Annotated in this window: 61 protein-coding genes, 1 pseudogene and 1 riboswitch (1 of these 63 running past the window's edge); of the genes and pseudogenes, 45 read left to right on the forward strand and 17 right to left on the reverse strand. The window is 38.1% G+C overall.

Annotation, left to right across the window (positions count from 1 at the left end):
• Positions 1-95: 95 nt before the first annotated feature.
• Together ACFCYJ_RS05385 and ACFCYJ_RS05390 are read left to right on the forward strand one after the other, a co-directional pair.
• Positions 96-212, forward strand: a pseudogene (locus ACFCYJ_RS05385) (PC4/YdbC family ssDNA-binding protein); the annotation flags it as partial.
• A gap of 215 nt (positions 213-427) precedes the next feature.
• Positions 428-535 (forward strand): putative holin-like toxin, encoded by a 108-nt coding sequence (locus ACFCYJ_RS05390; protein ID WP_376071682.1) that lies wholly within the window; start codon positions 428-430, stop codon positions 533-535.
• Between the two features lie 165 nt (positions 536-700).
• On the opposite strand, the gene ACFCYJ_RS05395 is transcribed toward ACFCYJ_RS05390, so the two are convergent.
• Both ACFCYJ_RS05395 and ACFCYJ_RS05400 read right to left on the reverse strand, forming a co-directional pair.
• Positions 701-1,327: a nitroreductase family protein gene (locus ACFCYJ_RS05395; protein WP_376071685.1), complete on the reverse strand. Its 627-nt coding sequence runs from the start codon at positions 1,325-1,327 to the stop codon at positions 701-703.
• A 96-nt stretch (positions 1,328-1,423) separates the two neighbouring features.
• Entirely contained in the window at positions 1,424-2,668 is a 1,245-nt protein-coding gene (locus ACFCYJ_RS05400; protein ID WP_376071688.1) for a ferredoxin reductase family protein, read from the reverse strand.
• A 205-nt stretch (positions 2,669-2,873) separates the two neighbouring features.
• Between ACFCYJ_RS05400 and ACFCYJ_RS05405 the strand changes: the two genes are divergently transcribed.
• On the forward strand, positions 2,874-3,362 hold the full coding sequence (locus ACFCYJ_RS05405; RefSeq protein WP_376071690.1) for a metal-dependent hydrolase: 489 nt from the start codon (positions 2,874-2,876) through the stop codon (positions 3,360-3,362).
• A gap of 58 nt (positions 3,363-3,420) precedes the next feature.
• Here the strand turns inward: ACFCYJ_RS05405 and ACFCYJ_RS05410 are convergent, their stop codons facing one another.
• Entirely contained in the window at positions 3,421-4,242 is an 822-nt protein-coding gene (locus ACFCYJ_RS05410) for a squalene/phytoene synthase family protein (protein WP_376071693.1), read from the reverse strand.
• 444 nt (positions 4,243-4,686) lie between these two features.
• On the reverse strand, positions 4,687-4,896 hold the full coding sequence (locus ACFCYJ_RS05415) for a hypothetical protein (RefSeq protein WP_376071695.1): 210 nt from the start codon (positions 4,894-4,896) through the stop codon (positions 4,687-4,689).
• Between the two features lie 143 nt (positions 4,897-5,039).
• On the opposite strand from ACFCYJ_RS05415, the gene coaW reads away from it, so the two are divergent.
• The 4 genes from coaW (at position 5,040) to ACFCYJ_RS05435 (ending at position 6,836) form a co-directional block, all read left to right on the forward strand.
• Positions 5,040-5,876 (forward strand): type II pantothenate kinase, encoded by an 837-nt coding sequence (gene coaW / locus ACFCYJ_RS05420; RefSeq protein WP_376071698.1) that lies wholly within the window; start codon positions 5,040-5,042, stop codon positions 5,874-5,876.
• 125 nt (positions 5,877-6,001) lie between these two features.
• Positions 6,002-6,238, forward strand: a complete 237-nt coding sequence (locus ACFCYJ_RS05425; protein WP_376071701.1) for a hypothetical protein — start codon at positions 6,002-6,004, stop codon at positions 6,236-6,238.
• A gap of 23 nt (positions 6,239-6,261) precedes the next feature.
• Entirely contained in the window at positions 6,262-6,405 is a 144-nt protein-coding gene (locus ACFCYJ_RS05430) for a hypothetical protein (protein WP_376071703.1), read from the forward strand.
• A 71-nt stretch (positions 6,406-6,476) separates the two neighbouring features.
• Complete coding sequence (locus tag ACFCYJ_RS05435) at positions 6,477-6,836, forward strand: DUF3889 domain-containing protein (RefSeq protein WP_376071706.1); 360 nt, start codon at positions 6,477-6,479, stop codon at positions 6,834-6,836.
• A gap of 37 nt (positions 6,837-6,873) precedes the next feature.
• On the opposite strand, the gene ACFCYJ_RS05440 is transcribed toward ACFCYJ_RS05435, so the two are convergent.
• Positions 6,874-7,428, reverse strand: a complete 555-nt coding sequence (locus ACFCYJ_RS05440) for a DJ-1/PfpI family protein (protein ID WP_376071708.1) — start codon at positions 7,426-7,428, stop codon at positions 6,874-6,876.
• A 204-nt stretch (positions 7,429-7,632) separates the two neighbouring features.
• Between ACFCYJ_RS05440 and ACFCYJ_RS05445 the strand changes: the two genes are divergently transcribed.
• On the forward strand, positions 7,633-8,031 hold the full coding sequence (locus ACFCYJ_RS05445; protein WP_376071711.1) for a MarR family winged helix-turn-helix transcriptional regulator: 399 nt from the start codon (positions 7,633-7,635) through the stop codon (positions 8,029-8,031).
• A 5-nt stretch (positions 8,032-8,036) separates the two neighbouring features.
• Positions 8,037-9,227, forward strand: a complete 1,191-nt coding sequence (locus ACFCYJ_RS05450; RefSeq protein ID WP_376072170.1) for an MFS transporter — start codon at positions 8,037-8,039, stop codon at positions 9,225-9,227.
• Positions 9,228-9,273: 46 nt separating this feature from the next.
• Here the strand turns inward: ACFCYJ_RS05450 and ACFCYJ_RS05455 are convergent, their stop codons facing one another.
• The gene (locus ACFCYJ_RS05455; protein ID WP_376071714.1) at positions 9,274-9,912 is read right to left on the reverse strand and encodes a C40 family peptidase; all 639 of its coding nucleotides are present in this window, start codon (positions 9,910-9,912) and stop codon (positions 9,274-9,276) included.
• 351 nt (positions 9,913-10,263) lie between these two features.
• A complete protein-coding gene (locus ACFCYJ_RS05460; RefSeq protein ID WP_376071717.1) occupies positions 10,264-10,656 on the reverse strand; it encodes a ribonuclease HI family protein in 393 nt (130 codons plus the stop codon).
• A gap of 157 nt (positions 10,657-10,813) precedes the next feature.
• Between ACFCYJ_RS05460 and ACFCYJ_RS05465 the strand changes: the two genes are divergently transcribed.
• On the forward strand, positions 10,814-11,005 hold the full coding sequence (locus ACFCYJ_RS05465) for a zinc-finger domain-containing protein (protein WP_376071720.1): 192 nt from the start codon (positions 10,814-10,816) through the stop codon (positions 11,003-11,005).
• Positions 11,006-11,255: 250 nt separating this feature from the next.
• Here the strand turns inward: ACFCYJ_RS05465 and ACFCYJ_RS05470 are convergent, their stop codons facing one another.
• Together ACFCYJ_RS05470 and pepF are read right to left on the reverse strand one after the other, a co-directional pair.
• Positions 11,256-12,239 carry an SEC-C domain-containing protein gene (locus ACFCYJ_RS05470; protein WP_376071722.1) on the reverse strand — a complete coding sequence of 328 codons (984 nt, stop codon included), beginning with the start codon at positions 12,237-12,239 and terminating at the stop codon, positions 11,256-11,258.
• A gap of 222 nt (positions 12,240-12,461) precedes the next feature.
• A complete protein-coding gene (pepF, locus tag ACFCYJ_RS05475) occupies positions 12,462-14,276 on the reverse strand; it encodes an oligoendopeptidase F (protein WP_376071725.1) in 1,815 nt (604 codons plus the stop codon).
• Between the two features lie 135 nt (positions 14,277-14,411).
• Here pepF and ACFCYJ_RS05480 point away from each other — a divergent pair, with 135 nt between their 5' ends.
• The 4 genes from ACFCYJ_RS05480 to ACFCYJ_RS05495 all read left to right on the forward strand — a co-directional run bounded on the left by ACFCYJ_RS05480 (position 14,412) and on the right by ACFCYJ_RS05495 (position 17,013).
• Entirely contained in the window at positions 14,412-15,383 is a 972-nt protein-coding gene (locus ACFCYJ_RS05480) for an RpnC/YadD family protein (protein WP_376071728.1), read from the forward strand.
• A gap of 51 nt (positions 15,384-15,434) precedes the next feature.
• Positions 15,435-15,761, forward strand: coding sequence for a hypothetical protein (locus ACFCYJ_RS05485; RefSeq protein WP_376071730.1), 327 nt, complete (start codon positions 15,435-15,437; stop codon positions 15,759-15,761).
• Between the two features lie 267 nt (positions 15,762-16,028).
• Positions 16,029-16,469 (forward strand): Dps family protein, encoded by a 441-nt coding sequence (locus ACFCYJ_RS05490; protein ID WP_376071733.1) that lies wholly within the window; start codon positions 16,029-16,031, stop codon positions 16,467-16,469.
• A gap of 196 nt (positions 16,470-16,665) precedes the next feature.
• Positions 16,666-17,013, forward strand: coding sequence for a general stress protein (locus ACFCYJ_RS05495; RefSeq protein ID WP_376071736.1), 348 nt, complete (start codon positions 16,666-16,668; stop codon positions 17,011-17,013).
• Between the two features lie 149 nt (positions 17,014-17,162).
• Here ACFCYJ_RS05495 and ACFCYJ_RS05500 read toward each other — a convergent pair whose 3' ends face one another.
• Entirely contained in the window at positions 17,163-18,062 is a 900-nt protein-coding gene (locus tag ACFCYJ_RS05500) for a DMT family transporter (protein ID WP_376071739.1), read from the reverse strand.
• Between the two features lie 134 nt (positions 18,063-18,196).
• On the opposite strand from ACFCYJ_RS05500, the gene ACFCYJ_RS05505 reads away from it, so the two are divergent.
• The 14 genes from ACFCYJ_RS05505 to ACFCYJ_RS05570 all read left to right on the forward strand — a co-directional run bounded on the left by ACFCYJ_RS05505 (position 18,197) and on the right by ACFCYJ_RS05570 (position 30,600).
• On the forward strand, positions 18,197-19,072 hold the full coding sequence (locus tag ACFCYJ_RS05505) for a LysR family transcriptional regulator (protein WP_376071742.1): 876 nt from the start codon (positions 18,197-18,199) through the stop codon (positions 19,070-19,072).
• Positions 19,073-19,232: 160 nt separating this feature from the next.
• A complete protein-coding gene (locus ACFCYJ_RS05510; protein WP_376071744.1) occupies positions 19,233-19,364 on the forward strand; it encodes a hypothetical protein in 132 nt (43 codons plus the stop codon).
• Between the two features lie 371 nt (positions 19,365-19,735).
• On the forward strand, positions 19,736-20,410 hold the full coding sequence (locus ACFCYJ_RS05515; RefSeq protein ID WP_376071747.1) for a phosphopantothenoylcysteine decarboxylase domain-containing protein: 675 nt from the start codon (positions 19,736-19,738) through the stop codon (positions 20,408-20,410).
• A 411-nt stretch (positions 20,411-20,821) separates the two neighbouring features.
• A riboswitch (SAM riboswitch) is annotated at positions 20,822-20,918 on the forward strand.
• Positions 20,919-20,986: 68 nt separating this feature from the next.
• Complete coding sequence (locus ACFCYJ_RS05520; RefSeq protein WP_376071750.1) at positions 20,987-21,157, forward strand: YezD family protein; 171 nt, start codon at positions 20,987-20,989, stop codon at positions 21,155-21,157.
• A 196-nt stretch (positions 21,158-21,353) separates the two neighbouring features.
• Positions 21,354-21,941 (forward strand): ECF transporter S component, encoded by a 588-nt coding sequence (locus ACFCYJ_RS05525; protein ID WP_376071753.1) that lies wholly within the window; start codon positions 21,354-21,356, stop codon positions 21,939-21,941.
• A gap of 17 nt (positions 21,942-21,958) precedes the next feature.
• A complete protein-coding gene (locus tag ACFCYJ_RS05530) occupies positions 21,959-23,101 on the forward strand; it encodes an acyl-CoA dehydrogenase family protein (RefSeq protein ID WP_376071756.1) in 1,143 nt (380 codons plus the stop codon).
• 14 nt (positions 23,102-23,115) lie between these two features.
• Positions 23,116-24,009 (forward strand): ABC transporter ATP-binding protein, encoded by an 894-nt coding sequence (locus ACFCYJ_RS05535; protein ID WP_376071758.1) that lies wholly within the window; start codon positions 23,116-23,118, stop codon positions 24,007-24,009.
• Between the two features lie 12 nt (positions 24,010-24,021).
• On the forward strand, positions 24,022-25,116 hold the full coding sequence (locus tag ACFCYJ_RS05540) for an ABC transporter substrate-binding protein (protein WP_376071761.1): 1,095 nt from the start codon (positions 24,022-24,024) through the stop codon (positions 25,114-25,116).
• A gap of 18 nt (positions 25,117-25,134) precedes the next feature.
• Positions 25,135-25,905 (forward strand): ABC transporter permease, encoded by a 771-nt coding sequence (locus tag ACFCYJ_RS05545; RefSeq protein WP_376071763.1) that lies wholly within the window; start codon positions 25,135-25,137, stop codon positions 25,903-25,905.
• Entirely contained in the window at positions 25,902-26,411 is a 510-nt protein-coding gene (locus ACFCYJ_RS05550; protein ID WP_376071766.1) for a redoxin domain-containing protein, read from the forward strand. Before ACFCYJ_RS05545 ends, ACFCYJ_RS05550 begins: the two co-directional genes overlap by 4 nt.
• A gap of 18 nt (positions 26,412-26,429) precedes the next feature.
• Positions 26,430-27,743 carry an O-acetylhomoserine aminocarboxypropyltransferase/cysteine synthase family protein gene (locus tag ACFCYJ_RS05555; RefSeq protein WP_376071769.1) on the forward strand — a complete coding sequence of 438 codons (1,314 nt, stop codon included), beginning with the start codon at positions 26,430-26,432 and terminating at the stop codon, positions 27,741-27,743.
• Between the two features lies 1 nt (position 27,744).
• Complete coding sequence (locus tag ACFCYJ_RS05560) at positions 27,745-28,116, forward strand: NifB/NifX family molybdenum-iron cluster-binding protein (RefSeq protein WP_376071772.1); 372 nt, start codon at positions 27,745-27,747, stop codon at positions 28,114-28,116.
• 22 nt (positions 28,117-28,138) lie between these two features.
• On the forward strand, positions 28,139-29,260 hold the full coding sequence (locus tag ACFCYJ_RS05565) for an LLM class flavin-dependent oxidoreductase (RefSeq protein ID WP_376071775.1): 1,122 nt from the start codon (positions 28,139-28,141) through the stop codon (positions 29,258-29,260).
• Positions 29,261-29,274: 14 nt separating this feature from the next.
• The gene (locus ACFCYJ_RS05570) at positions 29,275-30,600 is read left to right on the forward strand and encodes an LLM class flavin-dependent oxidoreductase (RefSeq protein ID WP_376071778.1); all 1,326 of its coding nucleotides are present in this window, start codon (positions 29,275-29,277) and stop codon (positions 30,598-30,600) included.
• 223 nt (positions 30,601-30,823) lie between these two features.
• Here ACFCYJ_RS05570 and ACFCYJ_RS05575 read toward each other — a convergent pair whose 3' ends face one another.
• On the reverse strand, positions 30,824-31,312 hold the full coding sequence (locus ACFCYJ_RS05575; RefSeq protein WP_376071780.1) for a flavin reductase family protein: 489 nt from the start codon (positions 31,310-31,312) through the stop codon (positions 30,824-30,826).
• 205 nt (positions 31,313-31,517) lie between these two features.
• On the opposite strand from ACFCYJ_RS05575, the gene ACFCYJ_RS05580 reads away from it, so the two are divergent.
• Positions 31,518-32,303 (forward strand): VOC family protein, encoded by a 786-nt coding sequence (locus ACFCYJ_RS05580; protein ID WP_376071783.1) that lies wholly within the window; start codon positions 31,518-31,520, stop codon positions 32,301-32,303.
• A 73-nt stretch (positions 32,304-32,376) separates the two neighbouring features.
• Here ACFCYJ_RS05580 and ACFCYJ_RS05585 read toward each other — a convergent pair whose 3' ends face one another.
• Positions 32,377-32,577, reverse strand: coding sequence for a cold-shock protein (locus tag ACFCYJ_RS05585; protein WP_376071786.1), 201 nt, complete (start codon positions 32,575-32,577; stop codon positions 32,377-32,379).
• Between the two features lie 213 nt (positions 32,578-32,790).
• Here ACFCYJ_RS05585 and ACFCYJ_RS05590 point away from each other — a divergent pair, with 213 nt between their 5' ends.
• Entirely contained in the window at positions 32,791-34,470 is a 1,680-nt protein-coding gene (locus tag ACFCYJ_RS05590) for a formate--tetrahydrofolate ligase (RefSeq protein WP_376071789.1), read from the forward strand.
• A 134-nt stretch (positions 34,471-34,604) separates the two neighbouring features.
• Here ACFCYJ_RS05590 and ACFCYJ_RS05595 read toward each other — a convergent pair whose 3' ends face one another.
• Positions 34,605-34,823 carry a hypothetical protein gene (locus tag ACFCYJ_RS05595; RefSeq protein WP_376071792.1) on the reverse strand — a complete coding sequence of 73 codons (219 nt, stop codon included), beginning with the start codon at positions 34,821-34,823 and terminating at the stop codon, positions 34,605-34,607.
• A gap of 301 nt (positions 34,824-35,124) precedes the next feature.
• Between ACFCYJ_RS05595 and ACFCYJ_RS05600 the strand changes: the two genes are divergently transcribed.
• From ACFCYJ_RS05600 to ACFCYJ_RS05640, 9 genes are all read left to right on the forward strand, one after another.
• Positions 35,125-37,161, forward strand: coding sequence for a hydantoinase/oxoprolinase family protein (locus ACFCYJ_RS05600; RefSeq protein WP_376071795.1), 2,037 nt, complete (start codon positions 35,125-35,127; stop codon positions 37,159-37,161).
• Between the two features lie 3 nt (positions 37,162-37,164).
• Positions 37,165-38,844: a hydantoinase B/oxoprolinase family protein gene (locus ACFCYJ_RS05605; protein ID WP_376071798.1), complete on the forward strand. Its 1,680-nt coding sequence runs from the start codon at positions 37,165-37,167 to the stop codon at positions 38,842-38,844.
• A 16-nt stretch (positions 38,845-38,860) separates the two neighbouring features.
• Positions 38,861-39,613 carry an IclR family transcriptional regulator gene (locus ACFCYJ_RS05610; protein WP_376071801.1) on the forward strand — a complete coding sequence of 251 codons (753 nt, stop codon included), beginning with the start codon at positions 38,861-38,863 and terminating at the stop codon, positions 39,611-39,613.
• Positions 39,614-39,635: 22 nt separating this feature from the next.
• Positions 39,636-41,210, forward strand: a complete 1,575-nt coding sequence (locus tag ACFCYJ_RS05615) for an OPT/YSL family transporter (protein ID WP_376071804.1) — start codon at positions 39,636-39,638, stop codon at positions 41,208-41,210.
• A gap of 16 nt (positions 41,211-41,226) precedes the next feature.
• Positions 41,227-42,270: an S-methyl thiohydantoin desulfurase domain-containing protein gene (locus ACFCYJ_RS05620; protein ID WP_376071807.1), complete on the forward strand. Its 1,044-nt coding sequence runs from the start codon at positions 41,227-41,229 to the stop codon at positions 42,268-42,270.
• Positions 42,271-43,040: 770 nt separating this feature from the next.
• Positions 43,041-43,679, forward strand: a complete 639-nt coding sequence (locus ACFCYJ_RS05625; RefSeq protein WP_376071810.1) for an HD domain-containing protein — start codon at positions 43,041-43,043, stop codon at positions 43,677-43,679.
• 1,032 nt (positions 43,680-44,711) lie between these two features.
• Positions 44,712-46,133, forward strand: a complete 1,422-nt coding sequence (locus ACFCYJ_RS05630) for an anion permease (RefSeq protein WP_376071813.1) — start codon at positions 44,712-44,714, stop codon at positions 46,131-46,133.
• 240 nt (positions 46,134-46,373) lie between these two features.
• Positions 46,374-48,260, forward strand: coding sequence for an ABC-F family ATP-binding cassette domain-containing protein (locus tag ACFCYJ_RS05635; RefSeq protein WP_376071816.1), 1,887 nt, complete (start codon positions 46,374-46,376; stop codon positions 48,258-48,260).
• A 12-nt stretch (positions 48,261-48,272) separates the two neighbouring features.
• Entirely contained in the window at positions 48,273-49,397 is a 1,125-nt protein-coding gene (locus ACFCYJ_RS05640; protein ID WP_376071819.1) for a conserved virulence factor C family protein, read from the forward strand.
• Positions 49,398-49,873: 476 nt separating this feature from the next.
• On the opposite strand, the gene ACFCYJ_RS05645 is transcribed toward ACFCYJ_RS05640, so the two are convergent.
• The 3 genes from ACFCYJ_RS05645 to ACFCYJ_RS05655 all read right to left on the reverse strand — a co-directional run bounded on the left by ACFCYJ_RS05645 (position 49,874) and on the right by ACFCYJ_RS05655 (position 50,846).
• Positions 49,874-50,068, reverse strand: coding sequence for a DUF6980 family protein (locus ACFCYJ_RS05645; protein ID WP_376071822.1), 195 nt, complete (start codon positions 50,066-50,068; stop codon positions 49,874-49,876).
• 57 nt (positions 50,069-50,125) lie between these two features.
• A complete protein-coding gene (locus ACFCYJ_RS05650) occupies positions 50,126-50,371 on the reverse strand; it encodes a cold-shock protein (protein ID WP_376071824.1) in 246 nt (81 codons plus the stop codon).
• Positions 50,372-50,483: 112 nt separating this feature from the next.
• Positions 50,484-50,846, reverse strand: a complete 363-nt coding sequence (locus tag ACFCYJ_RS05655; protein ID WP_376071827.1) for a hypothetical protein — start codon at positions 50,844-50,846, stop codon at positions 50,484-50,486.
• Positions 50,847-51,073: 227 nt separating this feature from the next.
• Here ACFCYJ_RS05655 and ACFCYJ_RS05660 point away from each other — a divergent pair, with 227 nt between their 5' ends.
• Positions 51,074-51,487, forward strand: a complete 414-nt coding sequence (locus ACFCYJ_RS05660; RefSeq protein WP_376071830.1) for a DUF3888 domain-containing protein — start codon at positions 51,074-51,076, stop codon at positions 51,485-51,487.
• Positions 51,488-52,015: 528 nt separating this feature from the next.
• Here the strand turns inward: ACFCYJ_RS05660 and ACFCYJ_RS05665 are convergent.
• Positions 52,016-52,189 (reverse strand): hypothetical protein, encoded by a 174-nt coding sequence (locus ACFCYJ_RS05665; RefSeq protein ID WP_376071832.1) that lies wholly within the window; start codon positions 52,187-52,189, stop codon positions 52,016-52,018.
• 265 nt (positions 52,190-52,454) lie between these two features.
• On the opposite strand from ACFCYJ_RS05665, the gene ACFCYJ_RS05670 reads away from it, so the two are divergent.
• The 5 genes in view from ACFCYJ_RS05670 to ACFCYJ_RS05690 are tightly spaced (at most 17 nt apart) and all read left to right on the forward strand, a layout consistent with a single transcriptional unit that may run on beyond the window.
• Entirely contained in the window at positions 52,455-53,687 is a 1,233-nt protein-coding gene (locus ACFCYJ_RS05670; RefSeq protein ID WP_376071835.1) for a M20 family metallopeptidase, read from the forward strand.
• Positions 53,684-54,772, forward strand: coding sequence for a tartrate dehydrogenase (locus tag ACFCYJ_RS05675; protein WP_376071838.1), 1,089 nt, complete (start codon positions 53,684-53,686; stop codon positions 54,770-54,772). The genes ACFCYJ_RS05670 and ACFCYJ_RS05675 overlap by 4 nt, the downstream gene beginning before the upstream one ends.
• A 1-nt stretch (position 54,773) precedes the next feature.
• Positions 54,774-55,520: an SDR family NAD(P)-dependent oxidoreductase gene (locus ACFCYJ_RS05680; protein ID WP_376071841.1), complete on the forward strand. Its 747-nt coding sequence runs from the start codon at positions 54,774-54,776 to the stop codon at positions 55,518-55,520.
• An 11-nt stretch (positions 55,521-55,531) separates the two neighbouring features.
• A complete protein-coding gene (locus ACFCYJ_RS05685) occupies positions 55,532-56,986 on the forward strand; it encodes an aldehyde dehydrogenase family protein (protein ID WP_376071843.1) in 1,455 nt (484 codons plus the stop codon).
• A gap of 17 nt (positions 56,987-57,003) precedes the next feature.
• On the forward strand, positions 57,004-57,671 hold the 5' portion of the coding sequence (locus tag ACFCYJ_RS05690) for an ABC transporter ATP-binding protein (RefSeq protein WP_376071845.1). It continues 361 nt past the right edge of the window; 668 of the gene's 1,029 nt are visible here — the first part of the coding sequence; it begins with the start codon at positions 57,004-57,006; the stop codon falls past the right edge of the window.

Consider the following 57,671-nt stretch of genomic DNA (forward strand, 5'->3'; position numbering starts at 1 on the left):
CAATATACAACATAAACATATGTTCTATAAAGAAAAAAGCACTTCATTCCTCCCACCTCTGAAGAAGTGGGCTTCCTGAAGCTCAATTCTGTGAACCGAAATACGATATTAGAGATTGGTCGGAGGATCATACAAAGATGGGGAAGGGTGTTACGTTATCAATGCCTGAACTACAGCTTTTGAAAGAGTCGTTAGCTAAATTGTCAGAATAACAAAGGTATTCTTTTTTAGGTAACAACATCAGTCGGGAGTCATGCTCATGAAGCGGCAAATGTAGAGTATAGCCATTCACCTGAGACAGGTGGAAAAACATAAATCTTCTGAGGATTTTCCGTAGAATAAATTTCTAAAAATTGTTAGACTAGCAGTAGCAACAATTCATAAAGCAGGTGGCGGCTGAACTCCCTTTTGAAAGGGGGTGAGGCGGATGACAGTATTTGAAGCATTCAGTTTGATTGTACAATTTAGCCTTTTGCTAATTGCAGTACTTACACTGATGCTAAGCATTATTGTCTCTCAAAATAAAAAGAAATAGCCACCCTGCCGGCTAAGTAAGGTGGCGATTTCTACAACTTTAACTTGGTCAGCCGCTATGGTTGCGGCATGATTGTTGCTTTTGGCTGGATGTTGACGCATCCAGTCCTTTTTATTCTATAGTTAGTGTATCATATTTATTCTAAAAAGAACATTTTGTCTAGTCTTAAATGAATTTTGCAATGTCATTTAGCGCTAAACGAGATGAGCCGTAAGCTGGTGCTGCTGCTTTTCCGATGGCGATTAAGACGATTGGCACTAGATTATCTGTTAATTCAAAGCGTTTCGCAAAAGCCTCTTTATTGAAGCCACCCATTGTTACTGTATCATAGCCCATATCTTTTGCTAAAAGCATGATTTGCATAGAAATTAAGCCTGCATCAAATGTAGCAATATTTTTTAGAATTTCTTTAGGAAGGTTTGGATAAAGCTTTAATGAATTTTCAATCATCATATTCGATGTTGCTTCATTCATATAGCCAAGCTCGAAATTTTTTGTATAGACTTCTTCAACATTATTGTACATTTCTGTATCGCCTAATACCGCAATGATAGCAGAGGCAGTTTCTACTTGTTCCTGGTTATTAGCAATTAAACGTAGTTCTTTTTTTACTGCTTCATCTTGGATTACTAAAAAGCGCCAAGGTTGTAAATTGCTTGATGATGGAGCGGTTGTTGCCTCAACGAGTAATTCCTCTATTTCAGATTGTGGAATTTTAAAATTTGCCTCATATTTACGAACAGATTTACGATCGTGCATTACTTTATTTAAATAACTTTTAGTTGTAGTCATCGTTAAAAAAATCTCCTTTGTATTTATGATATTTTACTATACGATATACTTTTTAAAATTCCAAGTAAATTGCTCGAATTAGATTGGTTTGCATTTTTACTTAAATTTAAATGCTTCGAAGTTAATGCTTATATCTTTATTGCGGGATTTCAATTGCTTGGCAAAATGTTTTAGCATTTTTTCAGGGCCACACATAAAAATACTCGTATGCGCTGGCACTGAAAAATTTTTAAATGAAAGCCTGTCCATTTGGGCAGTATCAATAAAGTTCACTCTAAATTGTTGATTAGTTTGTGCATACTCCTGTAAAAATTCTTTATAGATAGCATTGTCTTCACCATGATAAGTGTAAAATAACTCGATATTACGATCGACGGGCTGTGATTGCAAATATGATAAAAATGGGGTAATGCCTATGCCACCTGCTATCCAAACTTGTTGTTGTGACTCATTTTCAAAATTTAAATGACCATAAGGACCATCAAGTGTGACTGGTGTATTCAGTTGAACGGAATCATATACTTTTTTTGTGAAATCGCCAAGTACTTTAATAGAGATAAATACTTTTTTTCCATCGCCACCTGAAATAGAAAATGGATGGGGCGCCTTTTCTATGCCATCTTGCAAAATCTTGATAAAAATAAATTGGCCATGTCGATACGGTATTGTTTTATCAAGTGTTAGCTCCAGTTCAATAACATTGGGCCCTAATTTTTTGATCCCCGTTATGTTGCCATTATATTTAAAAAACATATCCTGATACATCGTCAACATATATAATGCTGACATAAATCCAATAGTCGCCGTTATTGCGGTGAAAATTCCTAAAGGTGAAGGCTGTAACAAATCGTATCTGCTTGAAAAATAGGCATGATAAATTCCAAATGCATAAGGGATCAGCAATAACCGATGAAAGATCCGCCAGTGCTCATATTTTAAAAATTTAGCCAAAAGCGCAATTAAAATTAGCGCTATGAAACCATATTGACCAAGTGACCCCAGTTCTTTCGCAAATTCGCTGAATGAAGTTCTTTCTACTTTATCCAAGCGGGGGACTAGACCTTGTAATTGCCCATGGATAATCACCAATACTAGTGAAAATATTGCTAAATATTTATGATAAAAATAAACATTCTCTAGCCCATGGAACCAACGCTCAAAAGTTTTCATTCTTGTTGCTAACAAAAAGACAAGAAAGAAGCCCGTAATGGCCATGCCTCCAATGATGTGACTAAGCCTATTAACAGCATGGATAGGCTCTATAGGTGTAGCAAAATACCACAGTAAAGCACCGCTAGTCATTATTAGTATAATAAACAAAATTCCTTTGATAGATTTCATAAATAACCTCCAGTACTCATTTTTATCTCTAATCATCCTATATATACAATAAGAACCTGAAATGTTTCTGATTTTTTATGAGAGTTTTTTCTCGATTAGACATAAAAAAAGGGATTGTTTGTTCGGAATATATGTTCCTTTTTGGGATGGGGTGTGATAAATTAAGAAAGGTCAAAATATAGAGACATAAGGAGTGGAAGTAAATATGCAAGGGAATACACATATTATTGGGGGCATCACGGCAAGCCTTGCCTTTGCACAAATTTCTAATGATAATCCGCTTGTTTTAGTAGGAGCAGGCGTTATCGGTGCATTACTTCCAGATATTTGCCATGGTGGAAGCAAAATTGGAAGGAAGTTTCCTATCATTTCAAAAATGGTCAATACTTTGTTTGGACATCGTTCCTTTACACATAGTTTGCTTTTTTTATTTCTGGTTTGGATGTTACTACATACGTTTATACCTTACGAATCCATTTCACTAGGTATTTTATTAGGGATGGCAAGTCATGTTTTCCTTGATATGTGTACGAAGAAGGGTGTAAAGCTGTTTTTCCCAGTATCTATTTCAGTACGTATGCCAATTACTACAAAAACGGGTAGTAAAGTTGAAAAGGTAGTGTTTATGTTGTTAACGATGCTTTCAGTCTTTTTTAGCTATGAAATAATTTTTAAACTAATTCAGACAGTATAAAAAAGGAGCCCAGTACGAAAGTTTTTTCATACTAGGGCTCTTTTTAAAGGTGAAGGTTTTAGTCAGCTTGTACCTCTTCAACCGTTTGTTCTACTTCTGCTCGTGTCATTTTTTCACGACCTTCTTGCATCGCCTTCAATGTTTTATGGGCTAAGGCAAGGGGTAATCGACAGAATAATAATACCGTTCTTTTATTAATATCTTTCATATAAAGATCCGCTTTTGCAAGATTTTCCTCCGCGTATGCAAATAAATCATCGCGTGTCCAGCCATCAGGAACGAAACTTACTCCACGCTCATCCAGATCCTCATGCTGATTGCGTAAAATATTGACTGCTTGGAGACCACGGCCATAGCCAATCGCTAAATCGCGATCTGTTTGAATGTCTGCACCCCACGCCCAAAGCTCGGACAGCATTGTCCCAACAAGCCCTGCTACGTAGTATGTATAATCATCTAGATCCTCTCGCGTATGCACCTGCCAGTTTGCTTTTGCCCATTTTGCCATCCCAAATGCCATTTCACTCGTTGAGGCTTGGACAATTTTACGTGAGCCTTCAGGACAAAATGTTAGCCAATCTGCTAAACGAAGAGATACTTCAGGTAGCTGATCTGCATATGGCGCTAATAATGCTTCATAAGCTTCAGCATTAAATGATTCCTTTAATAACTCGCTTGTTGCATTAAGTAAATCGAATTTCACATCATTAGAAAGGTTTTCATGATCCTCAATTTCATCTATAGCACGCATTGCTAAATATGCGGCTGCCACTGACAATTTTAAATCATTTTTTAAAAAAGTAATCGGTATATAAAAAGTGCGACTAGTTTCCTTTAAAACTTGCATCGCTTCTTTATAAAGTTTCTTTTGATCTTTCACTTGTATTCCTCCGTTCAAATGGTAACACCTCTATAGTATATCGTATCGTAAAAGTGATGAAAGATAAAACAGATTGTTCAATTTATAATCAACTATTTTCAAATGGTATAGATTAAGACAAAGAGAGTGTAGATAACGCGGTTGCAATTTTTATAGGTAGGGATGGACACAGTAATGGCAAAATTGATTTCGATAAGCGAACTAGTAAATGTTGGTGGATATCAGCTAGAATTGCAAAAGAAGTGATAATGTATCGAGTGTCATTGCATTTTCACTTCTTTTGTTTTTATAGTAGAATAATGTTAAAGTTATAAAAATGCGACGAAAATCGTGTGATTAATAGAAAATAATTGATATTTTTCGTCTTTTTTTCATGAAAGTTTGCTAAGTTATTGCACATTTATTTCAACAGCGTTAAAGTTTAGGAAGGACAAAGATACAACTTCACTTTTCGAGTAATTGTTGCTGCCGCTTCGCTTTCGCACAGAAAACATTTGTTGCTGACGCTTCGCTTTCGCACAGAAAACATTTGTTGCTGACGCTTCGCTTTCGCACAGAAAACATTTGCTGCTGACGCTTCGCTTTCGCGCAGTAAACAATTGTAGCTGTAGATTTGCTTTCGGTACTGAAATACAATTCATCGGATTTTGGCACAATAACTCCTTGCAAAATCCGTGATCTGTGAAGGCATGAACGTTATTCAACTGGCTTCAAAATGCCTTTTGAATAAAAGTAAAATCTAGTATATATCTCACCTTCTGAAATAGAGATTGTACGTTAATTCAAAGGAGAATGGTATGCCAAAGGCTATAGGTATTGATGCAGGTGGAACATTGACAAAAGTTGCTTATTTAGATGAGCATAATGAGCTTGTTTTAATAACTTTCCCGTCAAATGATTTGCTAGCTGTGAAGAATTGGATAATTAACCATCCAGATATTGAGGATATTGGTGTTACGGGAGGGCGTACAGAACAATTACTTGATGTCATTAAAACCATGAAATCGATTCATTATATAGTAGAGTTTGAAGCCACATTGAAGGGCGTTCGATTTTTGTTGCAAAAAGAGGGCTACTTTTTCGAGCGAAGCATGATTACAAATATTGGTACGGGTACTTCGATTCATTATATGGAAGATAATACGCATATTCGTGTTGGTGGGACAGGTGTTGGCGGAGGAACATTGATCGGATTGTCAGCGCTTACAACTGGAATCACGGATTATAATGAAATAAGAGAATTGGCCTCTAAAGGTAATCGAGAAGAAATTGATTTACTTGTAAAGGATATTTACCAAGGGATGGACACACCTATTGATGGGCATTTGACAGCTAGTAATTTTGGGAAAGTTGGTATTACAGAGTCAGTCAAACATCCAACAGAAGATATTATTGCAACTGTACAGGGGCTTGTTGGTGAGGTTATTACAACACTTAGTATTCAATATGCTGAAGAGAAAAATGCACAGCATATCGTTTATATCGGTTCAACTTTAAGTAATAACGATCATCTTGCACGTGTTATTGCCAATTACACACGTACGAAAAAACATACACCAATTTTTATTAATGATCATGGTTTTTCAGGTGCAGTCGGTGCATTATTAAATATAACTGAATATACGATTGTCTAAATACAAATGTACATTACTAATTAATATTGGTGATGTACATTTTTTTATACTGTAAATGTCTGTAGTAATACCCAAAGCATAAAACCTTTTATCCTGAGCACATTACATGTAGGAGGTGAACATCCGTGGGCAATAGAAACACCAATAAGAACAACAAAAATAACAATAAAACAATAAATGTTAGAACGCATAATCCTTTTGATACCTACAAAAAAATAGACCTCGATCAATCAAATAGCAATAACAATAACCCGAATGACAATCTAAATGAAGAATTCTCTGCAGAATTTGATGCGAAAGCCAAAAATAAAGATAATAAAACGAACCATAAGAAAAATCAACAATCCAACAAAAACAAATAACCGAAATAGGGGAGGCTTAAATAATGGCAAAGAAGGGTAAAACAAGCTTCAAAAAGAAAAAGAAAGAAGATACACATAAAAGAAATGATCATGAGGAATATTCAGCAGAATTTAATCAAGTAATTCATAACAATCCGCAACAACCAAAACAATCCAGCAAAAAATAATAAAAACTGCTCCTTAAGTAAATTGAAAAAATACTTAGGGAGCACTTATTTTATGCTGTTTTGGCGACTTTATGCCAAAAAAATATGAGAGGTTGATTCACTTGCGAAAATTTTTTGTAATGCTAGGATTCTCTCTTGTATTGTTTGCCGTATCGACCTACCTCCCAACAAGTGTCTATGCTCAGCAAGAAATACCAGCCCATGCTCAATGGGGAAAAGTAGCGATAAAAGAAACGCAGGCAAAATACCCTCAAGCTAAAATCCTCGATTATTTGCATGAGGGAAGCGAGGTTAAAGGGGATACCACGATTGAGAAATTTAAGCTTTGGATAAAACTAAGTGACAAGGAATTCGGTGTACAAGTTCGAATCAAATATGTGACCAATACAAATAAATTGGTAAAAGTTGAATTCCAAGAAATCACTTCATAAAATAAGAGGATGCCTAACTTCAGGCATCCTCCTTCTATTAGTTTTCTAGCTTATGAATAAATTCTCGCATTAATCCAGGTAAATCTGGCCATGCATGACCACTAATCAAATTGCCGTCTGTATGAAGATTAGCATCGATATACGTTCCTCCTGCTACTTGAACCTCTGGCTTGCAGGCAATATAAGCAGTTAGCTCACGTCCTTGCAGAATTTTTGGAATGGTCGCGAAAATTTGTGCTGCGTGACATACAGCAGCGATTGGTTTATTTGCTTCAAAGAAATGGGTCACTAGTGCTGGAACATGCTCATTTAAACGAATGTATTCTGGCGCTCGTCCACCAGGAATGATAAGTCCGTCAAATTGTTCTGGAGCTACCTCTGCAAAAGATGCGTGTGCTTCTAAGCCATATGCTGTACGCTCGATGTATGTATCGACTCCATCGACAAAATCGTGCAATACAGTTTGTAATTTCTTTGCGGATGGTGCTGCAATCGTCACATCATAGCCAGCCTCTAGACAACGGTAATAAGGATAAAAAATTTCTAAAGCTTCAACTGCGTCTCCTGCAAGTATCAATACCTTTTTGCTCATGTTTCCATCTCCTTTTATTGTAATCTAGTAGCTTAATTCGACACTTTCAAAAAATTCCCTTCTGATATTTTAGAAAAGCTGAAAGAAGTTAAAGCCTTCGGACGCAATTATTGCCGAGGCATAATGGATACAATGCGCTTTACAACGAAAAAAATGAAGCGTATAGTATTTATTTAGCTAGGTAAATAAATTCAGGAGGTTAACATGAATCCTATATTTCATGCTTTATTCCAAAAAAGCCGTTATATAACGAATTGTTTAAATGAAGTACTGAAACAGCACAATTTGTATAGCTCACAATGGACTATTTTATATTGCTTACATAATCATGGGCCTATGACGTTAACGCAAATATGGAAGTATTTAAACGTTGAAGCGCCAAGTATAACTAGGGCAATTACGCGACTCGAGACTTTAGGTTGGGTACTAAGAGTAGATGGTGAAGATAAACGGGAAAAAATCGTTACTTTAACATCGTATGCAGAGGAACATTTGCCTGTTATTACTGAAACCATTTTAGCTTTTGAGGCAGAAATGGTGGGGGCATTGACGGTCGGTGAGCAGCAACAATTTATGATTTTACTGGAAAAAATGAAAGGTTGATTGACATGCAGCAAGAAGGGAATACACAAATATGGACGAAGCGGTTTATTAGTCTCTTTTTAACAAATATTTCAGTGTTTTTTGTTTTCTATGGATTGGTAACGACTTTGCCACTTTATGCGATTGGTGAGCTTCACCAGACTGACAAGGAAGCGGGATTGTTACTGTCAGGATTTTTATTATCTGCCATTATCGTTCGTCCCTTTTCAGGTAAACTATTAGATGTTTTTGGGAAGAAAAAGCTTTTAGTTATTTCAATAATTGGCTATTTTTTATGTACAGTTTTATATTTATTCATTCATCCTTTTGGACTATTACTAGGATTACGTTTTATTCAAGGGATCTTCTTTAGTATTATTACAACGGCAGCAGGTTCATTAGCAGCGGACATTGTGCCAGCTAATCGGAAAGGTGCAGGTCTAGGTTATTTCACAATGTCTAGTAACTTAGCAGTAGTTATTGGGCCATTTATCGGTTTACTGCTGATTCAATATAGTAGCTTCAATGTACTATTTATTGTTATGAGTATTTGTATATTAGCAGGGGGCATCCTAGCTGTAACGATCAATACAGATGATTTACCCAAGCCTGAACATCAAGGTAAATTGACATTTAAATTTGATGATTTATTTGAACGTCGTGCACTCCCGGTAGCGGCTATTGCTAGTTTAGTAGCTTTTTCATATGCGAGTGTTTTATCGTTATTATCAGTGTACGCACAGCAAAAAGATTTAATGGATGTAGCGAGTCTTTTTTATGCAGTTTTTGCAGCGGCAATGCTTATAACAAGGCCATATACAGGTAAGCTTTATGATACAAAAGGACCGCAATTTGTTATTCTTCCGGGTATTATATTCTTTGCACTCGGCCTTGTCATGCTCGCATTTGTCTCAGGACCAGCATTATTTTTATTTGCAGCCATCTTTATTGGTTTTGGCTACGGGGCGGTGAATACAAGCTTACAAGCAATAGCTGTACAGTCTGCGTCACACACACGTAGTGGTTATGCAACCGCAACGTACTTTACGATGTTTGACATTGGCATCGCGCTTGGTTCCTATATTTTGGGAATGGTGGCCGTGCAAGCAGGCTATAGCTCAGTTTATCTAATCGGAGCAGGTATACTGGTCGTCGTCTTTATCATTTATTTAGCGCGTATAGCAAAAATTAAATCGAAAAAAGTAGCGCATGTATAAGTGCAAAATAAAACAGTTGGGACATCCCAACTGTTTTTCTTTTGCACTATAAACGACCATATCCAGCAAAATGTTTTTTCCAATAAGTGCTATTGATGTTTGCAACAGAAACACCACCGTCACTTGCGCTAATCATTTGGTTACTTCCAATATAAATGCCTACATGTGAGATACCAGCTTTATACGTATTAGCGAAAAATACTAAATCACCTACTTGGGGTGAGCTTACTTTTTTAGCTGTACTGTAAAAACCTGCTGCTGACTTACGAGCAGTCGAAATACCAGCATTATTAAAAACGTAAGTAATATAGCCTGAGCAATCAAAGCCTGTACTCGGTTTACTTCCACCAAATGTGTATCTTACGCCTAATTGTTGTTTAGCAATTTGTACTAGGCTAGCTGATGGTTTAGGTGTAGTTATTGGTTTTGGTTTAACTGTTGATGTTGATGTAGTATTAAGGTTTAACTTTTGTCCAACGCGAATTGTTGAAGAAGATAAGTTATTCCATTTCATTAAAGTTTGATAAGAAACACCGTACTGATTGGCAATCTTCCATAAAGAATCACCAGATTTTACTGTATAAGTTGCCGCCGATGCTGTGTCAATTGTTGAAAAAAGTACAGATGAACTTAAAGCCAATGTAGCTAATTTCATTCCCCATCTATACTTTTTATTCTTTTTCATAATATGTACCCTCCTGGAATTTTAAAAGATTACTATATAAATGATATTAACATTGTAATATTACAATAGTATGTCAATAAAATAACATTAAGGATACAAATTTTACTAATAATAATTAGAAAATATTCCACTTTATGGCTCATTATCAAAAGTCAAGGATAAGTAAAACGTATGTCATATGGAAGTCGAGTGGATGGGGATTGAAATTATAGGGACAGTTTTATATAAGCGTTTTTTAAAAAAACGAAGATGATAAAAATGAAGTATTGGGGGATATTAAGTATCTAAATAAAGTGAAGGTGGATGAGGGAGACCGGCTCTTGGTTCAAGACAAGGGACAGTCTCCAGAGTTTAATTTTTTTCTTTTTGAATTGCTTTACGTGCAAGTGCATCTGCCGCTTTATTTTGCGTATCTGGAACCCACTTAATAAAAAATAAATCGAAGCTACTTACAAGTGTAAGTGCCTGCTCAAGATAAGGTTTAAATTCTTCATTTTTCACATATTCTTTTTCCATAGAGGCTACAACAATTTTTGAATCTGAGCGGACTGATACTAGGTTTGAACTAAGCTTTAGTGCTTCCTCAAGGCCACGTACTAAGGCAGTAAACTCGGCAATGTGGTTATTGGTCTGTCCTATATACTCACTTATTTGTATATGGTGACCCTCTCCTTTAATAAATATTCCAATACCGCTAGGGCCAGGATTTCCTGCACTAGCAGCATCAATGTAAACTTCTAACATAAAATCCCCACTTTTTGATTTAGATTATATATTAATTGTACATCAATATATCTTAGTTGTTGCTAAATATGGATAAACAAAATAGTTGCTTGTTTAAAATGTTCACTTCATAATAGTAAGAAGCGAAATTTGGACGTGAAAGGAGCGAGAGTTCAAATTGGATAAAGTGACGGTTATGAAAGATATTGATGAACTACATGATACGTATTGTGCTGATTGCTTAGTGATCAAGCAATTACGAAAAGAGCGTGGAAAACCTGAAGCTCATCGCTTCTGTATTGAAGCCTGCACAATAGGGGAGCGACTACAATTTCTCGGAGAAGAGCTCTTGAAGGTCTATAGTAAATAATATTTTACTAAGAAATGTCTTAAAAGTAATCATAGTACTAAATTGACTATGTTTAAATAAAGTAAGCTACTCAATTCGATGCAAAATAACAATATGTTCGGAAAAATAGTAATGGTTGGTTCCCATAGAATAAGCTACTTTGTTGTTGGCTCACTGCCGATAACAAATGTAGCTTTTTTCTATGGTAACAAAAATGCGCCACACACTCTAAAATCTGCATAGAGTGTGTAGCGCAAAATATTTTTAAGCATTATTTAGTTGCAACATAGCTACTTAAGTCTTGGTAGTATTTTGTGAGAGAAGAAGCTGAAATATCGAACGTCGCTGCAATTTCTTTTACTGTCATAGATAGCGGCTCGAACAGCTCTTTTTCTTGACCATATCGAATCGCGCCAGCAGCAATCGCAGCTTCTTTACGCGCAGATGGTTGTCCTTCAATTAAATAGTCCTCTAAAAGCTCTAACATAGGAGCTGTTTCACGTTCATTTTGCTCAAGGAAATCTTTCACTTGTGTAATTACATTGCTCTCAAAGTTCGTGAATTCTTCGCCTTTATAACCATTTGACACTAGTAACTCCCAGAAGGATAAATGTTCTTCTTTTAGGAATGCTCCAATCTTCTTCTCAGAAGCCTCGAAATTTTTCTTAAATTGCTCAAATACCTTTGCATGATCTTCCGGGAAGAAGATAAGCGTTGAAACAGCTAAATAATGCTCTGATTTTTTTGTGCCATCTGGTAAGATAAATGCAAAGACATGCATACCTTCAGGGATTGGTTTGTCATTTTCACGACGAATATAAATTTCTTCATTTGATAACACATGTGTAGCCTTGAAATATTTTTCTTCTACAACTGACACAGAACCAATAAATAGATGAGGTTGTGACCAGCCTTCTAACACTTTTACTGTAGAAGGTCTAACCGTTTTTTTCTTTGTTTTCTTTAAGTAACCTTTCCAAATAGATGGCTCTTGATGGAAGAAGAAGTCGTCTAACGCGATCGCTTCAATTAACTCTCTTTGTAGTACGCTCTCTAATTTAGGCTGCCATGTACCTACATGCTCGATATAAGCACGAACATCTTTGCGTTCTGGATATTCTAAGTAAAATGTTTGTAGTACACGCTCTAATTCTTCGATTGCTACAGTTTCTACTGTAACCTGCTGTTTACCTTCACAACATTTTTTGTATTTTTTGCCGCTACCGCAAGGGCATGGATCATTACGTTTTACCATAATTAGAAACACTTCCTTTGAAAATTGTTAGTCGAATTTTGCTGAATAAATTGCATACACTTAATAATAACGGTACATTTGTACGAAGAAAAATGATTGTCTATTTAGAAATATCAAAAAATGGACGCCCTGATTCTATTATATGTTCATATTTTCCAACTTAGAACTAAAAAAAGAAAACCATCTATGCTTTAGAAATAGCATAGATGGTTATCACTTTGTTTAGCTTTTGATAGCTTCCATTTCTGACGTTAATCGTTCAAGCTCATCAATAAGGTGACCAATGTAAGCAATCGTATCTCGGAGCGGCTGGTCTGTTGTAACATCGACACCCGCCATTTGAGCTAGTTCTACAGGTGATTTTGTACCTCCAGCTTGAAGGACTGCTAACCACTCATCTACAGCAGGCTTACCTTCTTTTAAGATACGCTTGGATACTTGTGTAGAAATTGTTAAGCCAGCGCTATATGTGTATGGATATAGGCCCATATAATAGTGTGGTTGACGCATCCAAGTAAGTTCTGCGCCTTCAGAAATATCGATAGTATCGCCCCAGAAATCTTCAAGGACAGAACGTTTTAATTGGTTTAAAACTGAAGCATTAACAGCTTCACCAGCGTCAATTAATTCATACACTTTTCGTTGATATGCTGCCTCTAGTAAGTGTGTGACGAAATTATGATAATATGTTTTGGACACAATATTTGAAATAACCCAACGTTTGAAGCGAGGATCTTCGTTATGGGTTAATAAATAATTGGCTAGAAGCATTTCATTCATTGTTGATGGTGCCTCGATAAAGTATAACGAAGGTCGACTATTAAAATAAGATTGGTGAGCATGTGCATTCACAAAGTGACCTGCGTGTCCTAACTCATGAATTAGCGTAAATACCTCATTCATACGCTCATTCCAAGACATTAAAATATAAGGATGACTACCATATGGACTTGAACAGAATGCCCCAGTAGATTTTCCTTTGTTTGTTGCATAATCAATCCAGCGCTCGTTAAATGCCTTTTCAATCATGTTCTTGTAATCATCACCCATAACCGATAATGCTTTTTCAACATATTCTTTTGCTTCCGACATTGTTAATTTTGGATCATACTCTGGATCTAGCGCTATTTTTAAGTCTGCAAATGTCATGTTCTCGATGTTGTTCGCTTGTTGAATAAGCTTTGCGTAACGGCGCATATGAGGCGCAAGCTCTTTTGTAATAAGATCTATTTGACGATTATAAAGTGATCGATCCACATCCTGATCAAACAGTAAATAATCAATGATAGAGTCAAATCCGCGTAAATCCGCCATTGTTTTTTCCTGTTGAATATGTGTGTTATAAATTTTTGCAGTTGTGTGCTGATAATCTCGTAACTTACTAGAAAATGCTTCAAATGCAGCATGGCGTACGTTTGTATCAGCCTCAAACTCCCAGTTGTTTTCATATAATACAAAGCTTAATGGATGCTTTTCACCATTTGCCTCAAACTGTCCAAAATGCATATCAACAAGCTTTGTCGTATTATATGTTTCATAAGGTGCCTTAAAAGTTGAGCTAAATGCAGCTAATGCTTTTTCAACTTCAGGCTGTAGCTGATAAGGCTTTTGCTTTAACAATTCCTCTAAGTAAACTTTGTAAATAGGACTCAACTCAGTAGCTTCTTGTAAAATTGCCTCGTCTAGTGCCAGTAATTCACTGCGTACGAAAGAAAATGCGCTACTTATTTTACCCACCGCAGTACTGTATTTTGCAGAACGCATTTGAGCTACATCATCTGTACGATCTGCTTGTATATTTAAATTTGCATAAGTGCCAATAGGGACAATGCTTTTTTGTAATTCTTCAAATGCTGTTAAAACTTCAATTACTTTTTGTGCATTCGTAATTGTACCTTGGTACTTGCGTTCAAAGCCTAGCGCATCCTCTATAAGCTGAGCTAAGACAGGCTCAAAATCCGCATCATTTTTAAATAAATCTTTTAAATTCCACGTTTCTTCTACGGGTACATCTTTTCGTAACTGTATTACTTCCATCAATCAACACCCCTTATGTGTAAGTGTCTCAATTATAACGAAACTATTTCGGAAAGTGAAATAATTATAGAGAATAGTTTTAATATTTTTAAAAATAGAATAACGATATGGAAACTTATGTTCTTGCTGGGTATAATGGATTTAAAGGAAGGAGGTAATGAAGTTATAATGCAGCTAGTTTTGGAGAAACCAGATGTGTATAAGCTTAGTCAAGTAAATCAAGATAATTTATGGAAGAAGTTAATTGCGGATTTGTTTGAAGATTTTTTGTTGTTCTTTTTGCCAGAGTTACACGCAGAAGTGGATTTTTCAAAGCAAGTAGAGTTTTTGCAACAGGAGCTTTTCAAAGAAATTATTGAGCATCGTCAAGGGCGCAAAGTAGCTGACCAAATTGCGAAAGTTCATCTTAAAGGGGGAGAGGAGCAATGGATCCTTATTCATACGGAAGTACAAGCTGTAGATGAAGAGCATTTTGCGAAGCGTATGTTTGAGTACTTTTATCGAATCAGTGATCGATATGGTAAGAAGGTTGTATCTATTGCTATTTTCACGAATAAGAGTACAAAAAGCACGAATCGGTATCATGAAAAGTATTATGGTACAGAAATTATGTACACTTTTAATAAGTTTGTTGTGTCAGACTTTGATGAAGAAGAATTGAAGAAATCGCCGAAGCTACTTAGTAAAGCGTTACTAGCTTCAATTTATATGAATCGAACTAATAAAGAAATGAGCCTTCGTAGTGCATATAAAAGAGCTCTCTTAAGAGAAGTGTGGTCATTAAATAATGTTGAACGAACAGAAATAAATGCGCTACTTTACTTTATTGATTACTTATTGAAACTACCAAAATCTATATCAGAGCAGCTTGTAAAGGACGTAAAAGCTGAGCTTAAAGGGGAGGAAGAAATGTTGCATCTAAATAAAGAAGATTTACCACCGACACTTGCTGGAGTATTGGAATTAGAGAGGCAGGAAGGAATCGAACAAGGCATGAAACAAATAATTATTGGGTTGATTGAAAAGGGCGCTGAAGACGAATGGATTGCAGAGGTTTCGAAGCTTCCAGTGACAAAGATAAAGGAAATCCGTAAGGAACATAAATAATTAAAAAGTATTTAGATCTAGACACTGATGCACTAATGTTGAAATTATTTATTGAAGCTACCAAGAGTGATGTCTGAGCAGCTTATAAGAGATGTGAAAGAGGAAATTAGAGGGGAGGAAGAAATGTTGCATTTATATAAAGAAGATTTACCACCGACACTTGCTGGAGTATTGGAATTAGAAAGGCAGGAGGGCATTGAGCAAGGAATCGAGCAAGGAATCGAGCAAGGAATCGAACGTGGTATGAAACAAATAATTGTTGGTTTGTTTGAAAAGGGTGCTGAAGACGAATGGATTGCTGAAGTTGCAAAGCTTCCAGTAGAAAAAATAAGGGAAATGCGTAAGAAATCGAAGTATTCTAATTGTGTAGAGAGGTAAAAAAGACAATCCCAAATTAGTTTTTTTATAGTGTCCAATTGATAAAATCCATCTGTGTGAATTTTCTTAGGAACTGCATTTGTAGCGAGGGCTGCTCAAGTGCTCCCGTCGTAGAGCAAAATTTCACGCGGAAAAGTGAGTAGCCTAAAGTAGAAAGAATTTAGTTTTGTATTACAAATTAGTGTCAATGGGAAAAATGGCGTATAGCTAATACACTTTGCAACGCATACTAATGGCTAGAACAACGGGCACATTGGAGGAGAAATAATGACACAAAACTTAAACAAACAATTGAATAAACTTGTCGCTACATGGTCTGTACTTTATACGAAATTGCACAATTATCATTGGTATGTTACGGGAAATGCCTTCTTTACACTACATGCAAAATTTGAAGAATTATATAATGAAACAACGTTAAATCTAGATGAAATTGCAGAACGTATTCTTTCTAAGGATGGCAAACCAGTTGCTACGTTAAAAGAACATCTTGAACTGTCCTGTATAGCGGAAGCGACAGGGAATGAGACGACAGAGGAAATGGTGGCTACAACCATTGCCGATTTCCAAAAACTTATGAAAGCTTTAAATTCAACAATGGAGCTTGCGGCAGAGGAAGGGGACGATCGAACAGAGGATATACTAAATGCTATGTACCAGTCCCTTGAAAAGCATACATGGATGTTGAAGGCCTTCCTCGGGCACTAAAAACCAACTAAAAATGATAGGTAATGGGAATTTTTTTAAAACTTCCGTTGCCTATTTTTTGAAGTTTCATAAAAGTAACATATATCACGAAGATATAACATATATTACAGTTCGGAGAAGAATGGACAAAATATGTTTATTCTTGAATAGGAAGGGTAGATACCTAGTAAGCCATATAAGTTAGGAGGAATTGAGCATGATAAATGAACAAAACCCACAAATTGAAGTGGCCCATACAAGGGAAGAAATGCTTCATATTTTAGAAAGTATGCGATTAGAAGCATATCAAATAGAGGACATTCATGTTATTGCAAAGGATCCAAACAAATTTGAAGGTGTAGAATGGGATGCTAATGTTAAAACACATGAGGTAGGGAATTGGGTGGATCAATTTAAGTCTTGGTTTACCGGTGAATCGGCTGTGAAGGAAGGATTAAAGCGATTTGATCTTACAGAGGGACAAACAGCTTACTATGCTCATCTCGTAGAACAAGGTGTCATCGTAGTATTTGCTGAGCCATCAATTGAACCTATGACGACATAATATATATAAGGATGATTGCTATTCTCCCTGATTCACTGTAACAGGGAGAGTTTCTTCTTGAACACACGGAGCGTTACTAAATATAAAACAAACAGAGTGAGTGCAAATGCATCACTCTGTTTGTTTGTAGAGTGCGAATTTAAACATAATTAATGTATAGCTTTTTCGTCATCATGTTTTTTAATAAAGCGTAATACATGAAGATGCTCTAATTGCGCAACAAGGTTACCAATTAGAATAAAGCTTCCACCTATTAATACTTTTATCGTTATTCCTTCACCAATAAACATCATGGCAAACATCGCTGCAAAAATTGGTTCTAAGGAAAATATTAGTCCTGTATGTGTAGCAGAAGTAAACTGTTGTGCAACAGTTTGACCTACGAAGCAAAAAGCACTACAAATGACACCGAGTCCTATAATAGCAATCCAAGAAGTCGTTGTATTTGGAAGCGTTGGTGTTTCGAAAATGAATGATAACACGAGTGCATAAATCCCGGCAAAACCGAGCTGGTAAATGCCATATGAAATTGATTCAACATTACGTGTAAATGTACTGTTTAACAGTAAATAAATCGAATAACATAGTGCTGCGATGGCTACTAAAATATCCCCTTTTTGAAAGGTAAATGAGCCATGAGCAGTTAAAACAGTAATCCCAATCATTGTGCAAACAATCGCAAAGCTAACGGCTCTTGAAGGTAATTTTTTGTCAATAAAACTGCTGAAAATAGGTACTAAAATAACTGTTAGACTTAAAATAAATCCAGCATTTGATACCGAAGTTGTTTCTAGTCCCAATAAGCTTAGAACAAACACAATGAATAATAGAAACCCTTGAATAGCCGCATATTTTAAAGTTTTAGCATCGGCCTTAATTATACGTTTATAAAAGATGATACCTGCTACGAAAAATGCGATGATACAACGCAATGCCACCACATTATAAACAGCCATTGTTTCAAGCCCCATTACCATAAAGGTATAAGATAATCCCCAAAACATTGTTACTATAACCATTAATAAATTTGCTTTTCCTTGGATACTCATTATGCTCACCCACAATCTGTGTACTAAAACAGTTTTCAACCTAAAATTTACTATATCTCTTGTATTGTGATTAGTAAAACGAATGTTTATAATAATCAGTATTAAAAAAATTCATGTATATCGAGGACAAGACAATGAGTTTAGTCAAATATGAGATTTTGAATAAAGTGGCTGAGGTAGCTAGCTTTACAAAAGCAGCAGAGGCATTAGGATTAACCCAATCTGCTGTAAGTCATGCTGTTTCAAGCTTAGAAAAGGATTTCGGCTTTGCACTCATTCACAGAAGTCGAGCGGGTGTCACGTTAACAAGTGAAGGAGATACAATGTTAAGGGCAATGAGGCATGTCCTCGATGCACAGGAACTGTTACAGCAAGAAGCAGCACATATACTCGGCGTTACGCGTGGGAAAGTACGAATTGGTGTGATTTCAAGTATTTCTTCAAACTGGATGCCAGAAATTGTTCATATTATGGAAAATCAATTTCCTGGTATACAAGTTGAATTACGTGAGGGAGATTATTATGAAATAGAACAATGGCTATTGAGTGGAGAGGTGGATGCAGGATTTTTAAATGGTCAAAAGTCAAAGCAATTTCGGTATACTGAACTACAGCAAGATCCATTGCTGTGTATTGTCTCCGATAAAAGTCCACTCTATGATAAAGCAGAAATTGATATTGTTGAACTAGAAGATTTGCCATTTATCATGACTTCATATAAAGGGACAAATGATGTAAAAGTCCTGTTAGAGCAATATCACGTGAAGCCAAATATTCGCTTTGAATTATCGGAAGAGGTAGGGATTATTTCGATGATTTCTCATCAGCTTGGAATTAGTATTTTACCGAAATTAGTGATAAATAACTTACCACCTACGATAAAAGCCATACCTTTAAAACAAGGAGGCTATCGCACAATTGGATTAGCTATGAATCACCAAGCATCACCAGTAACAAAGAAATTTGCGGAGATATTAAGTTCCTGGTTAAAAGAGCAAAATATGAAATAATTTTTAGTGGAGAGCAACAAGCGCTATAAAAACAACATTGAAGCATCACATAGCATTACGTTAAAATAGTATTTGTATATTTATCTTCATTCAGCAGATCTTTTTTGTACCGAAAGCGTAGCGGCAGGTACAGAAGATTCCCACCTCTAAAGATGGAGAGATGAATGCAATTTTGATTACTTTTTCAGTGGGTGTCCAAACACCTACTGAAATAGAGGAACTCAGTCTAAGAACGCCACGTCCTGTAGCAATTTATCTGTGCGAAAGCGCAGCGACAGCAACACACGACTGAGTGACCAACATCATGTTGCTGACGCTACGTTAGCACTGCGCTTTCGCACAGAAAACATCATGTTGGCCCAAAGCCTCCGGCGGATGTCACGGATTTTCAAAGGGATGAATACAAGGATGTTAGCCTAAAATATTCTCATCCTGCGAAAACGGCTAACTGACCTGCATCGGTAAAAACGCCACGTCCTGTGGCATTACCGAAATGACCGACATCGTGTCGGCCCTCGTGCAGGCCTAGGCACAATTCAAAATCCGGACGCATTGTTTATCTGCGCGAAAGCGAAGCGTCAGCGGCAAATGTTTTCTGTAGCGAAAGCAAAGCGACAGCTACAATTACGCCAAGGCGAAATTGATTAGAAAAAAGGTGAGTGTATGGGGACATTACGAGGTAAGACCGTACTCATTACAAGTGGGGGAACACTTGAAAAATGGGATCGTGTGCGTGGACATACGAATTTATCGAAAGGGTCGATGGGCTGTTATTTAGCTGAAGCGGCACTAGCGGCTGGGGCAAACGTATTGTATATGCATGGTTATTTCGCACAGCTTCCAACGAATAAAGATAAAATGCGTACCATTGGATTTGAAGGCATTGAAGATTTAGGCGAGAAAGTTCGACATGCTGTTCAGGAAGAACAGATAGATATCGTTGTTATGGCGGCTGCAGGTTCTGATTGGCTCATTGACAAAGTGTATGACCAATCTGGGAATTTACTTGAGGAAACCGGTAAAATGCCATCTGACGAGCCACCTATCATCCACTTTAAAAAGGCACCTAAAGTATTAGGTCAAATAAAGGGGTGGCAGCCGAAAGTTACTCTAGTAGGCTTTAAACTTGAGGCAACGGATGATGAGGAATTTTTACTGTCCCGGGCACGTCTACGGATGGAATCGGCCAATGCTCAATTTATGGTAGCTAATAGCTCACAGTCTTTATATGGTGGAGATGAGCCACATTGGATCGTACCGGCTGAAGGACAACCCATTAAGGTGATGGGCAAAGAACAAACAGCCAAAGCATTAATGGGATGCTTACAAAAACATTAAATCTCTCTTATGCGAGTGCGATGTCTATCAGCGAAGAAGTCATCCCTATCAGCGATGAAAAAAATCATTCAATTTATGCTAGCAAAAAAACTGTGCAGACGGAAAGTGCGTCTACACAGTTTTTTTATGGACCTCAGGTATTTAAGAAAACCCAATAAAGTTATTTAACTTCTTTCAGCAGAAGTGTGAGATGAATGCGGATTTAAGCTACTTTTCAGTGGGTGTCCAAACATCCGCTGAAAAAGAGGAACTCAGGCTAAAACTTTCACAAGCTTTCTTCATAAATTTTGCGTCCCTTTTACTGACAAAATGAACCATTTCGCTTAATTTCATAGTATTCGTCTAGGTTTTGTAATATTTATATTGACAATAGGTTTTCAGAATTATAGAATTATTTCCAAGAAACGTAATACCTTATCAGGAGAAGCGGAGGGACTTGGCCTAATGAAGCCTCGGCAACCGATATGAATCGGTGCCAAATCCAGCAGAGTTTTCTGACAGATAAGGGGGTCCATCGAATCATCATGATGCGTTGACCTCTTTTGTACAAAAAAGTATGAGAAGGGGTGTATCGGAATGTCTCAAACAGCAAAGATTGATGACAAGAAATTAGAAGTGATTGCCAATGCTATTCAAAATCTACAATTTGGCGAGGTGCATATCACCATTCAAGATGGCGTTATTGTGCAAATTAATCGACTTGAAAAGCAAAGATTTCCACAAAAAAAACCGAATAATCGCAGCTGACTAGAAATCTGGAGGCCACATCATAAGCAGGAATCTTTCCTACGCTTATATGTGGTTTTTTTTGACCCCGTTTTACGGCAGTAAGAAGGGCACTGAACTGACCGTAAAAGCCCGATTGGTTCAACGTAGGATCCGTAGGTATGAAGAATACCCATCTGATTGAAGTTTTTCTTAATTAGTAGCGATTTAAAAAGGAGTGAGCAATTTGAGATTAAGATATTTCATGAATATTGGTGTACTGAGTAGTATATCAATTGTATTGATGTTATTTAATTTTCCGTTACCACCGTTTCCTAGTTTCTTACAGGTAGATTTTAGTGATGTGCCGGCCTTATTAGCAGCAATGACGATGGGACCAGTTGCAGGGATTTTAGTGGAGCTATTAAAAAATATATTGGATTGGTTATTGTCAGGAAGCATGACTGGTGTACCGGTAGGGCATATGGCCAACTTTACAACAGGCGTGTTATTTATCATCCCGGTGTATTTCTTCTATTCAAAAATACAAAGTGGGAAGGGGCTTGTCATTGGTTTGCTTGCAGGTACAGCTTCGATGGCAGTTGGTATGAGCCTTCTGAATTATGTGCTTTTCCTACCAATGTACACTTTATTTTTAGGAATGGAACCTGTGAAGGGGGATGCTTTAACAGATATGATTGTATTAGGGATTCTACCATTCAATCTAGTGAAAGGTGTCATTGTCATGATTGTAACAATGATAGTATTCCGAAATATTCGAACTTGGATGGCTCAGCAATGCTTGAAATATAATCGTACATATTAAAAACAGGAGGTATAATAATGACGACAAAAACAGTTAAAAAGATTGAAGAAATTGCAACTTCGCTTGCGCAAAAATTTAAGGAAACAGCCGTCACGCGAGATCAAGCAGGGGGGAATGCTAAAAATGAGCGAGATTTAATACGGGAAAGTGGACTTTTAAAACTCTTAATTCCGACTGAATATGGTGGTTTAGGAGGTGATTGGCTTGATGTCCTACAGGTTGTGCGTATTTTTGCTAGAGTAGATAGCTCGCTAGCACATATTTTTGGTTATCATTTTGTCAATTTAACGACGCCACATTTATGTGGAAATGAAGAGCAAAAAGTGCGTTATTATACGGAAACCGTACAACGAAATTTATTTTGGGGCAATGCCTTTAACCCTATTGATATTAAGTTAACGGCAACGAAGCATGACAAACATTACATTTTTGAAGGTAAGAAAACATTTTGCTCAGGTAGTGTAGATTCTGATTATTTGTTAGCATCAGCGCTGTTAGAAGGTCGGGAAGAGCCTTTGTTGGCTATAATACCTACTAAACGAATAGGTATAGAAGTGAAAGGGGATTGGGATAATTTTGGTCAACGTCAGACAGATAGTGGGACAGTCGAATTTCATGCGGTACGTGTGGAACTTAATGAAGTACTGGAGAATGGCTTTAATCGCGATGAGTTTTCTCGCCTACGTTTAAATATTTCAAGCTTTATCTTAAATCATCTGTATTTAGGTATTGTAGAAGGCGCATTTGAAGCAGCAAGAATTTACACACAAACTGAAACGAGAGCGCGTTCACCGCTCTACACTTCAGCAACAGAGGATCCAATTATTCAAAAACATTTTGGTGAATTTTTTGCTCAGGTAGAGGCGGCCAAATTAGTGGTGGAACGTTCAGATGAATTGTTCCAAAAGCTTTGGCTAAAAGGAAGTAACATAACGCTAGCAGAACGTGAAGCGTTAGACGATGCTGCGAATGTTGCGAAAATTGTGACGACGAAAATAGGGCTAGACATCACTTCTCGTATGTTTGAGGTTATGGGAAGTCGTGCTACAGCTAATCGCTACGGCTTTGATCGCTACTGGCGTAATTTACGGACGATGACGCTACATGTGCCAGTAGATATGACCATACAAGAATTAGGAAGACGTGTCTTACAACGTTAGAAGGGGTGAATATCATGGTGCTATTAGAGCGTGTAGAAAAGCATGACAATAATGACTTGGAGAAGACGAATGAGGCGCTTGCGCCAGCAACAAAAAATAAAATAGAGGCGAAAAACATTCATTTCGGTTATCAAAATGTTCGAATTTTAAACGACATTTCGATCAATGTGCAGGAAGGTGAATTTCTCGTTCTGATGGGCCCGAGTGGTTGTGGAAAAAGTACCTTTCTTCGTTTGCTTGCAGGACTCGAGCAACCAAACGCCGGAGACATTACGATTGATGATGTGTCGCTTCAAACACAGGCGCCAGATTGCGGTGTAGTATTCCAAGATTATTCTCTGTTTCCTTGGTTAACGGCACGTAGCAATATTGTGCTTGCATTAAAACAAAAGCTTGGGAAAACGAAAAAGAAACAAGCATTACAACAGCTTGCAGAGGATTATTTAAAGCTTGTCAATCTAGGCCACGTCATTACAAAATATCCTGGACAAATGTCTGGAGGGATGAAGCAACGTGCAGCCATAGCCCGTGCATTGGCTTACGGATCAGATTTACTACTAATGGATGAACCGTTCGGAGCACTTGATCCGATTACTCGCATTCAACTACAAGATTTAATGCTCCAAATTAGTCGGGAACAAAAACGCACCATTGTTTTTGTGACACATGATGCTGATGAAGCAATCTATTTGGCAGACCGCATTATCATGTTTGGTCTTGGCAAAGAAGGGGCTGTGACAACTAGTTTAGAGGTACCGTTTAAACGGAAAACGACAAATCGTAAAAAACTATTTGAAAGTGAGGAGTTTTTAACTTTCCGAGACAATGTATATGAAGTAATGAATAAAGAGATACTCAATCGAATTGAAGAGACATCACTTGTGACAGCGGATGGCGCAGGGATTTAAGGAGGAACTGGTTTGCAAAAGCGTAAATGGAAAAAATCAATTTATACATTTTTAGGAGGTGTCAGTTTACTTGCTCTAACAGCATGTGGTGCGGATAAAAAAGTAAGTGAGCCAGCTTCAGCAGAGGATTTGTCGGAAAAAACGTATGACATTAAGGTCGGATATAGTCAATCCAGCGGTGCGCCATTAGTAGATGTTGCGCTGCAAGAAGGCTATTTTGAGGATGTCGGCGTCAATATCGAACGTATCGGTTTTGCGAACTCTGCTGACGGATTAAATGCGCTGCAAGCAGGGAAAATTGATGTCGGTCTGTCATTCGGCACAGCCGGTCCACTGACATTCATTTCAAATGGTTCTGATTTCAAAATTATCGGTGGTCATTTAGAAGGTGGACATCCGATTTTAACGAAAGCAGAAAATACTAACCAATACAAAACTTTAGCAGATTACAAAGGTAAGAAAGTTGGTACAATTCGTATCTTCACGTCGGATATCGTCTTTCGTTCAGCATTAGCAGAGGAAGGAATAGATTGGGAGAAAGATTTAGAAATTATTGAGTTTAAAACGGGCAGTACGTTATTAGAAGCAGTTGCTTCCGGAAAAGTAGATGTGGCAGTTTCCGCAAACTCATTCTATGCGCAAGCACTTGAAATGGGCTTGGAGGCAGTAAGTTGGAGCAACGATTTACAGCCGTCCCATGTGTGCTGTCGTGTCGTGACAAAAGAAGAGTTGTTAAAAGAAGATGATGGCGAAGGCTATAAACGCTTCTTGAAGGCATTAATTTTGGCGGAGCGTACGAAGATTGAGCATCCAGAAAAAGCGGTGGAAGCCGCACGTGAACATTTGAAGGTAGATGATGAAGTGATTAACGCCATTGTCAACGAGGGTCATTCTAATTATTCGGCCGATCCAAATAAAGACAGCGTTATCGCCATGTGGAATCAAATGCAAGAAATAGGTTATGTCAAGGATGTTGAGGATATTGATATTAATGAATATATCAATATTGAATTATATGAAAGTGCACTGAATGAGTTAATCGAAGAACATCCATCTGATGATTATTTTAAACAATTACTAGAAAAATTTAATGCACAAAATGCCTAAGTAGAGGAGGGACACCCTGTGCGCCTATTTTTTAAGCAATATAGCATCACGATTTTGATAGGGCTACTTGTACTTGTAGCCTGGGCGCTGTTCACGAAATACGCGAGTTGGATTAACCCTGTGATTTTCCCAGAGCCCATTGTTGTGTGGACGTCCCTACAAGAAAAAGCCCAAGAGTTATTTAGCGGCTTTATTAGTTCCATGCAGCTATTATTGCCAGCCTATCTGGGTGCAATAATCATTGGTATCGCAGGCGGTGTATTTTTCGGCTTACATCATCAATCACGCAAAATTTTAATGCCGTATTTTCATGCATTCAGTCCAATTCCACCGACATTATTTATACCCTATGTCATTGCGTTAATGCCAACGTTTCAGTCGGCATCAACGTCACTCATTTTTATTGGTGCGTTTTGGCCAATCTTTTTAGGGACCATTCAAGGGGTATTATTCATTGAGCAACACTATTTAGACAATGCGAAAACACTTGGGTTGAAAGGCTTCGACTTTTTAGCAAAAGTCATACTGCCGGCAAGTTCCCCGCATATTTTAGCAGGTGCTGGCACGTCGCTAGGGATGTCCTTTTTAATCTTAACGATTGCAGAAATGTTTGGGGCATCATCCGGGATGGGTTACTTCATTCAATACTATGCAGATTTCTCACAATACCATTTCGTACTAGCAGGTATTATTTTCAACAGCGTGATTATTCTGATATTCATGATTGGTTTCGATAAACTAAAAAAACGTCTGCTTTTTTGGACGAATATGAAGGTTGAACCGAAATGACGGGTAAGCGATTGATGCAAGTGTTTGCGATGGTGCTCATCTTAATCGCACTTAGCTATAGTGTTTACGTGAATGGCTTTACAAAAGAAAAAACAAAGCTTCTTGCGGCAAAACAAATAGCGCCTACTTTTACGCTGACAAATACTGCAGGACAAAAAGTTCGATTAGAGGATACCAAGGGACAAGTGCTAATTTTAAATTTTTGGGCCACGTACTGCCCACCTTGTAAAAAAGAAATGCCATTATTGGATGCCCAATCAAAGAATATGGCAGTTATCACGGTCAATGTAGGAGAACCTACACGTCTGGTGAATCAATTTTTACAAAAACAGCAGTTAACGCTGCCCACATTATTAGACCGTGATCAGAAAGTGTATACCCTCTATCAAGTGACGAATCTACCGACCACATTTTTTGTGAATGCAAAGGGTGAGATCGTTGACAAAGTAGTAGGGGAATTAAACGAACAACTATTAAAAGACAAGATTGCACAAATACAACCATAGTAAAGGGAGAGATTTTTTATGACGAATGAATTCAAACAAGACACAATCGCATTACATGGTGGGCAAACAGTGGACTCTATTACACGTTCTTGTGCTGTGCCACTTTACCAAACGACATCCTATGTATTTGATGATACGGAACATGCAGCTGCCCTCTTTAAGTTACAAGGTAGCGGCTACTTATATTCACGTAATGCCAATCCGACAAATGATGTGTTAGAAAAACGTCTTGCAGCGCTTGAGGGTGGTGTGGGTGCATTTGCGGTCGCTTCTGGGCAAGCGGCTGTGCTATTAGCAGTATTAACTGTGGCACAAGTCGGCGATGAAATTGTCGCAACTAATGCGTTATATGGAGGCACTTATACATTATTTGAACGGACACTACCACGCTTTGGTATTACAGTGCGCTTTGTTGATGGAGCAGATTTGGCAGCGATTGAAACAGCTATTAATGATAAAACAAAAGCGGTATTCACAGAAACAATCGGCAACCCAAGTTTGCAAATTGCTGATATCGAGGGCATTAGTGAAGTGGCTCATCGTCATGGCGTGCCGGTAATTGTCGATAACACATTCGCCACACCTTATTTAGCGAAGCCATTTGAGCATGGCGCCGATATTATCGTCCACTCAACGACGAAATTTATCGGTGGGCACGGGACATCTATCGGTGGAGCCATCATCGATAGTGGGAACTTTGAATGGAATGCGCAACGTTTCCCAGCATTTGTTGACAGCAACCCATTGATCGACAATCGTTCTTTTGTTGAAGCGGCAGGAAAAGCAGCGTTTGTAACGAAAGCACGCTTTGAACTGGGGCATGATTTAGGGGCAACATTATCGCCATTTAATGCTTGGTTATTTATTCAAGGTTTAGAGTCACTATCTGTTCGTATTCGTCAGCATGTATCGAATGCCAAGGCGGTTGCTACGTTTTTAGAACAACATAATTTAGTGGAATGGGTGAATTATCCGACACTAGCGGGAAATGCACAGCAGGATATTGCCGCAAAATATTTACCAAAAGGCGCGGGCTCGATTTTCAGCTTTGGCATTAAAGGTGGTTTAGAGGCAGCCAAAACGTTCATTAATGGGGTAGAGCTTTTATCCCATGTTGCGAATGTTGGTGATTCAAAATCACTTGTCATTCACCCAGCAAGTACATCCCATTCTCGTTTAACTCCAGCCCAACAAATTAGTAGTGGTGTCACACCCGGTTTAATTCGTCTATCGATTGGCTTAGAAGATATTGACGATATTTTAGCAGACTTAGAGCAAGCACTACAAAAAGCAGGTGTGCAAGCTTTAGTGACAGCGAAGGAGGAGCAATAATATGACAATTGCAGTTGTAGTCAATGATGCAGGCATTATCACAACCATCACAGAAGGCAGCGTGTTACGCATTCTAGCGCAAGATGGTAGTACGGAAAATTTCCGTAATCCTGCATTAGATTTAACAGAAGGTCGCCGTGGTGCAGCACTACGTTTAGCCATTGAAAAGGGCGCAACGACATTTGTTGCACCACCCGAAACGTTTTGTGAACGATCTTATGCAAAAGCACAAAGTGAAAACATTCAATTTTATCACCTGAACAGTAATACCCCCTATGAAGCATTTACATCAGCACTAGCGAATGGAGAGATTTCACTTTCTACGACATTACCAGAAGTGGAAATTTTACCAAGCGCACCTGTAACAAAATAATAAAAGATATGGAGGAATGAGCATGGTTGAATTTATTACAATGGCCCCGACTTCAGGAGATAGTGAGTATGTAGGAGGTCCATCGAAGGACAAAAATATTGATGGTTGGACTGGTACTGGTACGGATGCCAATCGTGAACCGTCTGTTGACTATATTACACAAGTTGCACAGGCTGCAGAACGTGGAGGTTTCTCAACGTTATTACTGCCAATTGGTGGCTTATGTATCGACTCACTTGTTGCGGCATCACATTTAACAGCAAGAACCGAAACTTTAAAATTTTTATATGCAGTTCGTCCAAGTTCAACAGCACCGACGATTTTGGCAAAGCAGTTTGCTTCCATTGATGAATGGTCGAATGGTCGTATCAACGTTAACATCGTCACAGGTGGTTCACCACAGGAGTTAGCAAGTGATGGGGATTTACTATCTCACACAGAGCGCTATCGTCGCACACGAGAATATATCTATATCTTAAAACGACTTTTTGCGGGCGAGAAATTTGATTTTAACGGTGAATTCTATCAGTTAAAAGGTGCGTATTTACCACGATTACCAAAACAAACACCACCTATTTTCTTTGGAGGTTCCTCGGATGTAGCAAAAGCGGTGGCGGCAGATTTAGCTGATGTATACATGCTATGGGGTGAAACAATAGAAAATACGAAAGCAGAAATTGATTCGGTGAAGGCGCTCGCGTCACAAAAAGGGCGAGAGCTGTCGTATAGTTTTTCATTCCAAGTGGTCATTGGTGATACAGAAGAAGAAGCATGGGCGAAAGCAAATAAGCTCATTAGTCAGGTAGATCCAGAATTTTTAGCATTGAAACATCAACAAACACTAGCAAATGGGGCAGTGGGTGTGAATCGTTTGCATACGTTAATGGTGGCGTCAAAAGACAATAATTTTGTCATTGGACCAAACTTATGGGCGGGTTTAACGCAAGTATTGTCTGGTAATTCCATTGCATTAGTAGGCACACCAGACCAAGTTGCAGCACGTATCGTTGAATATGTGGATTTAGGTTTTGATAAAGTGCTATTACGCGGATTCCCTCATTTAGAAACCATCGAAGAAGTTGGTCAAAAAGTAATTCCACGTGTTCGTACGTTATTAGCGGAGCGCGAAGCAAAAGTTGTATAAGGAGGAATGAACCGATGACAAAAAAACAGATGAAACTAGGCGTCTTTTTAATGGGCACAGGGCATCATATTGCCTCATGGCGTCATCCAGATGTGCCGAGCGATGCAAGTGAAAGTATTGCATTTTTTCAGCACATCGCACAAGTGGCGGAAGCTGGAAAACTAGATATGTTATTTTTAAGCGATGGGCTATCGTTTAACCATTTATCGCATCCGGCTGAACTTGTGCGCTTTGAACCGTTAACATTGCATGCGGCATTATCAACCGTGACGAAAAATATCGGCTTAACAGCAACGGCTTCGACAACATATAATGAGCCATTTCATATAGCCCGGAAATTCTCCTCGCTCGATCATTTAAGTGGTGGTCGTGCAGGATGGAATGTGGTGACATCTTATTACGAAGCAGAGGCGTTAAACTTTAATCAAAATTCACATTTAGACCATACGCTTCGTTATGATCGTGCAGAAGAATTTGTAGAAGTAGTAAAGAGGTTATGGGACAGCTGGGAGCAAGATGCGCTTGTCCGAGATAAAGACCTTGGCACTTATTTTGATAAACAGAAGCTACACACATTGGCTTTTAAGGGCAAGTATTATGCAGTAAAGGGACCATTGAATTCATCTCGGTCTCCACAAGGACGTCCAGTCATAGTACAGGCAGGTTCATCGGAATCGGGCACAGATTTAGCTGCTAAAACAGCCGATGTTATTTTCACAGCCCAGCAAACATTAGAGGATGCGCAGTTCTTCTATAGAAAGCTAAAGGATAAGGCCATAGCCTTTGGGCGCAATGCAGATGATGTGAAAATTATGCCCGGTGTGTCACCGTATGTAGGTGATACAGAGGAAGAGGCCTATGCGAAATACGAACAATTGCAAAGTCTGATTACACCTGAAATTGGCTTGGATTTCCTGTCAGATTATTTAGGGGGCTTTGATTTTTCAGGCTATGATCTAGATGGCCCACTACCGAAAGATATTCCGCTGACGAACGGTAATCAAAGTCGTCAACAGTTGATTGTGGCGTTGGCGGAGCGCGAGCAGCTGTCCATTCGTGAATTGTATTTACGTATTGCAGGCTCACGCGGGCATCGTTTAATTTTTGGGACGCCTGAACAAATTGCCGATCAGCTAGCGGAATGGATGGATAAAGGTGCAGCGGATGGTTTTAATATTATGCCGCCATATTTCCCAGACGGATTTACTGATTTTGTGGAAAAGGTAGTGCCTATTCTACAACAACGAGGTATTTTCCGTACAGCATACGAGGGTACAACATTACGAGAAAATTTAGGTTTACCACAGGTGTTGTCACGTTATGACAAGGTAGAAGTTTAACTTCTTTCAGCAAATGTTCTGGTAGCGAAAGCGAAGCGTCAGCTACAAATGTTTTCTGTAGCGAAAGCGAAGCGTCAGCTACAAATGTTTTGGTAGCGACAGCGGAGCTTATGAGAGATTCGGACGAGATTTTTGAAATTAAAAGAGCGGAAAAATACGTCAAAAAAACAGGATGATTACAACGAATCATCCTGTTTTTTGCGTATATATTTCGTGCAATAGCCTATTCATAAAAACTTTTTGGAATTTCACCAATATGTCTGCGATGATACAGTAAAGGTTCCTTCTGTGCATCATCAATTTCTAGGACCTGCCCAATAAATATCGTATGATCTCCAGCGTCGATTTGCTGAAACGTTTTGCATTGTAAAATGGCTGCGGTATCATGCAAAACCGGTAGACCTAAAGCAGAGATTGACCATTTAGCCTGTGCGAAGCGATCTGGGATTTTACTTGAAAATAGCGTACATAAGTGTTCTTGATTGTTCGCTAAAATATTAACAGCAAACTTTTGAGCTACTGTAAAATATGGATGCAGCTGTGATTTTTTATCGAGCGACCACAAAATAAGGAGTGGATTTATGGAAACGGATGCAAAGGAATTGACAGTTAAGCCAAAAGGCTCATTTGCGTCATTACAAGCAGTGACAACCGTAACGCCTGTTGGATAATTACCTAATGCTAGTTTAAAAGCAGCTACTTTGTCTGTCATTCTAATCACCTCTTCATTGATTTATGGAAATGAAAAATCTTTTCTGATGAACCATCAGCATTTCAATCATTTCGTTGCTGAGCATTTAAATATAGCTGTCATAAAATATAGTAACTTCTTAATAATTATAATATTCTTAATTTTATTTTAAACCAACAAAACTAACAGGTAAAGTATATAATAGAGAAAAAAAGGGGGGATAGTCATGACTTTATATTTTGACCATCTAGTTCATCAAGTTCAATCACCAGAGAATACAAAGATTTTCTTAAATAAACGTAATATCCATACAGTTAACGGTGGTCAACATACAATGTGGGGGACATACAATACGTTAAGCTACTTTGGATTAAACTATATTGAGCAAATAGCCATTTATGATCGTCATTTATTTGAAAATGCAGTGAAATTGCCTTATTCACTACATTATACGTTTAAGCATACAAACGAGCGCTATGGTTTTTCAAGAATTGCGTTACGTACAAAAAATATTAAGGAAGAGGGACAACGTTTGCGTGCACTTGGCTTCGAAGTATATGGACCTGATGCTTGTAGTCGTACAAGACCAGACGGCTCCGTAGTTGAATGGAAGCTATTGCATTTTGGGAAGCCAGGGCTGGAAATTGATTTCCCATTTTTGATTGAGTGGGCTGATACAGATGAGGAACGTGTTGCGCAATTAAAAGCAAATGGAGCCATTAAGACCGATCAACCCATATCGATGGAATCTGTACAATTTTATGTAAAAGATGTGCAAGCTACGGTGAAACTATGGAGGGAAGTATTACAATTACCAGAGCCTGAACAACAAGAACAGTTTATTTCCTTACATTTACCAAATATTCGCCTAGATTTTTATGACGAAGTTACTGCTGCTACTATGGCGCTAGGTCATTTAAATAAAGGGCCGTTTGGGGTTACACTTAAGAATACTGATAGAACGAAGGAAACGCTAGTTTTTCCAGGAGCTTTTTATTGGATCAATAGCTGAGGAGAGTTTAAAAGATCTATGAAGAGCATTTGAAAAAAAGGAGCCGTTCATCAAACGAACAGCTCCTTTGTACTTAAAATTTTACAACATTTGACGCCTGTGGTCCTCGATTGCCTTCCACCACATCAAATGATACCTTTTGACCGTCTTCAAGTGTACGGAAGCCTTCCTCCTGGATTCCCGTAAAATGTACAAAAACATCTTCTCCATCATCACATTCAATAAAGCCATAACCTTTTTCATTATTGAACCACTTTACGATTCCCTTTTGCATAAGCATTCGCCTCCCATGCGCTTGAAAGTAGAATAAAATCAATTAAGTCGTGACATAACCTGCGAAAATGTGAAAAAATGCATTTTCATTAAGAACATACATGAATTGAGCAAAGTTGTCAATTGATTGTCGAAATGCTTGTATAACTAACTATGATTTTTTTCACAATTAAGTCTATAATGGAAATTAACAACATAGAAAGTAGGATGCCAAATGACAACGACAAATCAACCTTTATCAGATTTAGAAATCGCAAATCAAGCGATTATGAAGCCTATTACAGAAATCGCGAAAGATGCAGGTATTCCAGAGGATGCACTTGAGCAGTATGGTCGCTACAAAGCAAAAATTGATCCATTAAAAATAACAGCACATGGTGAGGATGCAAAGGTTGTATTAGTTACTGCCATTAGTCCAACTCCAGCAGGTGAAGGGAAGTCAACTGTAACGGTTGGACTTGCTGATGCACTTCATCAATTGAATAAAAATGTTGTTGTTGCTTTACGTGAGCCTTCACTCGGCCCTGTAATGGGTGTAAAAGGTGGAGCAACAGGTGGTGGATACGCACAGGTTGTACCGATGGAGGATATAAACTTGCATTTCACTGGTGACCTTCACGCGATTACGACGGCGAATAATGCATTATCAGCCTTTATTGATAATCATATCCACCAAGGAAATGCTTTAAACATTGACCCTCGCCGTATTATTTGGAAACGTGTAATGGATTTAAATGATCGCGCCCTTCGTAAAGTTGTTGTGGGTCTAGGTGGTCCTGTGCAAGGGATGCCACGTGAGGACGGCTTTGATATTACCGTTGCATCAGAAATTATGGCAGTCTTTTGTTTAGCTACAAGCATTGAAGATTTACGTGAACGTTTAGCAAGTATCGTAATCGGTTATACATTTGAGCGTGAGCCTGTTTTCGTACGTGATCTTCAAGTAGAAGGAGCTTTAACTTTATTATTAAAGGATGCCTTCAAACCAAACTTAGTGCAAACACTTGAAGGAACACCTGCCATTATCCATGGTGGACCATTTGCCAATATTGCACACGGCTGTAACTCGATTATGGCGACACAAACGGCTCGCAAGCTAGCTGATATTGTTGTGACAGAAGCAGGTTTCGGTTCAGATTTAGGTGCTGAAAAATTCATGAACATTAAAGCACGTAAAGCAGGCTTTAAACCAAGTGCCGTTGTCATTGTGGCTACTATTCGTGCATTAAAAATGCATGGCGGTGTACCAAAAACAGAGCTTGTAGGCGAAAATGTTGAAGCACTTTTACAAGGAATTGAAAATTTAGCTAAACATGTCGACACGGTTCGTACATTTGGTGTTGAACCGATTATCGCTTTAAATCGTTTTATTACGGACACAGAAGCTGAGTTAGAAGCAGTCCTGAACTGGTGTCAAGAAAATCATGTTCGTATTGCTCGTACAAATGTTTGGGAAGAAGGAGGTAAAGGTGGATTAGCCTTAGCTGAGCAAGTAGTAGCCGTATTAGAAGAAGAAAATAACTTCTCTCCCTTATACGATGTAACAGAGTCCGTTGAAGAAAAAGTTCGTACGATTGTTCAAAAAGTGTATGGTGGGAAAGATGTACAATTTACCGAACAAGCGAAAAAACAAATTGCCCAAATCGAAAAATTCGGCTGGGATTCTCTACCGATTTGTATGGCGAAAACACAGTATTCTTTATCCGACCAACCAAGTCTTTTAGGACGTCCTGAGGGCTTTACCATCACAATCCGTGAAGTTATTCCAAAACTTGGCGCAGGTTTCTTAGTTTGTCTTACAGGCGATATTATGACAATGCCAGGTTTACCAAAAGCACCAGCTGCCTTACGCATGGATGTAGATAATGAAGGACATGCGGTAGGGTTGTTCTAATTGATACAAAAAAATTAACGTTAAAGCTGCTCCTTTTTCTAATAGGGGCAGCTTTTAACTTTTTTCAGCGGGTGTACAAACAACCGCTGAAAGAAGTTAAAGCCTCCGGCGGATTTTTAGAAAGTTCAAAGTAGTTAGGCTCCATATCGAATCAGTAAAAAGCTAGCCAACCATAAAAAAATGGCTACTCGAATGATTAGATCCATTGTCAATTCAAAGGCAGAAAGCTTTCTTTCTCGTTTTACCTTTTTAAGAAGTCTAACGGAAAAAGCAGAACATAGAAGTAGAACGGCAATAGATAGTTCATATATGTTTTCTAAAAGGCTTGTATTTTCTAAAAGATTTTTCAACAAAATCATCCTCTCTTTTAGAGGTTATGAGCTATTCCATTGTATTATGTAGGCACTCTGGTGTATGATCAGGGGCCTTTTTTGTGTTTACATATCAAGTTAAATTTACGCAAAGTAATATAGGAACTCTATTGTAAAAGTACACCCAATATTGGAAAGAAAAAGTGGATTTTTATCACAAATCTCATTGTTAAATAAATTTTTATTAAAAATAGATTGAATTTTCTTTTTATTTTAAATATAATTTACTTAATTTATTAATTGGAACACTGTTCCGATAATAGGAACGCGGAGGGATGAAGAGTTGAAAATCGCAACAGATATTGGCGGTACCTTTACCGACCTAGTTTACACGGATGAGAAGGGAAATCTTCAGTTTGACAAGGGGCATACGACTCCAGGTCATTTTGAGGACGGCATATTAAATGTATTAGGACGACATGTAACGGAAGATTCTCTTATTGAATCATTTATTCATGGTTCAACAGTCATTATTAATACATTAACGGAAAGAAAAGGGGGCGTAGTTGGATTAATTACGACGAAAGGTTTCCGTGACGTGCTAGAAATTGCCCGTGGGAATCGACCAGACCTATATAATTTTAAATATAAGAAGCCAAAACCTTTTGTTGAGCGCTATTTACGACAAGAAATCGATGAGCGAATCGATTTTAAAGGTAATGTTATGAAGGCACTTAATGCTGAGGAAGTAGGTAATATCGTACGTGAATTTAAAGAATTGGGTGTAGAGGCCATAGCTATTTCACTAATTCATGGCTATAAAAATCCAATACATGAATTAAAGCTTAAAGAAGAAATTTTAAAAATTTGGCCAGAGGTGTATATTACACTTTCGAGTGAAACGATTAAGGAATATCGCGAATATGAAAGAACGAATACAACAGTTTTAAATTCATACGTTAAGCCAATTGCACACGCGTATTTAAAAAGTTTAAAAGAAAAATTAAACACAATCGGTATTACAGATCATTTGAAAATTATGCAATCCAATGGTGGTACAACTAGTTTTGATAAAGCAATGGAATTGCCGATCAATCTTGTGGAATCAGGTCCTGTAGCTGGTATGTTTGGTGCAGCAAAATTAGGTGAACTTTTAAATGAATCCAATATTATCGCTTTTGATGTTGGCGGAACGACAGCAAAATGTTCGTTAATTACAAATGGAAAAGTAAATGTCACAACAGATTACTATATTGAAAGAAATGAAAAGTTTGCAGGCTATCCGATTAAAACTCCAGTTGTTGATATCGTGGAAATTGGCAATGGCGGTGGTTCCATCGCTCGTTTGGATCAATTCGGCTCCTTAAAAGTTGGTCCAGATTCTGCTGGTGCGAATCCAGGACCAGTTGCATATGGCTTAGGTAATACACAGCCAACGATTACGGATGCAAATATTTATTTAGGAAGATTATCATTGGAAAACTTCGATAATCCAGTGTCTATTGACAAAGTGGAGGAGGCACTTATAGAAGCAATTGCTAAACCGTTAAATGTGACAGCAGAGGAGGCAGCACAAGGGATTTTAGATATTGCCAACTCTAATATGTTAAATGCCCTGAAACTAATTTCTATTCGTAAAGGCTATGACCCTGAAGATTTTACAATGGTTGCCTTTGGTGGCGGTGGTCCTCTACATGCGATTAATTTAGCAGAAGAACTGGGCATGAAAAAAGTCATTATTCCATATGGTTCGTCTGTCTTTTCAGCACTAGGAATGATGATGACGGAATACCGACAAGATTATATCCAAACAAGTTTAATGGACTTTGATCATCATCATCTAGCTGATATTCAGAAAAATATCGATGAAGCTATTGAAAATGCCTATGCGGATGCACCTTTGTCAAAAGATCATTATTATTTTGAAATTAATTATGATCTTCGTTATAAAGGCCAAGAACACGCTGTCAAATTGAATGCATCGAATATTGCTATTTATGAAGAAGAGCTTGCTCATTTAGCAGAAGCTTTCCATATTAAACATAAACAGGAGTTCTCTTTTGATTTACCGGAGACGCCCATTGAGTTAGTGAATTTGCATCTTACTATTTACGGAAAAGATGAAGCGGTGCAATTTAAGGAATTAGAATTCTTCCATATTGACACTTCAACATGTATAAAAGCAACACGAAAGTTATACGTCAAGGAAACAGGCTGGGTAGAGGTAAATGTATATGATCAACAAAAATTAGTACCTGGCTATGTGATTACTGGCCCTGCTATTGTGGAAAGTCCTACGTCTACAGTTGTGATCAATGAAAAACAATCTATTGAAATAGATAAATACGGCAATCTGATTGTAGAGATGGAGGGGAAATAAAACATGAAAAAAGACGTTTTTGCTATAGAAATTATTCAGGATTCTTTACTAGCTATTGGTGATGAGATGTTTGTAGCGTTAGCTCGTTCGTCCATGAGTCCAGTTATCTATGAGGTATTGGATTATGCTTGTGGTTTAACAGATGCAAAAGGCAATCTAATCAGCCAAGGTAATGGTGTAACAAGTTTTATCGGGATGCTAAGTCCGATGGTACAACGTGTCATTGAAAAGTTTAATCATGGGGAAGATTTACATGAAGGCGATGTCATTATTATTAATGATCCGTATGTTGGTGGAGGTTCGCATTTATCGGATGTTGGTTTAGTCTTACCAATTTTCTATAAAGGTGAGGTTATCGCTTATTCTGCAAACAAAGCGCACTGGACAGAGGTTGGTGGCATGGATCCAGGTTCATTTACAAGTAATTCGAATGAAATCTATCAGGAAGGTCTACAGTTACCTGGTGTGAAGCTTTATCAGAAAGGCGAGCTCAATGAAGGCATTTATGAAATCATTTCTACGAATGTTCGTTTACCAGAACTATCAATCGGAGATATGTTTGCTCAGGTGGCTGCCTTAAAAACGGGTGAAAAACGAATCACGGAGCTTTGTCAGAAATTCGGTGCCGAATCTGTTAAATTGTCCATTCAAAAATTATTGGACAAGGGTGAAAAAATTGTTGAGCTTGAACTACAACAATTACCAAAGGGCGAATTTTATGCGGAAGACTTTATTGAGGGTGATCCTTTAAAAGGCGGACCTTATCCAATCAAAGTAAAGGTAACCATCAGTGAGGAAGAATTTATGTGTGATTTTAGGGGATCACATCCTGCTGTGAATGTACCGGTAAACTGCTCGCAATTTGGCTTGATGGCCAGTGTGCGTGTGATGTTTCTGGCTTTACTTGGCGATATTGATGTCATAAATGAAGGTGTCTTTAAACGCTTAACGATTATGACTGATGACAATTCTATTGTATCTGCCAAACGTCCGCACCCTGTTTCAATGAACTTTGAGGCACGTATTGGTGCAGCAGATTTAATTTGGAAAGCACTTGCACCTCATTTACCAGAAAGATTGTCAGCAGGTCATTTACAGTCGGTTTGTACATTTATCTTAACAGGTAAAAATCCTGAAAATGATGAGTCATTCCTAATTGTTGAACCATCAGTAGGTGGTTGGGGAGCGTCAAATGATGAGGATGGTCAAAGTGGTCAATATTGTATGGGAGATGGGGAAACATATAATCTTCCTATTGAAATTGCGGAGACAAAATATGGTATTCAGATTGATGAATATAGCTTAAATTGCGATGGTGCTGGTGCAGGGCAATATAGAGGTGGCGTAGGAGTACGTCGAGTTTATACCGTTAATAATGACGGTCAAAAGGTTTCTGTCAATTTAGGTAGACATCAATTTACCCCATTTGGTTTAAATGATGGTGAAGGAGGATCACATAACTATCTGATCATTCATAAAAAAGATGGTACAAAGGTTGGTCCGGTTGGTGTCCTAGCGAATTATGAATTGCAAAAAGGAGACCGTATAGAGCTTGTCACAGCAACAGGGGGTGGCTATGGCAATCCAAAAGAGAGAAGTACGAAAGCAATTGAAAAAGATTTATTAAACGGATATATTTCTTTAGAGGTAGCTGAAAAACGTTACGGTTACCAAAACGCATAGAAGGAGAAATATATATATGACTGTTAAGACATTAAAAAACTCATTGGATATACTTGAATGCTTCGCAACTACAGAAAACGCATTAGGTGTACGTGAAATTTCACGCATGACAAAATTGCACACAAGTGTTGTGCAAAGAACAATCAATACATTTACAGAAGCAGGCTATTTATTACAGGATGAAGCTACAAAAAAATATAAATTAGGTTATAAAATGTTTATATTTCATGATGCACTCGCCAATACTAGTGACCCACATTTTACAATCTATGAATTGATGCAGAGTCTTGCAAGTGAAATTAATGAGTCAGTATTTCTAACTTATATGGATAAAGAGTATGGTGTCACAACAAAAATTGCTGAAAGTAATAAGAATATAAAGTATGCAGTGTCATTAGGTACAAAAACACCACTTTATATCGGCGCTTCCTGTAAAGTTATGTTTGCCTATTTGGACAAAGAAAGACAGCTTGAATTATTAGCGTATTTTAATGAAGAGCAGTCTGAAATGGAACATGAAAAGCTTCTTAACAATTTTCAAGAAGAGCTGCAAATCATACGACAAAATAATTGGTGCGTCACTGTAGGGGAGTACAACGAACATGCTTTTGGTATTAGTGTGCCATTATTCAATCATAAGAAAGAAATCATGGCATCTCTGACGATTTCTGGATTAGTATATGACTTTGACGATCAAAGGGAGAAATACATGCTTGAACAGTTAGTGAAAATTGCTCATCAAATTCAATCTCACATCTCTAAACTATAACAACAATAGGGGAGCTGACACTATGAATAATAAAGTATTACATCCGCGGGCCTTAGAGCCTGTAACTCTATTAATGATAGTCTTAACATCTGTAGTTGGTGCAATTATAGGGATACAACTGATTACTACTTTAGGGATTTCTGCTAATACATCGATTGTTGGTGCAATATTTGCTATGATTCTTGGTAGAATTCCTATTGGAAAACTGATAGCATTTAAATCAGTGCATAGACAAAACATTATTCAAACTGCGATATCATCAGCTACTTTTAGTGCAGCAAGTAGTTTAATGCTGCCAATTGGTATTCCATATGTTTTAGGCTATGAAAATTTAGTATTACCATTGTTTATTGGTGTTGTTTTAGCGATGTTTGTGGATGCTTTATTATTATATAAATTTTTTGATACAAAGATTTTTCCAGCAACAGGTACTTGGCCACCAGGGATTGCAACTGCTGAAGCGATTAAAGCTGGAGATAAAGGTGGTAAAAATGCAAAGGTTCTAATCGGTGGTGTTTTAGTCGGTATTGTGGGAGCTGTACTGAAAATTCCAATGTCAGCTTTTGGAGTAGCGTTTATCGGGAATATTTGGGCGCTTACAATGTTTGGAATTGGTCTTTTACTAAGAGGCTATTCTGTTCAATTATTTAATGTGGATTTAAACCAATACTATATTCCACATGGAGTTATGATTGGGGCTGGTATTGTAGCACTGGTTCAAGTAGCCTTTACTTTATTGAGTAAAGGGGCTGCTGAAAATTCAGAAAAGTTAATCTATTCAAAAAGTCCGAAAGAAATAAGACAAGGCTTTGGTGCAGGTTTTATCGCATATTTAGTCATTTCGTTAGTGATTGCGCTATTAGGTGGTATGATTTCAAATATGTCTATCGGTATGTTACTAGGTTTCTTACTATTCGCAACAATTGCTGCGTTTGTCCATGAATTAATTGTTGGTATTGCTGCGATGCACGCAGGTTGGTTCCCAGCGTTTGCAGTAGCGTTTATTACACTTATTGTCGGCATTTTGATTGGTTTCCCACCACAAGCACTCGCTTTATTAGCAGGATACAGTGCAGCAACAGGTGTAGCATTCGCAGATATGGGCTATGATCTAAAAACAGGTTTTATTTTACGTGGAAATGGTAGTGACCCCGCATTAGAAAAAGAAGGGCGCAAACAGCAAATGATCGCTGGTATTCTAGCCTTCTCTATTTCTGCCATTGTTGTTTTACTTTCTTATAAATCTTATTTTGCACAAGATTTAGTAGCACCTGTAAATCATGTGTATGCTGCTACAATTCAATCTGGTGTTACAGGTGACGTAGCGAAACAATTATTAATTTGGGCGATTCCAGGCGCATTAATCCAACTTATCGGTGGTTCAAAACGACAAATGGGTATCTTATTTGCGACAGGTTTATTACTTGTCAATCCGATTGCTGGATGGGCTGTTTTAGCAGGGATTTTACTTCGAACTATTTTCACTTATGTGACGAAAGGTAAGAGAGAATCGGAAATGACTGTATTTGCAGCAGGTGTCATTGCTGGAGATGCATTATATAGCTTCTTCTCTTCTATTTTAAAAATAGGAAAATAGAAAGGAGTCATTTGATATGGTAAAAGTTCTAACTTATGAGGATGGTATAGCAGCAGTCTATGGGGGTGCGATTCTAGGAGGCGGTGGTGGTGGTCTCCTTGAGGAAGGTTTGAAACTTGTTGAGGAAATTTTTGCTACAGGTACACCTCAATTAATCGATATAACGGATTTAGAGGATGAAGATTTAGTCGCATGTGTGGCGATGGTCGGAGCTCCTTCTGCAGCTGATCAATATATTTCCCACGAACAGCTTTGTTGGAGTTATGAAAGTATGAACACGTATATGGGCGACCGTCTAAAAGGTATTATTACAAACGAGAATGGTGCCATTACAACGATTAATGGGTGGTTGCAATCCGTTTTATTGAACGTACCAGTTTTGGATGCCCCCTGTAACGGTCGAGCACATCCAACTGGTATCATGGGTTCATTGAATTTACATGAACAGAAAGATTATAAATCTATGCAATTTTATGCAGGTGGAAAAAATGAATTTGCAATTCAAGGCTTTATAGAGGGTGATTTGCAAAATACTGCAAAAGCTGTTCGCAATGCTTCTATTTTAGCTGGTGGAATGGTAGGGGTTACTCGAAACCCTGTAACCATAGGCTATTTAAAAGAAAATGGTGCACCTCATGCTATTTCCGCTGCGATTGAGCTCGGCTATAGCTTTCTGAATGGACAAACAATCGAAGGGAAATTAGAAAATGTTATTCAACAGTTGAATGGTAAGCACATCGTTTCTGGAATCGTGACGGACTATTTGCTAACAAAAGAAAATGGCTTTGACGTTGGAAAATTAAAGGTTGAAGATTTTCATTTAACTTTCTGTAACGAGTATATGACTTTAGCTAAAGAAGGTAATATCCAATCTCAATTTCCAGACCTCATCATGACTTTTGATACGGAAAAAATGATCCCAGTACCGAGCGCAAGCATTAAAGAAGGTATGCACGTTGTTGTTATTTTAGTTGATCAACTTAATCTGAACTTAAGTACAACGATGAAAAATGAGGCGCTGTTACAGGAGATTGATGAGGTTATTAAAGCTGTTCTATAAATGAGTTGAAAAAATAGAAAAAAACAATAAAAGCTGCCATCATCTACAATAAATAAGATGGGCAGCTTTTATTGTTTCTTCAGCGGGTTGGTATTACATAACATAACTATCGTTCCTACTTCCTTCATAACTTAATACTTCATTTACGGCTTAAATAAAATTCGAAAAAAATGTTGCCTAAAAAAGAATTCTCTAGTCTAGTTAGCACGACTCTGATGATTTGCCTTTTCGCAAATGTTGGCAAGAAACTGGTATGCTATTTGCCATTAATGGGAGGAGTTACGTTCACACATATTCAGGATAATGAATAGAAGAAGGTAACGTCGATTAATGATAAAAATATCACACGCTTGCGACATATGCTCAAAGCTTTCTTGGTCGTGAAAATAAGATAATTGTTTGTTCACTTATCTCGTCATGTACATTCACTATGCGGGTTAAAACAAAGAATTTCTAAGGGAAAGTGTTCACTTTTATTTGTTTAGATGATTGGTTTTCACTATACGCATGTCATCTTTCAACACAGTATTCAATTGTAAAGCCCGCTGAAGTTGTTAAATTTGTCAAAACATAGTTCTTGTACATCACTGAAATAGTGAGCTACAGAACAAAGTTAAATGTTCTGTACATTCACCTTACAATATTCTGAAAAATTTGTCAATTGAAAACAACTTTCTATATTGTTTTTTTTAGCCTCGTGGTTACTTAATAATTGCCAACTATTCTAAGCAATACAGTATAATAAAGTATGAAGGGACTGAACAAAGATTATGAACATTTTAATGGACAAAGTACGGGGAATTTACGAACAATTTGATGCTAGTCATGATTTTCAACATATTGAACGTGTTTATCGAAATGCGTTAGCGATATTACAAACAGAGTCAGAAGCGGATGCAGAAGTTGTGAAAATTGTTGTGCTCTTGCATGATGTGAGTGATAAAAAGTATACCGATAGCAAAGAGCAAGAAAATAAGCTGATTGCCGAGCTACCTTTAAGTGAAGAAAAAAAGCAACATATTCGGGATTGCATCGAACAAGTATCGTTTAATGGTGGCAATGAATTAGAAGCAACTTCTCTCGAAGCGAAAATAGCACGGGATGCAGATCGTTTAGATGCGATTGGAGCAATCGGTATTGCACGTACGTTTGCTTTTGGTGGGGCTAAGGGTCGAAAACTTTATGATAAAGAAGAGGATGCACGTACGAATATGACAGAGGACGAGTATCGTAGTAAAAATACATCCTCAGTTACCCATTTTTATGAGAAGCTATTATTGCTAAAGGATTTAATGATTACAGAGAAGGGCAAACAAATGGCTGAAGAACGCCATCAATTTATGGTGCAGTTTTTAGAGCAATTACAAAATGAGATAGTTGAGATTCCCACCCCTAAAGGGACAAGCTGACTAATGTCAGTGGGATTCCTGAGTAACTAAGCGTTCACAGTCCATTTCTGTTTTGAACAGTTCTCAAGATTGGGGTATCCCATTACCCCTCCCTATCCAGTGCATATAGCAGATAGGGCTACACTACTTTTACCATAGCGTATAGTTGGTTTCGTCCGATGTGTTTTAGCGTCTTTTTCGTGACGACACATATTGTTTTACCGATAGCATGAATTAGGCTATCGAACCATATACAATATCCAATTTTCAATGAACGAGCGTGTTTTATAGACTTTTACTTGTCTATAGATGAAGTATAACACCCTTTCAGACAATTAAGGTAGCAAAAGTTACCTCTTGTCTGACCTCACTTTCATCCCATGTCTAAAGACGGGCTATACCCGGCATGGGCTTTCTCATTCGGAAAATCTGTAAGTAATTCAAGACAAAAAATATGAGCACTCTAAATATAGATGTCTCCCTAAAAAATCCGTTGTCTTTCTTAATAGACAACGGATTTTTTAGGGATGAACAATTTTGATAGAGCATGAACAAAAACGTGTAAGTTTATTTATTTTACTTTAGCTTGAGCAGGATACGAGTCTGCAATCGTACCATCACTGTGAAACCCTGTCCGTCTTTTTTCTGAACATCCTGTCATTAACATAATAAAACTCAACTACGTTAAACCTACTGTGGATTCTTCAAATTCATTCCCTCCTCCAATATTTCTTTTGCATGGAAGCTAATTTAAATGCTATTCGTATCTTTTTAGTGGATCTTTCACATGCTAACTTCAATAAAAATGATGCTGTCAAAAGTTTTCGGAATAAAGAAATTAATATAAAAAATGGATATTTACAACGAAAGATTATTTTTTCCTAAAAAATGAGCCAAAACTCTTTTCATTCATTACGTAAAGCATATATAATTACTTATGTTTTTTCGACAATGGGGATCTTGGATTTGGTCTATATTTCATTCAAATAGTAGATCGTGGGAGAAATCGCCTTTTAAATATATTGGGGTAACCGTCAAAGGAGTCTTAACATCATGAAAGAAGCAAAAAGCGGAGTCAAATGGGTTCCTTTCTTCATTTCCCTTGCTGTTGGCGTGGCTATCTGGTTTTGTCCAGTACCTTCAGGAGTAGAGGAAAAAGCGTGGCATCTGTTTGCTATTTTTGTGGCGACAATAATAGGGTTTATAACAAAACCGTTGCCAATGGGAGCGATATCCTTTATTGCTATGGCTACGATTGCCATAACAAATACATTAACTATAGAAGAGACATTAAGCGGTTTTGGCAATTCAACGATTTGGCTAATTGTTATTGCTTTCTTTATTTCTCGTGGATTTATTAAAACGGGACTAGGAGAACGAATTGCCTATGTATTTGTTCGTCTTTTTGGGAAAAAAACTTTGAGTCTGTCTTATTCTTTATTAGCGAGTGACCTAATATTAGCACCTGCTATTCCAAGTAATACAGCTCGTGCTGGTGGTGTAATTTTTCCAATCATCCAGTCATTATCCCATACTTTCGGATCTAAACCGGAAGACGGGACAGAGCGTAAGATGGGTGCCTTTCTTTTGAAGGTAGGGTTTCAAGGGAATTTAATCACGTCTGCGATGTTTATGACAGCCATGGCCGCGAACCCTTTAATTGTAAAGCTAGCAAGTGATTCAGCTGGGGTAACGATTACTTGGTTTGGTTGGGCATTGGCTATGATTGTCCCTGGGTTAACAGCATTAATCGTTGTTCCTTATGTTATTTATAAAATTTATCCGCCTCAAATCAAGGAAACACCAGAGGCAGCAGCAATCGCTAAACAGAAACTGGATGAATTTGGTCCACTGAAAAGTTCTGAAAAACGAATGATCGTAGTATTTGTTGTTGTGTTGTCGTTATGGATTGGTGGAGACTACTTAGGAATTGGTGCTACTACAGCAGCTCTTATAGGTCTTTCATTGCTTTTATTGTTAGATGTATTAACATGGGCAGATATCAAAAAGGAAGAAGGCGCATGGGATACACTTATTTGGTTTGCAACGCTATTTATGATGGCATCTTTTATGAACAAACTAGGGCTGATTCCATGGTTTAGTAATGAAGTGGGTGGACTGGTATCTGGGTATAGTTGGATATGGGCTGTTGTTATATTAGCATTAGTCTATTTCTATTCTCATTATTTCTTTGCGAGTTCCACAGCCCATATTAGTGCGATGTATGCAGCATTTTTATCTGTTATGCTGCAAGCGGGAGCACCTGCCATGTTGGCAGCTATATTATTAGCAGCATTTAGTAATTTATTTGGCGCCACTACTCATTATGGTTCTGGTCCAGCACCGGTCTTCTTTGGTGCAGGTTATATTGATCAAAAAAAATGGTGGACAGTTGGATTTGTAGTTTCCGTTGTTACCATCCTAATTTTTGTTATAGTAGGAGGACTATGGTGGAAGCTTCTTGGTTATTGGTGAAATAATTAGCTTCTGTATCCGGATAGAACATGTTCTATCCGGATATTTTTTTGAGATTTTTAACCCTTCTTCATTTTGCAGTTAATGGGGGAGGTATTTTTTTAGATGGCTAAGAAGAGTTTGTTGTCCTTTGTTTACCTGTCATTTGGTGTTATGATAAAAATGGATATCAATAAAACTACATATTAAAAGTAGTATGGACACTAAACAACACCTAAATGAAAGAGATGGACAAGTGTAATGAGTCATTTAATTGTACAAAATTTAACGAAAACAGTGGGCGATAAAACGCTCTTTCAAAATATTGAATTTACGATTTATGAGGGGGAGCGAGCTGGGCTAATTGGTATTAATGGTACTGGTAAATCCACATTGCTTTCTATTTTAGCAAATGAAATCGAAGCGGATTCAATGGAAGTTGACCGCCCAAATAAATATCGTGTTGCATATTTACCACAGGAGCCTACTTTTAATGGTGGCGAAACTGTGTTACAGGCAGTGTTTGCAGGGGATTCACCTATTTTAAAACTGAATCGTGAATATGAGGAAGCGGTTGCTGCACTTGCATTAAATCCGACTTCAGAAAGTTTACAAAAAACGCTATTTAGCTTGCAACATCGTATGGATGAAGAGCAGGCATGGGATGTCAATGCACTTGCTAAGACAGCGCTTACGAAGCTTGGAATTGAAATGTTTGATAAAGAAGTATTAACACTGTCAGGCGGTCAGCAAAAGCGCGTTGCTTTAGCTAAAGTTTTAATCGAGCCGGCAGATCTTTATTTATTAGACGAGCCTACCAACCATTTAGATGTGCAGTCAACAGAGTGGCTGCAGGAAATGGTGTTACGATTAAAGGGAGCAGTTATATTTATTACCCATGATCGTTATTTCTTAGACGAACTGTCTACGCATATTTACGAGCTGGCTGATCAAACATTATACCGCCATACGGGGAATTATGGGGATTATTTAGAGTCTCGTGCTATTCGTGAGGAAATGAAAGCAGCCTCTGCCCAAAAAGATCGCAACCGCTATCGCTCAGAATTAAAATGGATTCGTCGTGGTGCAAAAGCGCGTTCTACGAAGCAAAAGGCACGTATCCAGCGCTTCGAGCAGTTAGAGGATAACTTGGAGCGTAAATCTGAGGATGTTTCTCTTGAAATGGGACTAGCAACAACACGCCTCGGTCGGAAGGTTTTGGAGGCTGAAAGTATTTCAAAGGCATTTGGCCAACAAAAAATCCTTGAAAACTTTTCATTTTTACTACAGCAGGGCGATCGTATTGGTATTATCGGAGCGAATGGTGTAGGAAAATCAACATTATTGAACATGCTAGCAGGTGAGCTGACACCTGATGCTGGTGAAATTCTTGTTGGTTCGACAGTGAAGTTAGCGCATTTTAAACAAACACTACCGAAGATGAATGAAAATGAGCGCATGATTGAATATATCCGCGAAGCTTCAAATGATATCACAGATGCAGAAGGTGTACGTTATTCTGCTGCTCAAATGCTGGAACGTTTCTTATTCCCACTTCATGCACACGGTACACCTATCGGTAAATTATCAGGTGGAGAACGTAAACGACTGCATTTATTACGATTATTAATGGAGCAACCAAACGTACTGTTACTAGATGAGCCTACAAATGATTTAGATATTGAAACATTAGGTGTGCTCGAGGATTTCATTGAGCATTTCCCTGGAGTCGTTATAACGATATCCCACGATCGCTTTTTCTTAGATCGAATTGCGAAAAAGCTGTGGATATTAGATGGTCTGGGGCATGTTAATGAGATGCTTGATATTTACAGTGAATATTTACAAAAGCGTGAACAGGAAGCTGCTGTAAAGGTAGAGGCACCAAAAGTCGAAAAAACTAAGACTGAAAAGCCTAAATCGGACAAGAAAAAATTATCCTTTAAAGAGCAAAAAGAATGGGAAACAATTGCTGATGACATAGAAAAGACAGAGACAGCGATTATGGAGACAGAAGAAGGTATTGCTAATGCTGGAGCTGATTTTACAAAGCTACAGGAATTAACGGCGAAGCTAGATGAGTTAAATGCACAATATGAACACCTTATTGAAAGATGGTCGTATTTAGATGAAATCGTAAATGGATAAGGAGCGATATACATGAAGATTATTACAATTGAACCGACACCAAGCCCTAATTCTATGAAGATTGTCGTTGATACAGAGTTACCTTTTGGCAAAAGCTATAATTTTACAAAGGATAATAAAGAGGAAGCAACTGGTGAAGCGGCAGCGATTTTAGCAATCGAAGGTGTTAAAGGTGTTTATCATGTAGCAGATTTCTTTGCTGTTGAGCGTAACGCAAAGTATGCATGGGAAGGTATTTTAGCAAGCATTCGTCAAGTGTTAGGTGAAGATGTACAGGAAGTAAACACAGCACAAGTAGCCAATGAATTTTATGGTGAAGTGTACGTTCATGTGCAATTTTATAAGCAAGTACCACTTCAAGTAAAGGTATTTGATAATCAACGTGAGCACCGCGTAAGCTGTGGTGAGCGCTTTGTGAAAGCTTTCAATAAAATTATTGAAACAGCAGTTGATGAAAATTATATTTTCCAACGTAAGTGGATTGACTATGGCGTACGTTATGGAGAGCTTGAGGAAATTGCAGAAGCCGTAAAACAAGAAATCAATGTAACATATTCTGAGGAACGTTTAACGGAGATTATTGCAACGATTAATGATTCTGAGAAAACAAATGAGAAGCCAGCTAAGCTAAAAATGACTGTTGAACAGTTTAAGCAACCAGAATGGGAAAAACGTTTCCAATTGCTTGACCAAATGGCAGATCCAGAGCTAGATGATTTACCACTTTTAGATTTAGCGTTACAAGATGAGCAAATGTCTATCCGTCGACTGGCAACCGTTTATTTAGGAATGATTGAAGATGTGGCAGTTGTTCCATATTTAGAAAAGGCATTACAGGACAAAAGTGCAGCGGTACGTCGAACTGCAGGAGATTGTATGAGTGATCTCGGCTTCGTAGAATTTGAAGACGCGATGCAGCAAGCATTACAAGATAAAAACAAACTTGTTCGTTGGCGTGCAGCTATGTACTTATATGAAGTCGGTACCGAGAAATCATTAGCGGCATTAAAGGCTGCTGCAGAAGATAAAGAGTTTGAAGTGAAGCTACAAGTAAAAATGGCGATTGCCCGCATCGAACAAGGTGAGGAAGCAAAAGGGTCTGTCTGGAAGCAAATGACAGAATCTCGCCAGCCATAAATTGCAACTTTAATCAGTGACCCGTTAATGGGGATAAAAGAAATAAACCAGCTCTCTGCTATGAATGTAGTTCAACAGAGACGCTGGTTTTCTTTTATTGTTGCTTTTGGTAAAAAGTAAAATTATCTACTAATGTTCCAATAAAAATATTAACCTCTAATAAATGATAAAACCAACTTTGTTTCGAAATTGTATACATCTTCATTTAGTGTGAATAAAGATACCTTTTTCCTTTGTCCAAGTGCAAATCGTATTTCTATATGGCTTCCTTTTCCAGCTGGAAAAATGACGATAAGGAAGTCGCTTGCATGACTACATTTCTTTCGGAAGTTCCAATTTGTCTTTTAATCTTCCAATATAATAGCAGCACAATATTTTTAAAACTAGACTGTTTTCTCAAAGTTTGTTACTTCTGGTTTGGCTATCTTCTTCTTCAACAAAAGCACCCGATAGTTGAAGAAGGAAGTATTTAAAATTCAAAGTTTCGAACCACACCAAGGACAAAAATCAATGCTAATAATCGACTTCCTACCATCATGTATTATCAAACCGTAGTCATTATTTTGTTCATAAAAAATGATTATTTTATCAGGACATTCAAACGGATTCTCATGTATTTCACACTTGAAACTTGCATGAAAAGTCATATCCTCACAACAATGTTTTTTCATAATTTCATTTCCCCTTATTCAAGTAAAGCCCTCCGTTAGCTGAAGAAGAAGAATTTTTTAGTCAGAAATAACGATTACATTTTCTGCAACTTTCTTTTGGTCAGTAGAACTTGGGGTTTCTACTAAATCAAAGGATACTTTTTGACCTTGTTTAAGGAATCTGAATCCATTCAGAAATCTTTCTTTATCAGGTAAAATCGAACTAAAATGAACAAAAACATGATTTTCATCCTCACCGTCAAGCATGATACGACCATAACCCTTTTCTTCTTTAAACCATTTAACAATTCCCTCTCGTTTCATATCTTTCGACCTCCAATACATTTTTTACTCAACTAATCTACGCCGTTAGCACAAGAAGCGATTGCTCTAATTGAACAATCACCTCTTAGCTTACATGTATGTATTGACAAAATTAAACACCATAATGAATCAACCATCTATCTTCTTTTATTGCTTCAGCTATTTTTTTCATCAATTCTTCAAGTTCTTCTGATTTGTACTCGTCGTTTGCTTCACAAACCATATTTAAAAATTGTTTATGAGAACTCGGTGGTATCAATGTTATTCCAAAATAGGCGAGGCTTTTATAAGGTCTATTTGTGTTATGTGCGAATGTTTCTAGATGATTCATTTTTTCACCAAAATCCTTAGACATAAGTTCATCAAAAAGGTCCCCATCTACACCTATGCAATTATATTTTTCAGGTTCATAACTAACATACTCTTTATTTTTTTCAATACATTCAACTATTCCAAACTCGTGAATATAAGCCAAATTAACACATCTCCTAAGTCTTCAGTTTCTCACATTATTTTACAACACTTTCTTGTTCATTTTTCAACTAACCTGCTTCGTTAGTTCACTAAAAAAAGAGCTGCCTATGCAACTCCATGTTCTTCAAGTAAAGCACCCCGTTACTTCAATATGTACATACTTTATTCTTTAAAAGGAAACAATACAATTTAGTAAGTAAACCGTAAAGAGGTGTAATTGAAGATATAATGAAAAAGATGTTAATTACTTTTATACTATTCCTTATTCTAACATCTATTCAAACAAAAACCGTTTCATCATATAATTCAACTCAAGACTCTGAAGAACTTAGATTACAGGATATGCTTATGCTAATGCTTACTCCTTATATTGATAAAGATTTGAATAGCTATTATTATCCAAATATTTTAAAGGATTTTTCAGCTAATGTAACTCCGTGGAAAATTGAAGTGATTGAAACAAAGAGAGTGAATAGTTTCCGTGGTTTTTTATTGCAAATTACATTTGAAATTGAACCTACAGATGGTGGACATCATATCCCTGTAGGGAAGGACCGCATGACCTATGAAATTTCTTCCGGACCTGAGGTTAAATTAATAAATCACACGCACCTAAAAACATATAAATATCCACCAGAATAATTACGTAATTAATACGGACTTTCTTTAACTAATCTGCGTCGTAATAAGAAAAAGCCAATCCTCTTCTTGGAGAATAGCATCCGTTAGCCATCCATGTAGCGCTAAAACCAGTGATACACCACAGAGAATGAAAGATTATTTCGTTCTTTCATGGGAGTTGAATAAGGATTAGGACACGATATCTTTCAATTCCGCTAAAAATTCAGTTTGAAAGCCCACTTCAAATACTACAAATTGAAACAAGCCTAACTGACTTAATCAGTAGGCTTAATTTTTTTCCATACATACCACCAGGAAAGCGCCCAGCCGGAACAGAAATCAACCCCACGTTATGATAATGTGACAATTATTCCGTTTTAGTATATTTTTTACAAAGAAAGTATAGCTCCTCTTTTTATCGGAAAATAACATAAAGCAGATAATTTTGTTGTTTTCTAGTTTTTTACTACTAAACAAAAAGTTAATAGCATTCTATATATTATTAACAAAGTGTCTAATACTTGTCTAATAGGACAATGTTAGAATTATTTAACTTCTTCTAGCAGGTATCCAAACACCTGCTAAAATAGAGGAACTCAGTCTAAGAACGCCACGTCCTGTGGCAACGACTGAGTGACCAACATCATGTTGTGTTGCTGTCGCTTCGCTTTCGCATAGACAAAAACATGTTGCTGCCGCTGCGTTAGCACTGCGCTTTCGCACAGAAAACATTTGTTGGCCCAAAGCCTCCGGCGGATGTCATGGAATCGGAAAGGAGTTCTTAAAGGATGTTAGCCTAAAATCATCGCATCCATGCGATAACGGCTAACTGACCTGCATCGGTAAAAACGCCACGTCCTGTGGCATTACCGAAATGACCGACATCGTGTCGGCCCTCGTGCAGGCCTAAGCACAAAGCCGATTCCGGACGCATTGCCGAGGCATAATTGATCTCTAGAATATTCTATAAAATAAGGGGGGCGTTTGAATGACAGTAACAAGTTTAAAGACAACAGAATCTTATATACGTGACCGCGAAGCAGTTATTGAGCTTACACAAAAGCTAGTACGGATAGAAAGCGTTTACCGAGAAGATGATCCAAATGGCAATGAACAAGAAGTTGCGAATTTTGTCGCTCAATATTTACGTGATATCGGGATTGAAACACATATAGAGGAGGTAGTGCCAGGTAGGCCGAATGTCATTGGTATTATTGATTCGGGTAAGCCGGGAAAAACACTACTTTTTGAAGGACACACAGATGTCGTTACTGAAGGAAATCGGGAAGCATGGACGTACGATCCATTCGGTGCAGAAATTATTGATGGTCGAATGTATGGCCGAGGCACAAATGATACAAAAGGAAATCTTGCATGTATGATTACAGCTTGTCAGTCGTTGTTACTGGATCAGGAAGAATTTACAGGCAAGATTATTTTATGTATTCCATGTGATGAAGAAGGACTGATGCTTGGTATTAAACATTTTATAAATAATGGCTGGGCAGATGATGTGGATGGGGCGATTATCTGTGAGCCAGAGGAAAACAACGTATGTATCGCACAACGTGGGGCAATACGCTTGAAAGTAGATATCTTCGGTAAAATGGCGCACGGTGCAATTTCTTGGAGTGGCATTAACCCAAACTGGCGAATGGCACGCTTTATCGTGGAGCTTGAAAAATTGGAAAAAGAAGAACAAGCACGTTTAGGGCGTGATCCGATGCTTAATTGGCCATCTATTACACCAACGATTTTACGAGCACCCGTAAAAGGAGATGCGCAAATTAATGTCATTCCTGATCACTGTATGACGACACTTGATATTCGTACAGTTCCTGCACAAGATCATGATGAGCTTCTCGGAAAAATAGAGACGATTATTAAACGTCTGCAAGCAGATGATCCGGATTTTAAAGTGGAGTTAACAGTGCTTGATAACCGCCCTGCAACAGCAACAGCGAAGGAGGATCCTGTTGTACAAGCCATTTATGAGGCAGTCGCTGAGGTAACGGAAAAAGAGCCGAAATATAACGGTGTTCCAGGGGCTACAGATGGAACGTTCCTTCATGTTCATGGAGTACCCATTGTTACTGTTGGAGCGGGTGATCGTGATATGCCCCACCAAATTGACGAATATGTTGAAATCGAAGAATTAGCAGAAACAACAGCCATTTACCGTTTAGCAGCAATAAAGTTTTTAGTAGGTGATGCACAATGACTCACGCAAAAATCGCAGTCATTCCAGGCGATGGCATTGGAAAGGAAGTTATGGAGGAAGCACTAAAGGTACTGAATTCTCTTCAGGAACATGATTCATCTTTACAAATAGACACAACCATTTTTCCGTGGAGTTCAGATTATTACCTCAAGCACGGTCGGATGATGCCAGACAATGCATTAGAGATATTGAATGAATATGATGCGATATTATTCGGGGCTATTGGAGATGCTCGTGTTCCAGATGACGTGACAGTATGGGAATTAATTATGCCGATACGAAAAAACTTCCAGCAATATGTTAATTTCCGGCCGATTAAATCACTACCTGGCATAGCTTCACCGCTTGCCAACGGAAGGGATATTGATTTTGTTATCTTCCGGGAAAATGCCGAGGGTGAATATTCCGATAGTGGTGGTCGAATTTATCATAATCAACCGCAGGAAATGACGATTCAAAACACGATTATGACACGTATCGGAATTGAAAAAATTGTCCAGGCAGCCTGTGATTATGCCTATAAAAATGGCAAAACGAAAATTACGAGCGCGACCAAATCGAATGCTATTATTCATTCAATGAAGTTTTGGGATGAACATGCTAGGAGAATTCTTGCACAAAGCTCACCAGCATTAGAGCTAGAATCTATTTATATTGACGCTTTAGTAGCCTATTTCGTGGAACGACCGCAAGATTTTCAGGTTGTAGTTGCTTCAAATTTATTCGGAGACATCTTATCAGATTTAGGGTCAGCCATTGTCGGTGGTCTTGGGTTATCACCGTCAGCTAATTTAAATCCAGAAAAGGCATTCCCGTCTATGTTTGAGCCTGTGCATGGGTCAGCACCAAATATTGCAGGAAAGGGCATAGCAAATCCAATCGCACAAATTTGGTCACTTGCTTTGTTACTTGGACATATTGGGAGACCGGATATAGAACAGTTAATTGTGAGTGCGATTGAGACGGTGCTTCGAGAAGGTATCGTGAAAACCGCAGATATTGGTGGACAGGCGACAACGGCACAAATGGGTGATGCCATTTGTCAGGAGATTATTAAAATGAATTTAGCGGCAAGGGGTGTATAGCATGGCAGTAGAACAACAGGTCATTATCGTTACAGGTGCTGGCGGCGGTATGGGAAAAGCCATTATTCAGGAGCAGCTTGCAAAGGGCAATATTGCAGTAGGGCTCGATCTATCAGTAGCTTCTCTTAGCGATTTAGCGCAGGATGCCTTGCAATGCTTTGAAGTCAATGTCTTGCATGAGGGGCAAGTGAACGAAGTATTCAAGCAGGTTTTTAACAAGTATGGAAGGATTGACGGACTTGTCAATGCGCTTGGTATAGCGCAGGCAGCTACGCCGATTGAGCAAGTAACGATGGACGAGTGGAATCGGTTAATGGATGTCAATGTTAAAAGCTTATTTATTACAACAAAGGCAGTCGTTCCTTATATGAAAGAGCGCCAAAAGGGATCAATTGTAACAATTGCATCCATTTCTGCTGTACGTCCACGCCCAGGTTTGCAATCTTATATTGCTTCTAAAGGGGCGGCAGAGAGCTTTACACGTGGTTTGGCTATAGAGCTAGCACCGTTCCAAATACGTGTTAACACGATTCATCCAGGGCCAGCTGATACACAGATGCTCGGTCAATTTACGGCACAAGGAGCAGACATCGAGCAAACAAAGCAAAGTGTCTTTGTTCAATCGGTCCCCCTTGGACGCTTAGTAGATCCAGCAGACATTGCAGGAGCAGTAAGTTATTTACTCTCTGATGCAGCGAGTATGGTTACAGGAACGACATTACATGTAGACGGTGGTCGCGGACTATAGGAGGGATAAGCGTGAAAAAAATTCCGATGTTGATAAATGGTGAGTGGATACATGGTGGTATGGAAGCATTATTGGATGTCATGAACCCCTCTACTGGTAAAGTCATTGCCCAAATTACGAATGCTAGTAAAACCCATGTTGACGAGGCTGTACGCGCTGCACGTGTAGCGTTTGAAAGTGAAGAGTGGCGAAAAATAAAGGCCTATGAACGTGGGCAGTTACTTATTGAACTTGCACGCTTTATACGTCTTCATGCAGAGGAATGGAGTTTATTAGAATGTCGTGATGTTGGAAAGCCGTTAACACAAGCGAGAGCAGATATTGAAGCAGCAGCTCGCTATTTTGAGTTTTATGGTGGCGCTGCTGATAAAGTAATGGGGGATACGATTCCCATTGAAGACGGTATTTTAAATGCGGTAGTGTTAGAGCCTATCGGAATTACCGTACATATCGTGCCTTGGAATTATCCTATTCAAATTACGGCGAGAAGTGTAGCGGCTGCCATTGCTACTGGCAATGCAGTAATTGTCAAAAGTGCTGAGGATACGCCATTAACTACACATGCCATAACGGAATGGTTTGCGGATAAATTGCCAAGAGGTATTTTTCAGCATATTACAGGTTTAGGTCGTGATGTTGGGCCGTATGTAACAGCTCATCCTGATATCAATCATATTACGTTCACAGGCTCTGTTCCAACAGGCATTGCGGTGATGAAATCAGCTGCTGAAAATGTTGTACCTGTAACGTTAGAGCTTGGTGGGAAATCCCCAAATATTGTTTTTGCGGATGCCAACATGGAGCAAGCACTTGATGGAGTTGTACGTGCCATTATTCAGAATGCCGGACAAACATGCTCTGCAGGGGCTAGACTACTAATTGAAGAGAGTGTCAAAGAAAAATTCGTTGCACAATTAGTGCGAAAATTCCAAGCTTTAAAAGTTGGTCCGGGTGAGGCAGACGTTGATATGGGGCCACTTCTAAATGAACGACAATATACGAAGATTTCAACACTGCTGCAAAAGGCGAAGGAAGATGGCTATGTGATTACAGGTGGTGAGACACTGACGATTGCGGGCTATGAAAAAGGATATTATGTTGAACCAACAATACTTGCAGGAGTAGAAGCTAACGATGCACTTGCACAGGAGGAAATTTTCGGACCGGTGTTGACTGTATTGACGTTTGCGACGGTTGAGGAAGCAATTTCTTTAGCGAACAGTACAGATTACGGTTTAGTTGCAGGGGTTTGGTCAAAAGATTTAGACACTGCACATTATGTCGCAAGCCGTGTAAAAGCTGGACAAGTGTTTGTTAATAACTATGGAGCAGCAGGCGGAATTCAAATGCCGTTTGGTGGCTATAAAAAGAGCGGCATTGGTCGAGAAAAAGGTTTTGTCGCGTTGAGAAACTATACGCAAATGAAAAATATCGCGATACGCTATGCACCACCAAATCAAATGTGATAAACGGAGGGATGCATATGGATCAGCCAAAAGAAAATCAAGTGCTACTAGAGGTAAATCATTTAAAAATAAAATTCCATTTAAAAAATGGTAAAGAGGCAAAAGTTGTTGATGATGTAAGCTTTACGATTCGTAAAGGAGAAACGGTTGCGCTTGTAGGTGAGTCTGGAAGCGGTAAAAGTATTACATCGTTATCCATTATGCGATTATTGCCCATACCTCCAGGAGAAATTTCAGCTGGTACGATTAAATTGAATGGTAAAAATCTCTTAGACTATAAAAATAAAGAGATGAGCACTATAAGAGGCAATGAAATAAGTATGATTTTTCAAGAGCCGATGACGTCATTAGATCCTGTTTTTACAATCGGTAATCAAATGATGGAAGGAATTCGTAGACACCAAAGGATTTCAAAAAAAGAAGCGTGGGAGAAATCACTACAGCTTTTAAAAGAAGTCGGTATTGCCAATGCAGAAAAGGTTATTACTGAATATCCGCACCAATTATCAGGTGGGATGCGCCAGCGTGTCATGATTGCGATTGCAATGTCCAATAACCCTCAGCTGCTGATTGCGGATGAGCCAACAACGGCACTTGATGTAACCGTACAGGCACAAATTTTAAAGCTTATGATGAAGATGAAGGAAGAACATCATTCGGCTATTTTATTTATTACACATGATAT

The organism is Lysinibacillus sp. NPDC056232, assembly GCF_042267565.1.
Lineage (GTDB): Bacteria > Bacillota > Bacilli > Bacillales_A > Planococcaceae > Lysinibacillus.

Excerpts from the sequence above, each read along its gene's own strand:
- ACFCYJ_RS05470 (WP_376071722.1), bottom strand. The coding sequence starts at position 12,239 with ATGGTAAAACGTAATGATCCATGCCCTTGCGGTAGCGGCAAAAAATAC.
- ACFCYJ_RS05520 (WP_376071750.1), top strand. The coding sequence starts at position 20,987 with ATGTCTCAAACAGCAAAGATTGATGACAAGAAATTAGAAGTGATTGCC.
- ACFCYJ_RS05435 (WP_376071706.1), top strand. The coding sequence starts at position 6,477 with ATGCCAAAAAAATATGAGAGGTTGATTCACTTGCGAAAATTTTTTGTA.
- ACFCYJ_RS05650 (WP_376071824.1), bottom strand. The coding sequence starts at position 50,371 with ATGAAACGAGAGGGAATTGTTAAATGGTTTAAAGAAGAAAAGGGTTAT.
- ACFCYJ_RS05670 (WP_376071835.1), top strand. The coding sequence starts at position 52,455 with ATGACAGTAACAAGTTTAAAGACAACAGAATCTTATATACGTGACCGC.
- ACFCYJ_RS05620 (WP_376071807.1), top strand. The coding sequence starts at position 41,227 with ATGGTAAAAGTTCTAACTTATGAGGATGGTATAGCAGCAGTCTATGGG.
- ACFCYJ_RS05530 (WP_376071756.1), top strand. The coding sequence starts at position 21,959 with ATGACGACAAAAACAGTTAAAAAGATTGAAGAAATTGCAACTTCGCTT.
- ACFCYJ_RS05565 (WP_376071775.1), top strand. The coding sequence starts at position 28,139 with ATGGTTGAATTTATTACAATGGCCCCGACTTCAGGAGATAGTGAGTAT.
- ACFCYJ_RS05515 (WP_376071747.1), top strand. The coding sequence starts at position 19,736 with ATGGGGACATTACGAGGTAAGACCGTACTCATTACAAGTGGGGGAACA.
- ACFCYJ_RS05560 (WP_376071772.1), top strand. The coding sequence starts at position 27,745 with ATGACAATTGCAGTTGTAGTCAATGATGCAGGCATTATCACAACCATC.
- ACFCYJ_RS05535 (WP_376071758.1), top strand. The coding sequence starts at position 23,116 with ATGGTGCTATTAGAGCGTGTAGAAAAGCATGACAATAATGACTTGGAG.
- ACFCYJ_RS05640 (WP_376071819.1), top strand. The coding sequence starts at position 48,273 with ATGAAGATTATTACAATTGAACCGACACCAAGCCCTAATTCTATGAAG.
- ACFCYJ_RS05610 (WP_376071801.1), top strand. The coding sequence starts at position 38,861 with ATGACTGTTAAGACATTAAAAAACTCATTGGATATACTTGAATGCTTC.
- ACFCYJ_RS05480 (WP_376071728.1), top strand. The coding sequence starts at position 14,412 with ATGGATTTAAAGGAAGGAGGTAATGAAGTTATAATGCAGCTAGTTTTG.
- ACFCYJ_RS05645 (WP_376071822.1), bottom strand. The coding sequence starts at position 50,068 with ATGAAAAAACATTGTTGTGAGGATATGACTTTTCATGCAAGTTTCAAG.
- ACFCYJ_RS05590 (WP_376071789.1), top strand. The coding sequence starts at position 32,791 with ATGACAACGACAAATCAACCTTTATCAGATTTAGAAATCGCAAATCAA.
- ACFCYJ_RS05400 (WP_376071688.1), bottom strand. The coding sequence starts at position 2,668 with ATGAAATCTATCAAAGGAATTTTGTTTATTATACTAATAATGACTAGC.
- ACFCYJ_RS05460 (WP_376071717.1), bottom strand. The coding sequence starts at position 10,656 with ATGTTAGAAGTTTACATTGATGCTGCTAGTGCAGGAAATCCTGGCCCT.
- ACFCYJ_RS05510 (WP_376071744.1), top strand. The coding sequence starts at position 19,233 with ATGAATGCAATTTTGATTACTTTTTCAGTGGGTGTCCAAACACCTACT.
- ACFCYJ_RS05455 (WP_376071714.1), bottom strand. The coding sequence starts at position 9,912 with ATGAAAAAGAATAAAAAGTATAGATGGGGAATGAAATTAGCTACATTG.
- ACFCYJ_RS05390 (WP_376071682.1), top strand. The coding sequence starts at position 428 with ATGACAGTATTTGAAGCATTCAGTTTGATTGTACAATTTAGCCTTTTG.
- ACFCYJ_RS05550 (WP_376071766.1), top strand. The coding sequence starts at position 25,902 with ATGACGGGTAAGCGATTGATGCAAGTGTTTGCGATGGTGCTCATCTTA.
- ACFCYJ_RS05440 (WP_376071708.1), bottom strand. The coding sequence starts at position 7,428 with ATGAGCAAAAAGGTATTGATACTTGCAGGAGACGCAGTTGAAGCTTTA.
- ACFCYJ_RS05555 (WP_376071769.1), top strand. The coding sequence starts at position 26,430 with ATGACGAATGAATTCAAACAAGACACAATCGCATTACATGGTGGGCAA.
- ACFCYJ_RS05405 (WP_376071690.1), top strand. The coding sequence starts at position 2,874 with ATGCAAGGGAATACACATATTATTGGGGGCATCACGGCAAGCCTTGCC.
- ACFCYJ_RS05625 (WP_376071810.1), top strand. The coding sequence starts at position 43,041 with ATGAACATTTTAATGGACAAAGTACGGGGAATTTACGAACAATTTGAT.
- ACFCYJ_RS05675 (WP_376071838.1), top strand. The coding sequence starts at position 53,684 with ATGACTCACGCAAAAATCGCAGTCATTCCAGGCGATGGCATTGGAAAG.
- ACFCYJ_RS05490 (WP_376071733.1), top strand. The coding sequence starts at position 16,029 with ATGACACAAAACTTAAACAAACAATTGAATAAACTTGTCGCTACATGG.
- ACFCYJ_RS05500 (WP_376071739.1), bottom strand. The coding sequence starts at position 18,062 with ATGAGTATCCAAGGAAAAGCAAATTTATTAATGGTTATAGTAACAATG.
- ACFCYJ_RS05660 (WP_376071830.1), top strand. The coding sequence starts at position 51,074 with ATGAAAAAGATGTTAATTACTTTTATACTATTCCTTATTCTAACATCT.
- ACFCYJ_RS05585 (WP_376071786.1), bottom strand. The coding sequence starts at position 32,577 with ATGCAAAAGGGAATCGTAAAGTGGTTCAATAATGAAAAAGGTTATGGC.
- ACFCYJ_RS05505 (WP_376071742.1), top strand. The coding sequence starts at position 18,197 with ATGAGTTTAGTCAAATATGAGATTTTGAATAAAGTGGCTGAGGTAGCT.
- ACFCYJ_RS05450 (WP_376072170.1), top strand. The coding sequence starts at position 8,037 with ATGCAGCAAGAAGGGAATACACAAATATGGACGAAGCGGTTTATTAGT.
- ACFCYJ_RS05630 (WP_376071813.1), top strand. The coding sequence starts at position 44,712 with ATGAAAGAAGCAAAAAGCGGAGTCAAATGGGTTCCTTTCTTCATTTCC.
- ACFCYJ_RS05580 (WP_376071783.1), top strand. The coding sequence starts at position 31,518 with ATGACTTTATATTTTGACCATCTAGTTCATCAAGTTCAATCACCAGAG.
- ACFCYJ_RS05395 (WP_376071685.1), bottom strand. The coding sequence starts at position 1,327 with ATGACTACAACTAAAAGTTATTTAAATAAAGTAATGCACGATCGTAAA.
- ACFCYJ_RS05575 (WP_376071780.1), bottom strand. The coding sequence starts at position 31,312 with ATGACAGACAAAGTAGCTGCTTTTAAACTAGCATTAGGTAATTATCCA.
- ACFCYJ_RS05615 (WP_376071804.1), top strand. The coding sequence starts at position 39,636 with ATGAATAATAAAGTATTACATCCGCGGGCCTTAGAGCCTGTAACTCTA.
- ACFCYJ_RS05430 (WP_376071703.1), top strand. The coding sequence starts at position 6,262 with ATGGCAAAGAAGGGTAAAACAAGCTTCAAAAAGAAAAAGAAAGAAGAT.
- ACFCYJ_RS05570 (WP_376071778.1), top strand. The coding sequence starts at position 29,275 with ATGACAAAAAAACAGATGAAACTAGGCGTCTTTTTAATGGGCACAGGG.
- ACFCYJ_RS05605 (WP_376071798.1), top strand. The coding sequence starts at position 37,165 with ATGAAAAAAGACGTTTTTGCTATAGAAATTATTCAGGATTCTTTACTA.
- ACFCYJ_RS05445 (WP_376071711.1), top strand. The coding sequence starts at position 7,633 with ATGAATCCTATATTTCATGCTTTATTCCAAAAAAGCCGTTATATAACG.
- ACFCYJ_RS05680 (WP_376071841.1), top strand. The coding sequence starts at position 54,774 with ATGGCAGTAGAACAACAGGTCATTATCGTTACAGGTGCTGGCGGCGGT.
- ACFCYJ_RS05495 (WP_376071736.1), top strand. The coding sequence starts at position 16,666 with ATGATAAATGAACAAAACCCACAAATTGAAGTGGCCCATACAAGGGAA.
- coaW (WP_376071698.1), top strand. The coding sequence starts at position 5,040 with ATGCCAAAGGCTATAGGTATTGATGCAGGTGGAACATTGACAAAAGTT.
- pepF (WP_376071725.1), bottom strand. The coding sequence starts at position 14,276 with ATGGAAGTAATACAGTTACGAAAAGATGTACCCGTAGAAGAAACGTGG.
- ACFCYJ_RS05635 (WP_376071816.1), top strand. The coding sequence starts at position 46,374 with ATGAGTCATTTAATTGTACAAAATTTAACGAAAACAGTGGGCGATAAA.